This window comes from Candidatus Njordibacter sp. Uisw_002 (assembly GCF_047730155.1).
Classification (GTDB): Bacteria; Pseudomonadota; Gammaproteobacteria; order Pseudomonadales; family Balneatricaceae; genus Njordibacter.
Map to the genome: position 1 here is coordinate 2,156,447 of NZ_CP159832.1, position 57,671 is coordinate 2,214,117.

General features: G+C 44.1%; 54 protein-coding genes, 1 tRNA gene and 1 other RNA gene (2 of these 56 running past the window's edge). 13 read left to right on the forward strand and 43 right to left on the reverse strand.

Annotated features, from left to right (window positions below):
• From cysM to ABXT42_RS10420, 16 genes are all read right to left on the reverse strand, one after another.
• Positions 1-462: the 5' portion of a cysteine synthase CysM gene (cysM, locus tag ABXT42_RS10345; protein WP_443628062.1), read on the reverse strand. Its footprint begins 429 nt before the window's first position; the window shows 462 of its 891 coding nt (coding positions 1-462); it begins with the start codon at positions 460-462; its stop codon lies off the left edge, out of view.
• Between the two features lie 22 nt (positions 463-484).
• Entirely contained in the window at positions 485-859 is a 375-nt protein-coding gene (acpS, locus tag ABXT42_RS10350; RefSeq protein WP_443628063.1) for a holo-ACP synthase, read from the reverse strand.
• Between the two features lie 20 nt (positions 860-879).
• Positions 880-1,641: a pyridoxine 5'-phosphate synthase gene (pdxJ, locus tag ABXT42_RS10355; protein WP_443628064.1), complete on the reverse strand. Its 762-nt coding sequence runs from the start codon at positions 1,639-1,641 to the stop codon at positions 880-882.
• A 53-nt stretch (positions 1,642-1,694) separates the two neighbouring features.
• Positions 1,695-2,420, reverse strand: coding sequence for a DNA repair protein RecO (recO, locus tag ABXT42_RS10360; protein ID WP_443628065.1), 726 nt, complete (start codon positions 2,418-2,420; stop codon positions 1,695-1,697).
• Positions 2,421-2,426: 6 nt separating this feature from the next.
• Complete coding sequence (gene era / locus ABXT42_RS10365; protein ID WP_443628066.1) at positions 2,427-3,362, reverse strand: GTPase Era; 936 nt, start codon at positions 3,360-3,362, stop codon at positions 2,427-2,429.
• 13 nt (positions 3,363-3,375) lie between these two features.
• Positions 3,376-4,083, reverse strand: coding sequence for a ribonuclease III (gene rnc / locus ABXT42_RS10370; RefSeq protein WP_443628067.1), 708 nt, complete (start codon positions 4,081-4,083; stop codon positions 3,376-3,378).
• 1 nt (position 4,084) lies between these two features.
• Positions 4,085-4,885, reverse strand: a complete 801-nt coding sequence (gene lepB / locus ABXT42_RS10375) for a signal peptidase I (protein ID WP_443629479.1) — start codon at positions 4,883-4,885, stop codon at positions 4,085-4,087.
• 37 nt (positions 4,886-4,922) lie between these two features.
• Positions 4,923-6,722, reverse strand: coding sequence for a translation elongation factor 4 (gene lepA / locus ABXT42_RS10380; RefSeq protein WP_443628068.1), 1,800 nt, complete (start codon positions 6,720-6,722; stop codon positions 4,923-4,925).
• A 191-nt stretch (positions 6,723-6,913) separates the two neighbouring features.
• Positions 6,914-7,333 carry a Spy/CpxP family protein refolding chaperone gene (locus ABXT42_RS10385; protein WP_443628069.1) on the reverse strand — a complete coding sequence of 140 codons (420 nt, stop codon included), beginning with the start codon at positions 7,331-7,333 and terminating at the stop codon, positions 6,914-6,916.
• Between the two features lie 232 nt (positions 7,334-7,565).
• Positions 7,566-9,464: a DNA topoisomerase IV subunit B gene (gene parE, locus ABXT42_RS10390; protein WP_443628070.1), complete on the reverse strand. Its 1,899-nt coding sequence runs from the start codon at positions 9,462-9,464 to the stop codon at positions 7,566-7,568.
• A gap of 85 nt (positions 9,465-9,549) precedes the next feature.
• A complete protein-coding gene (locus tag ABXT42_RS10395; RefSeq protein ID WP_443628071.1) occupies positions 9,550-10,323 on the reverse strand; it encodes a metallophosphoesterase in 774 nt (257 codons plus the stop codon).
• Positions 10,320-10,946 carry an NUDIX domain-containing protein gene (locus ABXT42_RS10400; RefSeq protein WP_443628072.1) on the reverse strand — a complete coding sequence of 209 codons (627 nt, stop codon included), beginning with the start codon at positions 10,944-10,946 and terminating at the stop codon, positions 10,320-10,322. Before ABXT42_RS10400 ends, ABXT42_RS10395 begins: the two co-directional genes overlap by 4 nt.
• A 50-nt stretch (positions 10,947-10,996) precedes the next feature.
• A complete protein-coding gene (gene hemG / locus ABXT42_RS10405; protein ID WP_443628073.1) occupies positions 10,997-12,502 on the reverse strand; it encodes a protoporphyrinogen oxidase in 1,506 nt (501 codons plus the stop codon).
• A 30-nt stretch (positions 12,503-12,532) separates the two neighbouring features.
• Positions 12,533-13,240, reverse strand: coding sequence for a thiamine ABC transporter ATP-binding protein (gene thiQ, locus ABXT42_RS10410; protein ID WP_443628074.1), 708 nt, complete (start codon positions 13,238-13,240; stop codon positions 12,533-12,535).
• Positions 13,233-14,837 carry a thiamine/thiamine pyrophosphate ABC transporter permease gene (thiP, locus tag ABXT42_RS10415; RefSeq protein WP_443628075.1) on the reverse strand — a complete coding sequence of 535 codons (1,605 nt, stop codon included), beginning with the start codon at positions 14,835-14,837 and terminating at the stop codon, positions 13,233-13,235. The genes thiQ and thiP overlap by 8 nt, the downstream gene beginning before the upstream one ends.
• Positions 14,837-16,132 (reverse strand): 3-deoxy-D-manno-octulosonic acid transferase, encoded by a 1,296-nt coding sequence (locus tag ABXT42_RS10420; protein WP_443628076.1) that lies wholly within the window; start codon positions 16,130-16,132, stop codon positions 14,837-14,839. Before ABXT42_RS10420 ends, thiP begins: the two co-directional genes overlap by 1 nt.
• A gap of 66 nt (positions 16,133-16,198) precedes the next feature.
• Between ABXT42_RS10420 and ABXT42_RS10425 the strand changes: the two genes are divergently transcribed.
• Positions 16,199-17,239 carry a glycosyltransferase gene (locus ABXT42_RS10425; protein WP_443628077.1) on the forward strand — a complete coding sequence of 347 codons (1,041 nt, stop codon included), beginning with the start codon at positions 16,199-16,201 and terminating at the stop codon, positions 17,237-17,239.
• Between the two features lie 10 nt (positions 17,240-17,249).
• Here the strand turns inward: ABXT42_RS10425 and ABXT42_RS10430 are convergent, their stop codons facing one another.
• Positions 17,250-17,606 (reverse strand): diacylglycerol kinase, encoded by a 357-nt coding sequence (locus tag ABXT42_RS10430; protein ID WP_443628078.1) that lies wholly within the window; start codon positions 17,604-17,606, stop codon positions 17,250-17,252.
• Complete coding sequence (gene msbA / locus ABXT42_RS10435; protein WP_443628079.1) at positions 17,599-19,416, reverse strand: lipid A export permease/ATP-binding protein MsbA; 1,818 nt, start codon at positions 19,414-19,416, stop codon at positions 17,599-17,601. The genes ABXT42_RS10430 and msbA overlap by 8 nt, the downstream gene beginning before the upstream one ends.
• 157 nt (positions 19,417-19,573) lie before the next feature.
• Between msbA and lpxL the strand changes: the two genes are divergently transcribed.
• Complete coding sequence (gene lpxL, locus ABXT42_RS10440) at positions 19,574-20,491, forward strand: LpxL/LpxP family Kdo(2)-lipid IV(A) lauroyl/palmitoleoyl acyltransferase (RefSeq protein ID WP_443628080.1); 918 nt, start codon at positions 19,574-19,576, stop codon at positions 20,489-20,491.
• 32 nt (positions 20,492-20,523) lie between these two features.
• Here lpxL and glnE read toward each other — a convergent pair whose 3' ends face one another.
• Positions 20,524-23,439 carry a bifunctional [glutamate--ammonia ligase]-adenylyl-L-tyrosine phosphorylase/[glutamate--ammonia-ligase] adenylyltransferase gene (gene glnE / locus ABXT42_RS10445; protein ID WP_443628081.1) on the reverse strand — a complete coding sequence of 972 codons (2,916 nt, stop codon included), beginning with the start codon at positions 23,437-23,439 and terminating at the stop codon, positions 20,524-20,526.
• A 261-nt stretch (positions 23,440-23,700) separates the two neighbouring features.
• On the opposite strand from glnE, the gene argA reads away from it, so the two are divergent.
• Both argA and ilvD read left to right on the forward strand, forming a co-directional pair.
• Positions 23,701-25,029 (forward strand): amino-acid N-acetyltransferase, encoded by a 1,329-nt coding sequence (gene argA, locus ABXT42_RS10450; protein ID WP_443628082.1) that lies wholly within the window; start codon positions 23,701-23,703, stop codon positions 25,027-25,029.
• A gap of 36 nt (positions 25,030-25,065) precedes the next feature.
• Positions 25,066-26,910: a dihydroxy-acid dehydratase gene (gene ilvD / locus ABXT42_RS10455; protein ID WP_443628083.1), complete on the forward strand. Its 1,845-nt coding sequence runs from the start codon at positions 25,066-25,068 to the stop codon at positions 26,908-26,910.
• A gap of 78 nt (positions 26,911-26,988) precedes the next feature.
• Here ilvD and ABXT42_RS10460 read toward each other — a convergent pair whose 3' ends face one another.
• From ABXT42_RS10460 to ABXT42_RS10475, 4 genes are read right to left on the reverse strand one after another with little or no spacing between them, the layout of a single operon-like run.
• Positions 26,989-27,492 (reverse strand): dihydrofolate reductase, encoded by a 504-nt coding sequence (locus ABXT42_RS10460; RefSeq protein WP_443628084.1) that lies wholly within the window; start codon positions 27,490-27,492, stop codon positions 26,989-26,991.
• A complete protein-coding gene (locus ABXT42_RS10465) occupies positions 27,489-28,283 on the reverse strand; it encodes a thymidylate synthase (protein WP_443628085.1) in 795 nt (264 codons plus the stop codon). The genes ABXT42_RS10460 and ABXT42_RS10465 overlap by 4 nt, the downstream gene beginning before the upstream one ends.
• Positions 28,284-28,320: 37 nt before the next feature.
• Positions 28,321-29,097, reverse strand: coding sequence for a prolipoprotein diacylglyceryl transferase (gene lgt, locus ABXT42_RS10470; protein WP_443628086.1), 777 nt, complete (start codon positions 29,095-29,097; stop codon positions 28,321-28,323).
• Positions 29,098-29,105: 8 nt separating this feature from the next.
• Complete coding sequence (locus ABXT42_RS10475) at positions 29,106-29,900, reverse strand: sulfite exporter TauE/SafE family protein (RefSeq protein WP_443628087.1); 795 nt, start codon at positions 29,898-29,900, stop codon at positions 29,106-29,108.
• A gap of 79 nt (positions 29,901-29,979) precedes the next feature.
• Here ABXT42_RS10475 and ABXT42_RS10480 point away from each other — a divergent pair, with 79 nt between their 5' ends.
• Together ABXT42_RS10480 and ABXT42_RS10485 are read left to right on the forward strand one after the other, a co-directional pair.
• Positions 29,980-30,750, forward strand: a complete 771-nt coding sequence (locus ABXT42_RS10480; protein WP_443628088.1) for an NRDE family protein — start codon at positions 29,980-29,982, stop codon at positions 30,748-30,750.
• The gene (locus ABXT42_RS10485) at positions 30,747-31,370 is read left to right on the forward strand and encodes a LysE/ArgO family amino acid transporter (RefSeq protein ID WP_443628089.1); all 624 of its coding nucleotides are present in this window, start codon (positions 30,747-30,749) and stop codon (positions 31,368-31,370) included. The genes ABXT42_RS10480 and ABXT42_RS10485 overlap by 4 nt, the downstream gene beginning before the upstream one ends.
• On the opposite strand, the gene ptsP is transcribed toward ABXT42_RS10485, so the two are convergent.
• Both ptsP and ABXT42_RS10495 read right to left on the reverse strand, forming a co-directional pair.
• Complete coding sequence (gene ptsP, locus ABXT42_RS10490) at positions 31,344-33,620, reverse strand: phosphoenolpyruvate--protein phosphotransferase (RefSeq protein WP_443628090.1); 2,277 nt, start codon at positions 33,618-33,620, stop codon at positions 31,344-31,346. The genes ABXT42_RS10485 and ptsP overlap by 27 nt on opposite strands.
• A 60-nt stretch (positions 33,621-33,680) precedes the next feature.
• Positions 33,681-34,199 (reverse strand): RNA pyrophosphohydrolase, encoded by a 519-nt coding sequence (locus ABXT42_RS10495; RefSeq protein WP_443628091.1) that lies wholly within the window; start codon positions 34,197-34,199, stop codon positions 33,681-33,683.
• A 129-nt stretch (positions 34,200-34,328) separates the two neighbouring features.
• On the opposite strand from ABXT42_RS10495, the gene ABXT42_RS10500 reads away from it, so the two are divergent.
• Entirely contained in the window at positions 34,329-34,988 is a 660-nt protein-coding gene (locus ABXT42_RS10500) for an HAD family hydrolase (RefSeq protein WP_443628092.1), read from the forward strand.
• A 20-nt stretch (positions 34,989-35,008) separates the two neighbouring features.
• Here the strand turns inward: ABXT42_RS10500 and ABXT42_RS10505 are convergent, their stop codons facing one another.
• The 6 genes from ABXT42_RS10505 to ABXT42_RS10530 are packed head-to-tail and all read right to left on the reverse strand — an operon-like array spanning position 35,009 to position 41,157.
• Positions 35,009-36,199 (reverse strand): class I SAM-dependent rRNA methyltransferase, encoded by a 1,191-nt coding sequence (locus ABXT42_RS10505; RefSeq protein WP_443628093.1) that lies wholly within the window; start codon positions 36,197-36,199, stop codon positions 35,009-35,011.
• Positions 36,200-36,586 (reverse strand): glycine cleavage system protein GcvH, encoded by a 387-nt coding sequence (gene gcvH, locus ABXT42_RS10510; RefSeq protein WP_443628094.1) that lies wholly within the window; start codon positions 36,584-36,586, stop codon positions 36,200-36,202.
• A gap of 22 nt (positions 36,587-36,608) precedes the next feature.
• A complete protein-coding gene (locus ABXT42_RS10515) occupies positions 36,609-37,856 on the reverse strand; it encodes a UbiH/UbiF/VisC/COQ6 family ubiquinone biosynthesis hydroxylase (RefSeq protein ID WP_443628095.1) in 1,248 nt (415 codons plus the stop codon).
• Positions 37,853-39,217, reverse strand: a complete 1,365-nt coding sequence (locus ABXT42_RS10520) for an FAD-dependent monooxygenase (protein ID WP_443628096.1) — start codon at positions 39,215-39,217, stop codon at positions 37,853-37,855. The genes ABXT42_RS10515 and ABXT42_RS10520 overlap by 4 nt, the downstream gene beginning before the upstream one ends.
• Complete coding sequence (gene pepP, locus ABXT42_RS10525) at positions 39,217-40,530, reverse strand: Xaa-Pro aminopeptidase (protein WP_443628097.1); 1,314 nt, start codon at positions 40,528-40,530, stop codon at positions 39,217-39,219. Before pepP ends, ABXT42_RS10520 begins: the two co-directional genes overlap by 1 nt.
• 30 nt (positions 40,531-40,560) lie before the next feature.
• Positions 40,561-41,157: a UPF0149 family protein gene (locus tag ABXT42_RS10530; protein ID WP_443628098.1), complete on the reverse strand. Its 597-nt coding sequence runs from the start codon at positions 41,155-41,157 to the stop codon at positions 40,561-40,563.
• Between the two features lie 138 nt (positions 41,158-41,295).
• Here ABXT42_RS10530 and ABXT42_RS10535 point away from each other — a divergent pair, with 138 nt between their 5' ends.
• The 5 genes from ABXT42_RS10535 to ABXT42_RS10555 all read left to right on the forward strand — a co-directional run bounded on the left by ABXT42_RS10535 (position 41,296) and on the right by ABXT42_RS10555 (position 44,260).
• Complete coding sequence (locus ABXT42_RS10535; RefSeq protein ID WP_443628099.1) at positions 41,296-41,550, forward strand: hypothetical protein; 255 nt, start codon at positions 41,296-41,298, stop codon at positions 41,548-41,550.
• Positions 41,543-41,821: a cell division protein ZapA gene (locus ABXT42_RS10540; protein WP_443628100.1), complete on the forward strand. Its 279-nt coding sequence runs from the start codon at positions 41,543-41,545 to the stop codon at positions 41,819-41,821. The genes ABXT42_RS10535 and ABXT42_RS10540 overlap by 8 nt, the downstream gene beginning before the upstream one ends.
• A 55-nt stretch (positions 41,822-41,876) precedes the next feature.
• Positions 41,877-42,054: non-coding RNA, 6S RNA (gene ssrS, locus ABXT42_RS10545), on the forward strand.
• A gap of 147 nt (positions 42,055-42,201) precedes the next feature.
• The gene (locus ABXT42_RS10550) at positions 42,202-42,906 is read left to right on the forward strand and encodes a response regulator (RefSeq protein ID WP_443628101.1); all 705 of its coding nucleotides are present in this window, start codon (positions 42,202-42,204) and stop codon (positions 42,904-42,906) included.
• Complete coding sequence (locus ABXT42_RS10555; protein ID WP_443628102.1) at positions 42,890-44,260, forward strand: ATP-binding protein; 1,371 nt, start codon at positions 42,890-42,892, stop codon at positions 44,258-44,260. The genes ABXT42_RS10550 and ABXT42_RS10555 overlap by 17 nt, the downstream gene beginning before the upstream one ends.
• Before the next feature lie 77 nt (positions 44,261-44,337).
• Here the strand turns inward: ABXT42_RS10555 and ilvA are convergent, their stop codons facing one another.
• Complete coding sequence (gene ilvA, locus ABXT42_RS10560) at positions 44,338-45,861, reverse strand: threonine ammonia-lyase, biosynthetic (RefSeq protein ID WP_443628103.1); 1,524 nt, start codon at positions 45,859-45,861, stop codon at positions 44,338-44,340.
• Between the two features lie 149 nt (positions 45,862-46,010).
• Between ilvA and rpiA the strand changes: the two genes are divergently transcribed.
• Positions 46,011-46,682, forward strand: a complete 672-nt coding sequence (rpiA, locus tag ABXT42_RS10565; RefSeq protein WP_443628104.1) for a ribose-5-phosphate isomerase RpiA — start codon at positions 46,011-46,013, stop codon at positions 46,680-46,682.
• Here the strand turns inward: rpiA and serA are convergent.
• The 11 genes from serA to ABXT42_RS10620 form a co-directional block, all read right to left on the reverse strand.
• Positions 46,679-47,917: a phosphoglycerate dehydrogenase gene (gene serA, locus ABXT42_RS10570; protein ID WP_443628105.1), complete on the reverse strand. Its 1,239-nt coding sequence runs from the start codon at positions 47,915-47,917 to the stop codon at positions 46,679-46,681. The two genes, rpiA and serA, sit on opposite strands and share 4 nt — an antisense overlap.
• Positions 47,918-48,099: 182 nt before the next feature.
• Positions 48,100-50,190, reverse strand: coding sequence for a polyribonucleotide nucleotidyltransferase (gene pnp / locus ABXT42_RS10575; RefSeq protein ID WP_443628106.1), 2,091 nt, complete (start codon positions 50,188-50,190; stop codon positions 48,100-48,102).
• Between the two features lie 274 nt (positions 50,191-50,464).
• Complete coding sequence (gene rpsO / locus ABXT42_RS10580) at positions 50,465-50,734, reverse strand: 30S ribosomal protein S15 (protein WP_443628107.1); 270 nt, start codon at positions 50,732-50,734, stop codon at positions 50,465-50,467.
• A gap of 105 nt (positions 50,735-50,839) precedes the next feature.
• A complete protein-coding gene (truB, locus tag ABXT42_RS10585) occupies positions 50,840-51,817 on the reverse strand; it encodes a tRNA pseudouridine(55) synthase TruB (RefSeq protein ID WP_443628108.1) in 978 nt (325 codons plus the stop codon).
• 6 nt (positions 51,818-51,823) lie between these two features.
• Positions 51,824-52,210, reverse strand: a complete 387-nt coding sequence (gene rbfA / locus ABXT42_RS10590) for a 30S ribosome-binding factor RbfA (protein WP_443628109.1) — start codon at positions 52,208-52,210, stop codon at positions 51,824-51,826.
• A gap of 9 nt (positions 52,211-52,219) precedes the next feature.
• Positions 52,220-54,778 carry a translation initiation factor IF-2 gene (infB, locus tag ABXT42_RS10595; protein WP_443628110.1) on the reverse strand — a complete coding sequence of 853 codons (2,559 nt, stop codon included), beginning with the start codon at positions 54,776-54,778 and terminating at the stop codon, positions 52,220-52,222.
• A gap of 31 nt (positions 54,779-54,809) precedes the next feature.
• Positions 54,810-56,291 carry a transcription termination factor NusA gene (gene nusA, locus ABXT42_RS10600; protein WP_443628111.1) on the reverse strand — a complete coding sequence of 494 codons (1,482 nt, stop codon included), beginning with the start codon at positions 56,289-56,291 and terminating at the stop codon, positions 54,810-54,812.
• Between the two features lie 38 nt (positions 56,292-56,329).
• Positions 56,330-56,785 carry a ribosome maturation factor RimP gene (gene rimP / locus ABXT42_RS10605; RefSeq protein WP_443628112.1) on the reverse strand — a complete coding sequence of 152 codons (456 nt, stop codon included), beginning with the start codon at positions 56,783-56,785 and terminating at the stop codon, positions 56,330-56,332.
• Between the two features lie 155 nt (positions 56,786-56,940).
• Positions 56,941-57,017: transfer RNA gene (locus ABXT42_RS10610), tRNA-Met, on the reverse strand.
• 89 nt (positions 57,018-57,106) lie between these two features.
• Entirely contained in the window at positions 57,107-57,550 is a 444-nt protein-coding gene (locus ABXT42_RS10615) for a VOC family protein (RefSeq protein ID WP_443628113.1), read from the reverse strand.
• 65 nt (positions 57,551-57,615) lie between these two features.
• A protein-coding gene (locus tag ABXT42_RS10620; protein ID WP_443628114.1) for a DUF1330 domain-containing protein crosses the window boundary here: on the reverse strand, positions 57,616-57,671 show its 3' portion. The gene runs 244 nt beyond the window's last position; the window shows 56 of its 300 coding nt (coding positions 245-300); its start codon lies beyond the right edge, outside the window; its stop codon occupies positions 57,616-57,618.

Below are 57,671 nucleotides of genomic sequence, written 5' to 3' on the forward strand. Positions count from 1 at the left end.
GTAATGGGCTAATGGATTATCACTATTAGCAAACTGATCCAGCACCTTACCTTCGCCACGAGCCTGCATTGCCATGGCTAAATCTCTAGCACTTTCCATGCCTTGCTCAGACGTTACTGTAATCAGTTCAGCTCCATAAGCTGCCATAGAAGCCTTGCGCTCTGAACTCATATTATCAGGCATAATTAGTTTAAGCTTGTAGCCTTTAATCGCCGCAACCATCGCCAAAGCGATACCAGTGTTGCCACTGGTGGCCTCGATAAGCACGTCACCTGGGTGGATGTCACCGCGTTTTTCTGCCTCAACAATCATACTTAAAGCGGGGCGATCTTTAACAGAACCTGCAGGATTGTTACCTTCAAGTTTAGCCAGGATGATATTACTGGTTTCGCCTGGTAAACGTTGCAAGCGCACCAAGGGAGTACTGCCTACATAGTCTGCTATGGTGGGGAAGTGATGCATACTAACCTCTAGTTAACATTATCTAGCTTAGCACTACAAAAGCTAAGGCTTGATCTAATTCATCTGCAATACTTATATGTGCGATTTGGCTACCCAACTCGGCTTGCCTTTGCGCTGCTGCGCCACTTAGGATAAGTAATGGGGCGCCTAGTTCATCATGCTCAATGTGCATTTGCTGCCAAGAAATACCGCGACCAATACCTGTGCCTAGAGCTTTAGCGGCAGCCTCTTTGGCAGCAAAGCGCTTAGCCAAAAAGGCTGCAGGGGCACTTGACGCATCAAACTGAGCCATTTCAAACTCAGTAAGTATTCTTTGGGCAAACTTACGCCCAGTGCGCTCCAATGCGGCTGCTATCCGAGCTGTTGCCACTATATCTGTGCCTATTGCCTTAACCATAGGTGTTTCGCCCTACCTTATTAAACACGACTGGGACGATGAGACTCACGAGCAGCCAACATTAATGCCTTCATTTTTTTTACTGCTTCAGGTAAACCCACAAATAACGCATCTGCGATCAAAGAGTGACCAATATTAAGCTCATTAAACTCAGGAATAGCAGCGATGGCTTCTACGTTTTGAAGATTAAGCCCATGGCCACCATTAACCACAAGTCCAATACTGGCAGCATATGTGGCTGCTTTGGCTATACGAGCTAGCTCTGCATGTTGTTGGGCATGATTAGTCGCATCTGCATAAGCTCCTGTATGGAGCTCTATCAACTGAGCCCCTGTGCGTTTTGCTGCATCTATTTGCCGCTTATCAGCATCTATAAACAAAGAAATTTCCACACCCACAGCCTGCATGCGCGCACATGCTGCCTTTATCTTTGCCTCTTGAGACACCACATCTAAGCCACCTTCAGTGGTGAGTTCTTGACGTTTCTCTGGCACCAAACAAACATAAGCTGGCGCAATTTCCACAGCTAAATCAATCATTTTATCAGTGACTGCCATTTCAAAATTCATACGCGTTTGTAATACTTGAGCCATTACTCGCACGTCTCGCTCTTGAATATGGCGCGCGTCTTCGCGCAAATGCACCGTAATACCATCTGCTCCAGCTTGCTCTGCATCTAAAGCTGCTTTTACTGGATCGGGATATCGCGTGCCTCGGGCTTGACGTAATGTAGCAACATGATCAACATTTACGCCGAGTAAAATTCGATTGGGATCAACCATTTCCTGTCCTCTTTTGATTAAAACTAGCCTATAGTTTTATCCACCAAACTGAATTATTTTTTTGCAATAGTGTGAAATAAATTACGGCTTTGTAGTGGCTTACCACCTAATATTTGATTTAAATTAGCGCGCGCCATATATTTGGCTACTTTAAGGCATTGTGTCTGTGTGTATTCACCTGCAGCTAATTGCAATAGCACCTGCCCACTGATCAAGGGTGTATTAGCTTGTTCACTATCTATGCCTTGACTTAAACAAACCCCTTGCAGCGGATGCAGCACATAGCTGCCTTCAGGGACAACGTCTTTGAAGCTAATGTAGTCTTTATCTAGCACCATATGATACCCCAGTTCGTCCATTAGATGGACCTCAAAAGGCCTCAAAGATTGCTCTAATATGGGATTATCTACTAAGCCATTTAATAAGGCTTGGTAATAGGCAAATAAGTTGGGATGAGGATCATCAAAAGCCAATAACTTGAGCAAAAGCTCGTTAACATACAGCCCACTGTAAAGGTAATCACCAACGATCGTTAAAGGTGGACCTGCCGCATCGAACTGCACACTGGTACGCACTTCACCACGCCCTGTAAAACTGACCATCAGCGGTGTGAATGGCTGAACCAAAGCTCTTTTGGCAGATTTCTTACCCTGAGCTTTTCGCGCCCCATGAACAATAACCGACACTCTACCCTGATTAAGCGTAAACAAGTCTGCTATCACACTGGTTTCTCGCCATGGACGACTGTGTAATACGTAGGCCGGTTGCTGCTGTGTCATCTTATTTTAGTCAAGACCATCGTAGCCCAAACTCTGCAAGGCACGCTCATCATCAGACCAGCCACTTTTGACCTTTACCCAAAGCTTGAGCATTACCTTACATTCAAACATGCGTTCCATATCTACCCTGGCATCACGTCCAATTTGCTTAATTCGATCGCCTTTATCACCAATAAGAATACGCTTTTGCCCTTTACGCTCCACTAAAATGAGAGCGCCTATGTGCAGCACTGGGCCATCTTGGGCAAATTCTTCAATTTCCACAGTCATTTGGTACGGCAACTCATCACCAAGTTGGCGCATGATTTTTTCACGAATGAGTTCAGCCGTAATAAAGCGCGCACTGCGGTCGGTCACCTGGTCTTCTGGAAAAAAGTGACGACCATTTGGCAGCTGATCCAGCACACACTGCTCCAACTGCTCTACAGAAGCGCCTGTATGGGCAGCGATAGGCACAAGCACCGCATCTGGTAAGCGCAGCTGCACTTCTTGTAGATAGGGTAACAAAGACTGCTTATCATCCAATATATCAATTTTATTAATGGCTAAAATAACGGGACAATTAGCAGCTTTAACCTTTTCATACACATGCTCGTCTGCATCATTCCAACGCGTACGATCTACCATAAAAATGACTAAATCCACGTGCTTTAGGGCACTTGAAGCAGCTTTATTCATATAACGGTTAATCGCCTTATCTTCTTGGTCAATATGTAATCCAGGGGTATCTACATAGACCACTTGCACCTCACCTTGAGTTTTAATACCCAAAATTTGATGGCGCGTTGTTTGAGGCTTACGAGATGTAATGCTAATTTTTTGACCCAAAATGCGATTAAGCAATGTGGACTTGCCAACGTTAGGCCTTCCAACAATGGCGACATAACCACATTTTGTGCTGCTGTCATTTTGGGCTGCTAGCCAAGTATCTAAATCTGTCATGGTATATTTTCTGCTATAAAGACTCTTGACCAAGCTGCTGTAGAGCTAACGTGGCCGATTTCTGTTCTGCGATACGACGACTTGAGGCTTCTGCCTTGGTAGGTTTATCCAATAAGTCGCTGTGGCATTCTATGGTGAACATCTGTTCATGATCCTGCCCTTTAACACCAATGAGGTGGTAAACAGGTAAATCGCACTTCTTTGCTTGCAGGTATTCCTGCAAGCGTGTTTTAGGGTCTTTTTGATTATCTAACAGACTTAGATTGTCTAGACGAGAGGCAAACCAAGATAAAATACGTTCTTGGCAAACAGCCATTCCTGCATCTTTATAAATAGCGCCAATAATAGCTTCGGTGGCGTCTGCTAAAATTGATTCTCTACGCTGCCCACCGCTTTTTAATTCTCCCGCACCCAGCTTTAAACATGGGCCTACCTGCATCTCTATTGCTACTTGTGCAAGAGTCACTCCTTTCACCAGACCTGCACGCAGGCGGCTTAATTGGCCTTCACGTGCTTTTGGAAATTTGTCAAACAAAGCATTAGCAATAACAAAATTCACAATAGAATCCCCTAAGAATTCTATTCGCTCATAATTGTGGTGCCCACACGAACGATGCGTAAGCGCTAAGTCCAAAAGACTAGTGTCATTAAAAGAGTAGCCAATCGCAGCACACAAGGTGTCAATTTTTTGCTGGTAAGCAGTCTGAGCAGGCGCTTTCATATTAGTCTATGCTACCTGCAGTACTGAAGTTGGGTAAACTAAAGAAACTTTCCCAGTGCAACCATACAGCAACTGCCTTACCTGTTATATTTTCTTCAGGCACAAATCCCCAATAGCGGCTGTCGTTACTGCCGTCTCTATTATCTCCCATCACGAAGTACTGTCCAGGAGGTATAGTGACCTTGCCATTTTTTCCAGGGCTTTTATTGCGCCATATTTGGTGTTCGCTATCACCTAGCTGCTCTGTATATATTTCTGTAGTTGGCGAAGCATCAGCAACATAAGTTTGAGTCATCTGCTGACCATTAATATAAATCACTTTTTCGCGCAGCTCTAATGTATCTCCTGGCACACCAATCACCCGTTTAATAAACTTAATAGACGGATCTTGTGGGTATTTAAACACCATCACATCGCCTGCTTTTGGCTCATTAAAATCAAGCACTTTTGTACCCAATACAGGCAAACGCACACCATACTCAAACTTATTAACAACAATAAAATCCCCTACTTCAAGGGTAGGCAACATAGAACCTGAAGGGATTTGGTAAGGCTCCATAAAAAAAGACCGCAGCACTAACACAAACGTAAGCACAGGAAAAAACGAGCGACTATAATCTGCAAACATTGGCTGGTGCATGATCTTTTCTTGGGCTTCTTGAGGTAACTCTCCCGCTGCATTGGCTGTAGCTAGGGCTAAGGCCTTTGCACGAGCAGGCTTCCATAACCATACATCTAAGGCAAAGCCAGTACCGAATATGCCTACCAATACAGTAAGCAATAGCTCAAAATCAAAATCCATCATGTAAGTTCTCCTAACTGCCTGCCAATTTATCTTTTTAACTGTCGATCTTCAATACGGCTAAAAAAGCATCCTGTGGAATTTCAACACTGCCCACTTGCTTCATGCGCTTTTTACCTTCTTTTTGTTTGGACAAGAGCTTTTTCTTACGACTAATGTCACCACCATAACACTTTGCTGTCACGTTTTTACGTAAGGCTTTAACCGTAGTACGAGACACAATATTGCCACCTATGGCTGCCTGAATAGCAACGTCAAACATTTGACGAGGAATGAGCTCTTTCATTTTTTCACATAACGCTCGGCCACGAGTCTGAGCATGATCACGATGCATAATCACAGCCAAAGCATCCACTCGCTCACCGTTAATCAGAATATCTAATCGCACAAGCTTAGCTTCTTCAAAACGAACAAAGTTATACTCTAAAGATGCATAACCTCGGCTCACAGACTTAAGTCGATCGAAAAAGTCTAATACCACTTCACTCATAGGCATGTCATAAGTCAGCGCTACTTGGCTTGCAGTGAACTGCATGTTTTTTTGTACACCCCGCTTTTGTATGCACAAGGTGATCACGTTACCTAGGTGTTCTTGTGGTACCAAAATATTAGCTTCAACTATAGGTTCGCGCATTTCTGCAACACCACCCATATCTGGTAATTTTGATGGGTTATCTACGTAGACCACATTACCATTGTTAAGCTCTAATTCGTAAATTACAGTAGGTGCCGTGGTTAACAAATCAAGATTATATTCACGCTCTAAGCGCTCTTGAATAATCTCCATGTGCAACATGCCCAAGAAACCACAACGAAAACCAAAGCCCAGTGCATCTGAACTTTCAGGCTCATAAAACAAAGAGGCATCATTAAGGCTTAATTTGGCGAGAGCTTCACGGAAATCTTCGTAATCATCAGAACTGGTAGGAAATAGTCCTGCATACACTTGAGGTTGAACTTTTTTAAAGCCTGGCAAGCTTTCTACATCAGCGGTTTTAAGATGAGTTAAGGTATCGCCCACAGGAGCACCATGAATATCTTTAATACCTGCAACAACGTAACCTACTTCACCCGCTCTTAGTATTCCTGTTTGCTTGCGCTTTGGAGTAAATATACCAATGTCTTCCACACCATATTGTATGCCCGTAGATTTGACGATAATTCTGTCTTTCTTACGCAATACGCCATTTTTTATACGCACCAAGGAAACAATTCCAAGGTAGTTATCAAACCATGAATCAATAATTAACGCTTGCAGCGGCTTGTCTTCGTCACCTACTGGAGGTGGAATCAATTCTACTAATTGCTCCAACACAGCTTCCATGCCTAAGCCACTTTTAGCAGAAGCCTCTACGGCATCAGTTGCATCAATACCAATGACTTCTTCTATCTCTTGCTTCACCTTATCTGGATCAGCTTGAGGAAGATCCATTTTATTCAACACAGGCACCACTTCCAAACCTAGCTCTAAAGCTGTATAGCAGTTGGCAACAGATTGGGCTTCTACGCCTTGAGCTGCATCAACCACTAACAAAGCACCCTCGCAGGCTTCTAAAGAGCGCGAAACTTCGTAAGAAAAATCAACGTGGCCTGGCGTATCGATAAAGTTTAGCTGATAAGTTTTGCCATCTTTACTATGGAAGTCCAACGTCACACTTTGAGCTTTAATAGTTATACCGCGTTCGCGTTCAATATCCATGGAATCCAGCACTTGCTGCTCCATTTCACGATCCGACAAACCACCACACATATGGATAAAACGATCAGCTATAGTGGACTTACCATGATCGATATGAGCGATGATAGAAAAGTTACGAATCAGGGTGTTGATGGCCATGAGATGACGTCCAAGTTACCCCTGCTAAAAAACCTAGATCAGGGAATATAAAAGAGCGAAATTATATCCTAGTTGAAGCTAAAAAACCGCAGCAAGGTTAATTGCTGCGGTTTTGTTAAGGTCATTTATGTCTATTTTTATGAGTTATTAGAGCATTAACTCTTTCAACCAGACTTTTGCATCAAAGGCGCTTAATAATGTGCCATTTTATTATGCATTTGTTGGTATTTTTCTGATTGCTCCGGAGTCAGCAGCTCCATGATTCTGACTTCAGTATTACCTTGATCTATTAGGTGCTGCCCCATATATTTACCTTGCAAGATTCCAATTTCTTGAGCCTTAGCGATATAAGCCTCGCTACCAGAGTCTAACTTAGCCAATTGACCAAGCGTCAATGCCATCAGTTCATGATGCTTTGTCATATCTTCATATTGAGCTTGCATAAGCTCTTTAATAGCGCCTTCTTGAACATCAGTTAGGTTCAGAGATTTAGCCATACGGTGCATCAATTTTTTACTGTTTTTGTGTCCATGCTTACCATCCGCCTTAGCAGAGCCTTTTTGATCCCTATGCTCTGCTCCACCTGTATGACAGTCTTTTTGATCTGCCATCACAAATCCTGTTCCCGCCATACTAAGCAACGCTATAGCCGGTATGGCGATTAAGCTGCGCTTGATATAAGTTTTAATAATATTTCTCCTTGTGAGTTAGTTGATACCCGATCGGGCTAACTCTATTGTACGTACACAAATGTGAGGGTGAGTGTACGCACTGCAAAGGTATGCAAAGATAATGTTGTTATTTAATAAAGACTTAGCTTCAACTATTCTTAGTGAGTGTAATTTAGTCTACCTGCGCCAAGTTACCTTTTTCCTGCAACCAAGTTTTGCGATCGCCTGCGCGTTTTTTAGCCAACAACATGTCCATCACTTCCATAGTGCCATCACCTGGCTCTAAGCTTAACTGCACCAGTCTGCGACTGTCAGGCTTCATGGTAGTTTCACGTAATTGAGATGGGTTCATTTCGCCTAAGCCCTTAAAGCGCTGCACATTCACCTTACCGCGTTTTTTTTCTGCCGCTATATGATCCAACACACTTTGCTTCTCGCTTTCATCAAGGGCATAAAATACTTCTTTACCTATATCTATTCGGTACAAAGGCGGCATAGCCACATACACATGACCGGCTGCCACAAGTGGTTTGAAATGACGTACAAACAACGCACACAGCAATGTCGCTATGTGTAAGCCGTCTGAATCGGCATCAGCTAGGATACAAATCTTGCCGTAACGCAATCCCTCTAAATCATCAGCCCCTGGATCTACACCCATCGCAACAGCAATATGGTGCACTTCTTGGGAGGCCAAAATCTGTCCAGAATCCACCTCCCATGTGTTCAATATTTTTCCACGCAGGGGTAAAATAGCCTGAAACTCTCTTTCACGAGCCTGCTTTGCAGAACCACCGGCAGAGTCACCTTCCACCAAAAATAGCTCTCCACGACTCACGTCAGTGCCACTGCAGTCTGCTAACTTTCCAGGTAACGCTGGGCCTTGAGTGATTTTTTTACGAATGACCTTTTTACCAGCGCGCAAGCGCTTTTGAGCATGATTAATCACTAACTCTGCTAACACTTCACCTTCGTCTGTATGTTTGTTGAGCCATAAACTAAATGCATCTTTCACTTCCCCAGACACATAAGCCACTATCTGGCGAGAAGAAAGCCGCTCTTTAGTTTGACCAGAAAACTGTGGATCCTGCATCTTTACCGACAAGACAAAGCAGCACCGGTCCCAAATATCTTCTGGCCCAAGCTTCACTCCACGAGGAAGCAGTGCACGTATTTCACAAAACTCCCTTAGCGCATCCAACAACCCACTGCGCAGTCCATTCACATGGGTGCCGCCTTGAGACGTTGGAATCAAGTTTACGTAGCCTTCTTGGGTTAGTTCACCACCATCTGGAAGCCACTGCACTGCCCAATCTACACCTTCAATTTCACTTTTACGACTACCCACAAATGGCGTTTCTGGCAGACAATTGAAACTTTCATTAGCACTTTGCAGATAGTCTTCTAAGCCTTCTTGATAAAACCACTCGTGCTTTTCTTTAGTGGCACTGGTAAGGTCTAAAAAAGTGACCTTGAGGCCACTGCACAACACAGCCTTAGCTCGCAGCACATGCTTAAGGCGCGCCACAGAGAACTTAGCTGAATCAAAATATTGAGGATCTGGTAAAAAGGTGACACTAGTGCCCGTGTTACGCTGGCCTACGGTATCTACCACCTCTAGGTCACTCACCTTAAAACCATCGGCAAAAGTAATACGGTGCACTTGGCCGTTGCGCCTAATTTTTACTTCTAAACTTGAAGTTAAAGCGTTTACAACAGAAATACCTACGCCATGTAAGCCGCCAGAAAACTGATAGTTTTTATTAGAAAACTTACCACCAGCATGCAAGCGCGTAAGAATAAGCTCGACACCACTAACACCTTCCTCCGCGTGAATGTCTACTGGCATACCACGACCATTATCTACCACCGTGAGTGAGTGATCACTATGAAGAATGACGTCGATTTGATCAGCATGCCCGGCCAAAGCTTCATCTACTGAATTATCAATGACTTCTTGCGCAAGATGGTTGGGGCGACTGGTATCGGTATACATACCAGGGCGCTTTTTAACTGGGTCGAGGCCACTTAATACTTCAATAGAGTCTGCTGTGTAATTATCTTGTGCCATGGAGTTATTTCGCCAATAAAAGTCATTTTAAGGTTAGCGACAATCTAACACCTCGTCGCTAATTTGCAATAGTAGCAGTATTTAATCACAACTGAGACGTTTTATGCTTAGGTAATCTTTGTACATTAGTTGATATTTGACCATTATCTAGCAGGCTAAACAGCCTTAATCCTGGGCCTAATTCTTCTTGCACCTTATCTTCTTTTTGCTCACAGGCAAACTGTACTGCACTTGAAGGAGTAGCAAGAAATCTTGCACCGCCTATTAACTTATCAAATTCTTGATGTACATGCCCACACACCACGGCCTTAACATTCGCATGCGCTGCTATGACCGCATTAAATTGCTTTGAGTTACCCAGCATAATATTATCTTGCCATAAGGAATTAACAGGCACTGCATTGTGATGCATAAACACACATGTTGGAGTTTTTGAATCAGATTTTAACACCTGTTTCAGCTCTTCCATCTGCGCTGATGACATACTTCCCCCGCCACAACCATCTGCTAGCTCGGTGGTGTTTAACATGAGTAAGCGCCAATGCTCATAATCTAATACGCGCAGTTGGCCTACCTCCTGACCAGAAACCTGAGCCATAGTAGCTGCATTATCATGATTACCCGGCAACCAAATACACGGGTAAGGTAATTTTTTGAGCTTATTCTTTAAGCGAATATAAGCTGCTTGACTACCAAAATTACTCAAATCACCAGTTAAAATCAACACATCTACTGGCCCATAATTACGCAACCACATCAAACATTGATCGACATGGGCATCGGCATCAATCCCCTTATAGGGCGTATTAGGATTCTCTTGCAAGTGACAATCAGTAATTTGTGCAATATGTAACGTCATACCCTACTCCACTGCTTTTGCAGCCTAAGATAATGCTGTTGAAGCCACTGGGCAGCGATAATGGTAGCCGCATTGGTCAGCTTACCTTGCTCTAACATCTGCCCTAAAGCCTGGCGTTCTAAAACACACACTTGAATGTCCTCACCTTCTGTAGCCAACCCATGCACACCAATTACTTGGCTAGCATCCACAGGCGCACAGTAGATTGCTAAGGTTTCATTACTGCCTCCAGAGGAGACCAAATATTTACATACTAACTCTAAATCATTTTGATCAATAATAGCCCCAGATTCTTCTTTACACTCTCTAACGGCAACCTGTTCTGGTGTTTCTAATGTATCAATCATACCCGCCACCATTTCCAGCTGCCATGGGCCTTCTTCATGAGTCATAGCACCCACTCGAAATTGTTCGATTAATACCACTTGATCGGTGGTGGCATCGTACATGAGCACCGCCACAGCAGGCAAACGCAACACTAATTCTCGATCTAGCACTTTGCTCCAGCCACCTTGAAACAAACGATGCTGCAACTTGACCTTTTGTACTTGATAGAAACCTTGGTATACAGTTTTTCGATCGGCTATACGTACATCTGATTGGTTAAGCACGGGTTTGTACATGACTATCGGTTATCCTGTTGTTGATGTTTGGAGGGTGGCTATATTGTGGCTTACGTTATGGTCTCAGTCTTTGTCTGAGCTTTGACTAACTTCTGGCTCATCATATTGGCTAACTGGAGGGCATTTTCAACGCAATCACCCACAGCCACACCATCACGCCAGTTGCTGCGCAGATGTAATCCAGGAAACTGTGCTAGTGCCTCATCTATTAACGCAACCTTAGGTAGGTGCCCTAATTGATACTGAGGAATAGCTTTGGGCCATAAACTTTCTTCATGCCATAAAGGCTGTCCTTGAATGCCTAGGTAGGGAGATAGTTCTAGCATCACAAGATCTGTTCTTTGCTGTGGTGTTAAGGTCATTGCATGTTGCCCACGACCACCACCAATAAACACAGTGATAAGGTGTTGATCATCTGGGCACCTTTGAGAAAAAATACTCGATGGGAACAACACACCTAATGTTTGCTTACCTTCTTTAGTAGGCAATAAACAACCAAAACCATCTAAAGCATGCTCGATTTGATCTTTATTGAAGGCCATAGTGATGCTAGCGACAGCAGGGTAATCAATAGCTTGCAAGCACGCCTTGGCTTGCATTAATAACGCTTCATCTGTGGGCACTAAATCGTCTATTAGTCTAGCCACCTGAGCTGCAGGCACGGCTAAGACGACCTGCGATGCTTGCCAAATTTGATCACCCGACATAGCTTGATAACCAAACTGCGCACTATAGGTAATATTATCCACTTGAGTGTTGAGTGAGATAGCTGGGCCTAGCTTTTGTGCCAAGGTAGCAGGCAGTTGGTATAAACCACCAGCAAAGCTCATCATCGCACCATCTAGGGATGAAATACCTTGCTCTTTTTCAAGCTTTTTTTGACGCGATTTGGCTTTCATTTTCGCCACGCCACCTATAATCATAGACCCATACTCAGACTCCAAAGCATAGATCTTAGGCACTGCAGCACGCACTGAGAGCTTTTCTGGATCACCTGCAAATACACCAGAGATAAATGGGTCAATCAACCAATCAAGCATTTCATGGCCTAGCCTTCGCCTAACATGTTCGGCGATACTCTCTTCAGATGTGGCTTTGCCAACGAAGGGCTCAATCAGTAATCTTAGTTTCCCAAAAGTACTAAGCACTCCAGTGGTAAGGGCTTCTTTAATATTCGAAGGCAAGGCCAGCATAGCGCCTTTTTTTCCAATGTAACGTCTATGAGCGGCTTTGTTTGCCAGAACAATGTGGGGCTTTAAACCCACTTGTTCAATAAGCTGCGCCATAGCTGGTCGATTATTGATGAAAGAATTGGGCCCACGCTCCCATTGGCAACCATACTTTTGTACACTTTGTAAGTTGCCACCGACTTGGTTGCCTGCTTCCAACACAGTGACAACAAAGCCTTGTTGCTGCAAAAACCAAGCACTTGCTAGGCCAGAAATACCTGCACCGATAATGAGCACATGATTATCATGCTCTAAGGTCACAGGGATTTCTGGAAATGGACTTAAAATTTGCTTGTTGGCCCATGGTTTATCGTCGTTATGCATCATGTTATCTCACCTCGTAGCAATAATGTAAGGTTAGCAGCTTTGACCTAAATAGGCTTTAATATGCGTATCCTTGTGCTGCAAAAAGGCGGCACTAGGCCCAGTCCAATGGACTTTACCTGCCTCAATAAAGACCACAGTATTGGCCAGCTCTAAAGCGTCTTTAGGCTCATGGGTTACAAGCAATACCGTCAATTGATTCTGCATTGCCAAGCGCTTAACTAGAGCTGACATTTCTTGCCTTAACGCTGGATCTAATGCACTAAAGGGTTCGTCTAACAACAATACAGGTTTGCGGCGAACCAACGCACGCCCTAATGCCACTCTTTGCCTTTGACCTCCTGAAAGCTCCTTTGGCAAGCGCGACCCTAAACCTTTCAGGCCTACCTGTTCTAGCGCTTTATCGACTTGGGTTTTTTCAATCTCGCTCAACTTGAGACTTGTCCGTATCCCTAAAGCTAAGTTATTAAATGCTGACATATGGGCAAACAGATTATGCTCTTGGAACAAAGTTGTCACAGGCCTTACTGCAGGCTCAAGCAAATCTACCCGTTGATCGCCAATAATAATTCTAGCTGCGTCATCATCGGTGGTTATAAATCCGGCAAGCAAATTGAGTAAAGTTGACTTGCCAGAGCCACTAGCGCCCATGATAGCTACCACCTGACCTTGAGCGATTTGCAAATCATAAAGAAATTGCTGCTGTCCTAAACAGCAACTTACTTGCTTAAAATTAATCACCTTTGCCTCCTACTAGACGCTCTAAAACCACAAAAATAGTCAGGCATAACCCTAGCAAAACTACTGCAGTCACTCCTGCCGCATCACTTTGATAACTGCCCAAGCGCTGGTACATAAGTAATGGCAAAGTTTGTATGTCTGGGCTACCAAACAAAGCAACCACCCCTAAGTCGCCCGCTGACATAGCTGCAACTAAAGCTAATGCCAAACTGATAGGTTTGCGCAATATAGGCCACTCAACCTGTTGTAGTCGATGCCAACCTTGCACGCCTAAGCTACTGCATAGTCGTCCATAATCTTTATCAATTTTCAAATAGGCAACTGACAAAACACGCAACATATAAGGTAGCCCCATAAGAGCGTTTACTAATACAACAATATAAAGATTAATAGCGAATATGTTTACATGGCGGTTCAGACCTATAAATAGCCCTGTGGCTAATACTAATGGTGGTACAACTAAAATCACAGATCCCATCCATTCTACGGCTAAAGCTGCCGATGCGTTACGATCACGCCAATGACGCTGGGCAAGCAGCAACCCCGAGGCCATTAATAGGCTCACAGAAGCTGACCCTAGGGCTACCCACAAGGTATTATTGAACGCGTTCCACAATCGCAGGTCAAACAAAACATCAAACCAAGAAGTGTTAATACCCGCGATCACTACCGCTAACAGCGGCACCAACACCAATAAAGTCGCCAGCACCAATACCAACGTATCACTCACAATACCCCAAAATGGCTTGAGGTCTGGTCGCAGGTTTTTAGTAGATGTTTGGATGCTCACAAAAATATCAATAGGCCTTCCAAGTCTCAACCCTGCCCATAAAATAACACCACAAAAAACCATCTGTAATAGGCTTAAATACACCGCTTTGGCAATATCAAAGTCAAAGCGTATAGCCTGAAAAATAGCCACTTCAATGGTAGTGGCTTTAGGTCCGCCACCCAAGGTCATCACTATAGCAAAGCTAGTGAAGCACAAGGCAAATACTAGGGCTGCCAATTGAGGCAGCACTCCTTTAATGTGTGGCCACTCAATATGACGCCACAAATCCTTTGAGTTCATACCTAGCTGACTTGATAAACGCCAAGTTTCCCCATTAATGGCTTCTAGTCTCTGCAATAAAATTCGAGTGGCCAAGGGTAAGTTGAAAAATACATGAGCTAACAAAATGCCCGTAATACCGTAGACATAGCTTTGGGGCTGGCCACCAAACCAAGACCACAACTGATTGACGTAACCGTATTTGCCATGCAACAAGATGATACCAAACACAGCAATAATGGTAGGCACAACTAATGCCACACTAAAACACCTAAGCAACAACCACCGCCCTAGAAAAGACTGCCTGCGCGCTAATGCCCGGGCCACTAACACAGCCGCAGACAAACTAATTAAAGTTGATAAACTGGCCTGCCACCAAGAAAACCAAACCACACGCCAAGTATATGTATCAAAAATATAGCTTAACCATTGTGCCTGCCAGATATAGGAAGCAAATGAAACAATGGCCAATAATAGTGGCATCAATACTAGACTAAAACTAATACTACTAAACCATAACCAGCGTTTTGATAACCCGGAATCCATCACTCTTTTAGGGCCTGCTCAAACACAGCCTCTATAAAAAGTAGGTTTCGTGCAAGCGCGCCCTTTTGTTGATTCACAAGCTGTGCACCTGCTGCCCCCATAGACTCTCTTAGCAAAGGGTCTATTAATAGCGCAGTCATATCTTTTAATAAATGCGCACTGGTAGTCACTTTCAACGCCTGCACTTGCTCTAGTTGGTCACACACTTGGGTGAAATTAAAACAATTTGGCCCCATAAGCACAGGCTTACCTAAAGTAGCAGGCTCCAAGGGATTATGCCCCCCTTTATCGGCTAAGCTTCCACCTACAAAAACAACATCCGCACGGCGGTAAAAATCAAACAGCACGCCCATGGCATCTACCAACAATACCCTGCGAGAATGCTGTTGGGAGTCAATAAAACTTGGGATTTGAGCATTGCTTGGCTTACTTACTTGGGTGTACCTTAACCAGGGCAGGCCTGATTGTTGACATAAGTCTGCCACTTCTTCAAATCGTTGTGGATGTCTTGGCACAAGCACAAGGGTACCTTCAATACGTGCAGGCAACTGCGACCAAGCTTGTAATAGACTAGCCTCCTCGCCACTTCGGGTGCTACCACACACAAAACACAGACCTCCAGCTACCATCGTTGTCACATCAAGATAGCTGTCAGGCATGACTAAATCATATTTTAAACTACCCAGAACTGAAACTGTATTAGATGCAGCACCTAAGCTTAAAAACCGCTGCGCTGTCGCTTGATCTTGCACTAATAATGCAGTAATTTTTTGGAGCATTGGCGCCACCAGCCATGGCCAACGTGCGTAGCCTTTGGCGGATCGTTCTGATAAGCGCCCATTAACCAAAATAGTAGGGATTTTTTTCCGTGCGCAACTTGCGATTAAATTAGGCCATAGCTCTGTCTCAACTAACAAAACTGCCCGTGGCTTAACACGCCATAACATCAGTTTGTTTGCTAGCCCAAGGTCAAAGGGCAAGAAAGCCCAACTGACACGGTCATTAGCCGCAAATAACTGTTGGCATCGGGCTTGCCCAGTGACACTGGTAGTGGTCACAAGAACAGGAAGTTTTAGATGGCTAATAATAGCGTTTATTAAAGGTGCAATAGCATTAAGCTCACCCACACTTGCGGCATGAATTAACACAGGGTGATGTTGTTTTTTTGGTAGCCATCCATAACGCTGAAAAAAGCCTGCACGAAACTCAGGGCGACGCCATATGAACAGCAAGTGCAAGACCATGCCAAAAGGTAAAGCTAAATAACATAAAGAGGTGTAAACAAAGAGTGCCACGGGTACAAAATAACCTTTTGTTTGTTAAACTAATGTTAACTTTTATTATTAGTGACGCCAACAACAATGAAAATCGTCAACCTTATCTCTGGTAAAGACCTAGGCGGCCCCAAGCAGACTTTTTTGCATTACAGTGACAATTTACGCCAATTGGGCCATCAAGTCACTTGCGTCATCCGTCCAAATGCACAATTAGAGCCTTTACTAAAACAACGCAAGCACGATTATGTACTGCTGGATTATCCGCGCACACGCTTGCCACTATTAAAACACATTGCCATCAAAAAGCTTAGACTACTCTTTGCTCAACAAGATGTGGATTTGGTCATCGTTCACAAACCTATCGATGCCCAGCTTGTAAGAGCAGCTTTGCCAGCAAATTGTCAATTAGTACTAATTTTACACAGTTACAATAGCGCCGGCATAAATGCAGCAGATCTATTGGTCTGTGTTTCACCTGTAGTGGCTAAATTTGCCCGCAAAAAAGGCTACACAGGTGCAATAGAAATTATTCCTAATTTAGTTGAGCTAAACACCACTGAACCCAAATCTAGGCCGTTCCAATCTATCCCTGTGATTGCCAGCATGGGCATTATGCGCCGCACTAAAGGTCAAGACCTACTGTTACAAGCGGCTGCCATTTTACATCATCGTAATATAGAATTTAGGCTTGTCATTGCAGGAAAAGGGCGCTGGAATAACAAGATAAACACTTTGATTAAAAAATTAGGCTTAAGCGACATTACCCAGCGTTTAGACTGGATAAGCAACCAAAAGCGCGATGAATTTATTGATGGTGCAGACATTATTTGCCTGCCTTCTCGTAGTGAAACCTTTGGCATGGTAGTGATCGAAGCCATGGCACGTAAACGGCTTGTGGTTGCCACCCGATGTGGAGGCCCACAGGGCATTATTAAGCATCAAGACAATGGTTTATTGTGTGATATTAACGCTGATAGCTTAGCCAATGCCATAGCTGCGGCTATTAATTTAGATGCACAAAAACAACATGCTTTGTGTGAAGCCGCTTATCTAACTGTAATAGACCACTATAGTCCAGTAACTGTGCGCCAACAAATAGCAGCCATGCTGGAAAAGCTACCCTAATGCTGGTGTATTAGAGCAGCACTAGCGCCCACACCAAAGCACATTGCACCAAAGCTAAAAGCACTGCAGCAGAAGCTACATCTTTAGCTACCCCAGACCAGTGATGCTGCTCATCACCGTGGCGATCTATCGCTGCTTCAACTGCGGTATTAAATAGCTCTGCAATAAGCACAAAAAACAAGCTCATTATCAATATTGCACTTTCTAAATGCGTTGCCGGCAACCACAAAGCCAGTGGAAATAGCACTAAAAAAGCTAGGATCTCTTGCTGAAAAGCAGTTTCGTTACGCCATGCAAACACCAGACCACGCCAAGAATAACCGCATGCTTTTACCACGCGCTTAACGCTATATAACTTATTAGCCATCACTTAATCCTGTATCATCTTTAGCTACTTGAGCTGGTCGAGAAGACTGAAACTGCAATTGATGCAGGCGAGCATAAATACCCTCTTTATCCATTAACTCCTGATGACTTCCCTGCTCTACTAATTGACCCTTATCCATTACCAAAATTACATCAGCTTGCTCTATGGTTGAAAGGCGGTGTGCAATAACTAAAGTGGTGCGCCCTAATATCACCTCTTCAAGCGCAGCTTGTATATGCCTCTCAGATTCTGTATCCAGTGCCGAGGTGGCTTCATCAAACACCAGCAAAGGTGCATCTTTTAATAACGCTCTAGCAATAGCTATGCGCTGGCGCTGGCCGCCAGATAAAAGGACTCCAGACTCCCCTATCATGGTATCTAGCCCCAAGCTCATGCGATCTGTAAATTCTGTGATTCGCGCGGCCTTAGCGGCCGCTAATATTTGCTCTTCACTAGAATTCCTCATAGCGCCATAAGCAATGTTCTGTGCAATAGTGCCATTAAACAATACGACTTGTTGGTTAACTAGCGCCACTTGTCGACGTAAGTCGACTCGGCTAAGGTCTTGAATATCATTGTCATCTAACAAAATCTGGCCAGACTGAGGCTCATAAAAACGCAATAACAAATTCACTAAAGTGGACTTACCACTGCCTGAACGCCCTACCAATGCAACGACTTGGCCAGGCTGTATAACAATGTTGACCTTATTCAATAAGGGTTGTTTGTCATAACTAAAATCAACATTATTAAAGGTGATCAGCCCCTTAATTCGACCTATAGATTTAGTACCCTGATCTACTTCTGGAGCTTCATCCAACAAAGAAAAGATACTCTGCGAAGCCGCAATGCCTTGTTGTAAAATACTATTAATCTCAGTCATAGAGCGCAATGGCTTAGTGAGCATGCCAGAAGCGGTAATAAAGGCAATAAACTGCCCAGCGCTCATAGCGTCGATGATACTAGGGTGCAAGGCTAAATAGATTAAACCGGCCATCGCTAAGCCCACAATCATTTGCACCAATGGTGTAGAAATAGATTCTGCCAACGCTAATTTCATCGCCTGTTGACGGTTGTTATTACTTGCAGCACCAAAGGCCTTTCGCTCCTGGTCTTGCCCTCCAAACACTCTTACTACTTCGTAACCCTTAATCGCTTCACTAGCGCTGGCCGTCACTTGCCCCATACTATCTTGCAAATTGGCGCTAATATTTCTAAAGCGTTTAGATGCTTTATTTACTACCCAACCAATAAATGGCCCCACAGTCAAAAATACCAACGAGAGCTGCCAATTTAAATACACTATGTAGCTTAGCAAGCCAACGATTGTGAGCCCTTCACGAACAAATATCTTTAACGCATCCGTTGCTGCACCTGTCACCTGCTCAACGTTAAAAGTAAGCTTTGACAATAAGGTTGCAGATGAATTGGTATGATAAAACTTAGCTGGGAGAACTAACAGTCGATCAAAAATATCTAAGCGTATCTGATGAACTACACGTCTAGCCACGTAGGTGATGCCATAGTTACCCAAAAAGAAACCAATACCACGTACAAAAAATATAGCCACTACTGCTACAGGTATAATAATGCGAGCATCTGCGTCACTACTTCCTACACTGTCCACCATGTATTCCATTAAGCTGGCAAACGCAGGTTGGGTCAGTGCAAAAAGCACAAAACCAATAATGCTAACACCAAACACTAACCTGTGTTGAAATACATAGCCCAATAAACGCTTATAGGCTTTCCAAGCCGCTAAAGGAGGCCCAGCGCTAACAGTCGTATCTGGGCTTAAAGGCTTACTCATTTATTGTCCTTAAATGGATAGTAGATTAGTTTCTCTAGCTGGTATTGCTAGCTCAGTGTAAACTATCACTTTGTTGTTAATTGATTAGCATAATATCAGGCTAATTAAGTTCATAACTCATTTAGTCATTTATTTAATAACTTTGTTCGAACACTATATGCCTCTCACTAAACCCTCACTCGCCAAGTTTTACAGCCTAAAGTACTGGCCTATTTGGTTTGGATTGAGCATTCTTCGCTTAATTATCGCCTTGCCGTGGGCCTGGCGCATGGCAGCTGGTAGAGCGATTGGATGGCTATTATATCAGCTATCTAGCCGCAGAAGATCTATTACACAAACCAATATAGCCCTGTGCTTTAGTGATTTAAATACTGCACAGCAGCGCCTGATGGTGCGTCAAACGTTTGCAGACAATGGCATTGGCATTATTGAGACCGCTATGGCGTGGTGGAGTTCCCACAAAAATCTAACTCAAAGGGTTTCAATTGAAGGCGGCGCGCTAATAGAACAAGCCCAAACTCAAGGGCGTGGCGTACTTCTAGTCGGTGCTCATTATACGAGCCTAGATTTAGGTGGTATTTTACTAGCTCAACATTATCCGTATTATGCCACTTACCAGCGCCATGGCAATGCACTAATGGACTGTATAATTCGCCGAGGACGCTTAACCCATCTGCCAGGAATAGTAGAGCGAGGAGATATTCGACAAGTCATACGTTTACTCAAACAAGGCAACATAGTTTGGCTTGCTCCAGATCAAGACGTTGGGCCACAGCGCTCCGTGTTTGCACCTTTTTTTGGCATAGATACAGCGACTACCCCTATTATAAGTCGCCTGGCTTCTGCCACTGGAGCTAAGGTGCTTCAGTTTAGTCACCACCGCACTCAACTTGATCAAGCATATTTGCTTAGCATTACTGACAGTTTGGCAAGTATCCCAAGTGGGCAGTTGGAGGCAGATGCCGCGGTTTTAAATGCCGCTATTGAAGCCAAAGTTCGCCTTAAGCCCACTCAGTACTTGTGGTTACATCGACGTTTTAAAACACGCCCAAAAAACAGCCCTGATATCTATTAAAGCCTTATAGTTGAGCGTTCTGAGAAAGATATTTAAGACATCATCGTGGCAGCCCAAATATTCTTCACCTTGGACCTATGTTCTTGTAAGTCGTCAACAGACACTTCCCCTGCCTTATTCTGTAGTGTGAGTCGGTGCTCAGCAGCCCTCATCTTTTGATATGCCTCACGTAAATCATGGGCATCTGATGTACTTAGAATTAATTGTTTTTCAAAAGCGTCTAAAATACGAATATTATCGGTATAGCTAAGGAGTGCTTGGCACTGATGAGCGTATGCGAGCACACCGTACTGCACCATGAATTCAATATCAACAATGCCACCCTCATCGTGCTTTAGATGAAATTTTAGCGTCTGGCCGTCTGCATTTGGTTTACTGGCAAGCTGGTGTCGCATTTTTTCTCGCATTTTTACTACGTCCTGCTTTACAGAAGCGCTGTTTCTAACTTGAGATAATATGTGTTTACGCACAGCAATAAAGTCGTTAGACAACTGATGACTACCCGAAAGAGGCCTTGCTCTGACAAGGGCTTGATGCTCCCAGGTCCATGCCTCATGTAATTGGTATTGAGTAAACGCTGTCAAAGTAGACACTAATAAACCTTTAGCTCCATCTGGCCTTAGGCGCATATCCACTTCATATAGCTGCCCTGCTGCTGTGAGCGTATTCAAATAGTTAATCATGCGCTGACCAAGGCGCGTAAAAAACACACTATTAGATATGGGTTTAGGGCCATCAGTTTCGGCTTGAGAAGGCATGTCATAGATAAATACTAAATCTAAATCCGACCCATAGCTAAGTTCCCACCCACCTACTTTTCCATAACCCACAACGATAAAATCATCACTTGGGCCATGTTCATTTTGAGGATGCCCATGCCGCAGGCTCAGCTCACGCCATGAAAGGTGCTGGACTTGGGCCACCACCGCTTCAGCAACATAGGTCAGCTGATCACTAACTTTCATTAATGGCAAACGCCCTGTGACCTCTTGGGCTGCAATACGCAACAAATGGGCATGTTTAAAATGCCTAAGCGCTTCCATTAGCTGCTCTGTGTCGTCTTCTGGCAGGCGTAAAAGATTTTGTGCTAACTCCTGCTTTAGCTCCACAGCATCAGGTACATTAAATAAACTATTAACGTCCAATAGCTCATCAAGCAATGAAGGCTGGCGTGCTAAAAAGTCAGAAAACCATGAACTAGCGGAACAAAGTTCCACCAACAACTTTAACGCTGTTGGATTTTCTAGCAATAGCACCAAATACACAGAACGCCTTAATACAGCTTCAATGAGCACCAGTACGCGAGATAAAGTAAGGGCAGAATCATTTTGTTGAGCTGATATCTGCAAAATTTTTGGCATTAACTTAGCTAATCGCTCTTGTGCTACTGGCTGCATTGTTTGCGCAGAACGGCTTTGATGCAGCGACCATAAGTGTTGCAATATATTGTCTGCATCAGCAAAGCCTGCTTGGCTTAATATGTCTTGCCACTGCGACTGAAGTGTAAACTGCTCTTCTTGTCTGGCACTGTGAGATATTTCCTCCCACAGTTGAATTAATTGATGATCTTGGCCTTGTACTTTATCATCCTCTTTTAGTGCCACCACCAGCTCAAATTGTTGATGTATAAAATCCCTTGCAAGGTTAATCTTCGTTTGTAAGTCATTCCAGCAAAAAAAACCTAAAGCAAAAGCGAGTCGTGCTTGCTCAGACTCTTGGGCAGGTAAGTCTTGGGTTTGTTGGTCCTCAACCGCCTGAAGGGCGTGCTCAACATCACGCAAAAACCAATAATGTTGGCGTAAAGTCTCCACTTCTTCAGACGCCAAGCCAGCAGTCTCAGGCAATAAGTTTAATACCGACATTAAGCTACTGGTTTGCAGCCGAATATCTCGCCCTCCACGAATAAGTTGAAATGCTTGGGCAATAAACTCTACCTCACGAATACCACCAGCACCCAACTTCACATTTTGGTGTAAACCACGCCGGCGTACCTCACTAGCAATCATTTGTTTAAGACTACGTAAAGATTCAATAGCACTAAAATCTAAATACCTCCGATACACAAAGGGTCTCAAAAGCTCTAACAACACACGACCCTGATCTTGATTACCAGCAATCACTCGAGCTTTAATAAATGCATATCTTTCCCATTCACGCCCCTGTTGCTGATAATATATTTCCATAGCATCAAAGCTTAGAGATAATGCACCACTGGCACCATATGGCCTTAGACGCATATCTACCCGAAAGACAAAACCATCTGCTGTAACCAAATCAATAGTTTGAATTAAACGCTGTCCTAACCGAATGAAAAATTGTTGGTTATCGATACTACGCCTGCCACCTTGGGTTTGGCCTCCTGCTGGAAAACTAAAAATCAGATCTATATCAGAAGATAAATTAAGCTCTTTACCACCAAGCTTACCCATACCTAACACCACCAACTCTTGTGGCTGCCCATCAAGGCTTGTAGGTTGCCCCCATTGTTTAATACTGTCCTGGTGCAGCCAGGTCAAAGCTTCACCCACACAAATATCAGCAAGGTTAGATAACTCTTTAACTAACTCTTGGCTGGTGCCTAAACAACAACGATTACGCCATATTAAGCGGACTTGATGGGCTTTTCTAAATTGCCTTAAACACCGGTTTAGCTGAGTCTCGTTAGTGACTTTACTCATACTTTGCGCTAACAAAGCCTGCAACTGAACTTTAGAAAAAGCACTGATCACAAAGTTGTAATCCAATAGCTGAGGATTTAGTGAGAGCGTTCTTGCTACAAATGGGCTAGCAGTAATGACATTAATTAGTTGTAGCTGTGTGTCAGGATGATGCCAAGGAGAATTTATGGATGGCGTAAAGGCTTCAAACCACTGCATTAGCTCGTCTTTTAATGAGCTCTTGAGTGCGTCTATGACATGTTGATTTTCTGGCGCGACAATAATCGCCATACCCATTACTCCTAAAAATATATGCCCGCAGCGTGGCTATTGCTGATGCAAAATTATACTGATTTGCCGCTTGTTATCGCTGCATTTAGTATAGACCCTAACGGAAAAATTCCCCTACAATCAAGTAATAGATGATTCTTTGTGCCATTAAATTTTATATGACTCATTTTTTCTAAGTAAGTCGCCTTTGTGTGATTGACACAAGCGCATTAGCGCGGCTTAATAGTACCCTTCTCATACCAAAGCGACAGGTAATCTAAAGTGATCGAGACCAATCAGCAATATGTAAACTGGTTTCGCCATTCTGCGCCCTATATTAACGCTCACCGCGGACGAACTTTTGTTATTTATTTACCTGGCGAAGCCCTAGCTCACCATAATTTTTCCCATACTATCCATGATATAAACTTGCTCAACAGTTTAGGTGTTAAATTAGTATTAGTGCATGGTAGTCGACCTCAAATACAAAAAGCATGCAGCAAAGCTTTAGTGCAAGGGCAATTTCATAACGGTTTGCGCATTACAGATTTAGAGCAGCTGGCTTTAGTTCAATCTACTGTAGGCCGCCAAGCCATGCAATTAGAGGCCCGTTTTTCTATGGGCATTGCCAATTCGCCGATGCAGGGCTCTAGAATTCGTACCAGTCGTGGAAACTTTATTACAGCGCGTCCGATTGGCGTAAAAAACGGCGTCGACTTCTCTTATACCGGAGAAGTAAGGCGGGTAGATTCGCAAGCTATTGGCAAGCAACTGGATGACGGTAATCTTGTGCTTATTTCATGTTTGGGATACTCCCCCACTGGAGAAACGTTTAACCTTGCTGCAGCGCAGGTTGCAGGCCGTGTGGCCGCAAGCCTACAAGCTGACAAGTTAATAGTGTTTGGAGCTGATAAAGGCATCACCAATTCACGTGGCGAGCAAGTGGCCGAGTTACTCACCAAGGCCGGCCATCGTTTAGTACACCAGCATCAAAATAGTGGGGATAGTTGGACCGACTTATCCATGAATATTGACGTGTTATCCAAAGCTTGTGATGCTGGAGTAGACCGAGGACACTTGCTAAGCTATCAAGAAGATGGCGCTTTGTTAAGTGAGCTATTTAGTCGTGATGGCTCAGGTACTATGATAATAAAGGAAAGCTACGAGCAAGTTCGTAACGCCTGTATTGATGATGTGGGTGGAATCTTACAACTTATTCGCCCCCTAGAAGATGATGGCGTATTAGTGCGCCGCTCACGTGAATTACTTGAGTCTGAAATTCATTACTTTAGTGTGATTGAACGAGACAATGCTATTATTGGGTGTGCTGCATTATATCCATTTGATGATGCACGCCAGGGTGAGCTAGCTTGCATGGCCATCGACGCTGATTATCGTGGGGGGGATAGGGGCCAAATATTGCTGCGTCATATAGAAAAGCAATCTAGCCATATGGGTCTACAAGCACTCTTTGTACTGACTACGGCCTCCTCTCATTGGTTTATAGAAAATGGTTTTGTTGCTGCGGACTTAGAGCACTTACCTACTAGCAGGCAGTCGTTATACAATTTTCAACGTAATTCAAAAGTATTTAGTAAAGAATTACCATAACCACTTTAATAACTTTTATTATAAGGCACCTATCTCATGCCCATTTATCGTTCTAAAACCTCCACTTCTGGCCGTAATATGGCAGGCGCACGTGCTTTATGGCGTGCAACTGGCATGACTGATTCCGACTTTCAAAAGCCCATTATTGCCGTATGTAACTCGTTTACCCAATTTGTTCCAGGCCATGTTCACCTAAAAGATATGGGGCAATTGGTTGCACGAGAAATCGAGAAAGTAGGTGGTGTAGCTAAAGAATTTAATACTATTGCTGTGGACGATGGTATTGCTATGGGTCATGACGGCATGCTTTATTCTTTGCCATCACGGGACATTATTGCGGACTCTGTAGAATATATGGTCAATGCCCATTGTGCGGATGCAATGGTGTGTATTTCTAACTGCGACAAAATCACTCCAGGAATGTTTATGGCCGCCATGCGCCTAAACATTCCTTGTGTTTTTGTTTCAGGTGGCCCGATGGAAGCAGGCAAAACGAAACTAGGTGATCGTAAGTTAGATCTTGTTGATGCAATGGTCATCGCTGTTGATGATAGCGCTAGTGATGAAGAAGTTGCTGAATATGAACGTTCAGCTTGTCCTACATGTGGATCTTGCTCTGGTATGTTTACCGCCAACTCCATGAACTGCCTAACAGAGGCTTTAGGCTTATCTTTACCTGGTAATGGTAGCTTATTGGCAACACACGCAGATCGCAAAGAGTTATTTTTAGAGGCAGGTCGCACCGTAGTAGAGCTGTGTAAGCGTTATTATGAAAATGATGATGAAAGCGCTCTACCAAGAAACATTGCTAGCTTTAAGGCGTTTGAAAACGCCATGACTTTAGACATTGCAATGGGCGGCTCTACCAATACGATTTTACACTTATTGGCAGCAGCCCAAGAAGGTGAGATTGACTTTGACATGAGCAATATTGACGAGCTTTCTCGCAGAGTACCGCAATTATGTAAAGTTGCACCTAGTACACCCAAGTACCACATGGAAGACGTTCACCGTGCGGGTGGTGTGTTTGCAATTTTGGGCGAACTTAATCGCGCAGGTTTACTACACGCAGAATTACCCACAGTGCACAGCAATACCATGTCTGAAGCATTGGCCAAATGGGACATTACTGTCACTGACGATTTGGCAGTTAAAAAGTTCTACCAAGCAGGTCCTGCAGGTATTCCCACGCAAACTGCATTTAGCCAAGCGACGCGCTGGCCAAGTGTTGATGATGACCGTGTTGATGGCTGTGTACGCAACTTGGCCAACGCATACTCCACTGAAGGTGGTCTAGCTATACTTACAGGTAATTTGGCACAAGATGGCTGCGTGGTTAAGACCGCAGGTGTTGATGAAAGCATTTGGTTATTTGAAGGACCTGCTTACATTTGTGAAAGCCAAGATCAGGCAGTAGCCGATATTTTGGGTGACAAAGTCAAAGAAGGTGATGTGGTTGTCATTCGCTATGAAGGCCCCAAAGGCGGTCCAGGTATGCAGGAAATGTTATACCCTACCAGTTATCTTAAAACCAAAGGTTTAGGCAAGGCCTGCGCCTTATTGACTGATGGCCGCTTCTCTGGCGGCACCTCTGGATTGTCAATTGGTCACGTGTCGCCAGAAGCTGCTAGTGGAGGCAACATTGCCTTGGTTGAGCACGGCGACCGTATTCGTATTGATATTCCTAATCGCACCATTGACGTGTTACTTAGTGATGAGGAGCTTAGTCAACGCCGCGAAGCGATGAATGCGATGGGCAAGAAGGGCTGGAAGCCTACAGCCGAGCGCCCACGTAAGGTTAGCTCTGCACTTAGGTTCTACGCCAGCACAGTGACCAGCGCTGACAAGGGCGCTATTCGCGATATTAGCTTGCTAGATTAGGCCACCTTATAAAGGTGGTAAAAGTATAGTAAAGCCATGCCATTACCCAAGAGTAATGACATGGCTTATATAGTGTATTTACTTACGTTCCAACACTAAATAGCTAAAATCAAAGGGATTGGACTCTTTAGCTGTAATGTCTTCACGAGCAATTTCTTGCCACTCATCATCATCTAAAGCCGGAAAGTAGGCGTCACCTTCCACCTTGCACTGAACTCTTGTTAGGTATACCCGATCAGCTAAGTCTAAAGACTTTTCATATATTTGCGCACCACCAATAATCATCACTTCTTGTATGCCATTAATGAGATTAATACTCTCACCTAGAGCTATTGCCTGCTCTAGGCTTGATACTACCTCAATCCCCTTCGCAGCATAATCTGTTTGACGGCTTATGACGATATTGTCTCTTCCTGGTAAGGGTCTGCCTATAGATTCAAAGGTTTTTCTCCCCATGATGACAGGTTTACCTAGTGTCATGGTTTTAAAATACTGCAAGTCCCCGGGTAAGTGCCAAGGCAATTCATTATTGCGACCGATCACATTATTTTGCGAAGCAGCCACGATTAAAGCAATAGTCATACTGCAACAACCCCTTTAATATGTGGATGAGACTGATAATCATGCAGTTGAAAATCATCAAAAGTGAAGTCGAAAATGTTATTCACGCAAGGATTGATATGCATTTTGGGCAATGCCATGGTGTCACGAGACAATTGAAGCTCAACTTGCTCTAAATGGTTTGAATACAGGTGTGCATCACCTAGCGTATGCACAAAATCTCCAACCTCCAAGTCACAAACCTGAGCCACCATCATGGTTAACAATGCGTAACTTGCAATATTAAAAGGTACACCTAAGAAAATATCGGCACTACGCTGATAGAGCTGACAAGACAACTTGCCATTAGCTACATAAAATTGAAACATCATATGGCAAGGTGGCAACGCCATACGCTCTACATCAGCTACATTCCAAGCACTCACAATTAACCGGCGCGAGTCTGGATTGGTTTTTATTTGCTGGATAAGCTGACTAATTTGATCGATATGGCTACCATCTGGCTTGGGCCACGAACGCCATTGGGACCCATACACTGGCCCCAAGTCACCATTTTCATCTGCCCACTCATCCCAGATACGTACTCCATTGTCGGTTAAATATTGGGTGTTTGTAGAACCTTGTAAAAACCATAACAACTCATGAATAATGGACTTAAGATGTAGTTTTTTAGTAGTCAGCGCAGGAAACCCTTTGGACAAATCAAACCGCATTTGGTAGCCAAAAACACTCAAGGTGCCAGTTCCAGTGCGGTCTTCCTTCAGCGCTCCTGTACCTTGCACATGGCGCATTAAATCAAGATATTGCTGCATATAGAAAACCCACCCAGATAATAAGATACATGGTATTTTAACCTTTAATCGAAGTCTTGCGTACTAATAAATACGCCCCTATCGCAACCATTGGTAAAGATAATAACTGCCCCTGAGTCATCCAATCTAAGGCTACATAATTTAAATGGGCATCAGGTTGACGAGCAAATTCGACTAAAAATCTTTGTAACCCATACCCTAGCAAAAACAAACCTGAAACCCGCAAGGGCGCTCTAGGTTTAGCTGAGTATACCCAAAGCACTGCAAACAACAGCAAACCCTCAAGTAACAGTTGATATAGCTGAGATGGGTGTCGTGCCAAAGCATCCACATGGGGAAACACCATACCCCAGGGCATATCAGTTGGTCGCCCCCACAGCTCCCCACCAATAAAATTACCTAAGCGCCCTGCACCCAAACCTAGTGGCACAAGCGGCACCACAAAATCCATCACCTGTGGATATTTGAAGTGATGTTTACGTACAAACCAAATACCACTGATAACCACGCCAAGAAAACCGCCATGAAACGACATTCCACCTTCCCAAACACGCAACAACATGCCTGGATTTTGAATAAAAGCTTCAAACTGGTAAAAGAGCACATAACCTAAACGCCCACCTAAAACGACGCCAATAGCACCAAAAAATATCACGTCACTTAATTGTTCTTTACTAAATCCAGCAGCCTTAGCTCGTCTACTCCCAAGCCAAAAAGCAGAGCTAAAAGCCAACAAATACATCAGGCCATACCAATGTATGGCTAAGGGCCCTAATTGTATAAGAACTGGGTCGATATTAGGAAAAGTAAGCATTATTATCCTTAAAACCAAACACTAGTTAACATTCTAAACCCCATTAATAGTAGCATCCATGCAAACAGTCGTTTGAGTAATTTTGCCGACAAACGATGTGCAATCACAGAACCATAAGAAGCTGCAATAAAACTTGTAGCCACAATACCAAGCAACGCTGGCAAATAAATATAGCCTAAACTGTATGCTGGTAACATGGGGTTGCCCCACCCCAAAATCGCATTGGATACTGCGCCTGAAATTGCGATGGCAAAGCCACATGCGCTAGCTGTGGCCACTGCTTTTTGCATGACCAACTGGCGATTAGATAGCCAAGTCACCAACAAATTACCTCCACCAATACCAAAAAGCACTGACACCCAGCCTATAAATACCCCAGCAATACCTAAGCCCAAAACACCAGGCAGATTGGAGGCGCCCTCGCCTGATTGAGACAACATCATTCTCAAGCTCAAGAAGATGGCAAAGGCACCAAAACTTGCCTGCAAATAAATAGCAGGAATAGTAAGAGCGGTATTCACACCAACAAACGAGCCAATCAGCATACCCACTGCAATGGGCTTAACTAAATACCATTGAATAGACGCTTTTTTTTGGTGGATGCGAATAGCAGATAAAGACGTAAACATAATATTGGCTAAAGAAGTAGCGATCGCCATATAAAATACTATTTCAGGGTTTATGCCCTGAAGATTAAATGCCAAAACTAAAGCTGGCACGACCACAATGCCGCCGCCAATACCAAAGAGCCCAGCTAAAAGTCCGGCTAATGCGCCTAGGGCCATATAAGCAACAAAAATCATTCGTTCACATCTTACTAATAAAAAAGCTATTATCTACGCTTAGCCCCATAAGCGCAAAGTTTAGGAGACTCAATCTTTCATGTGCCTCATTGTTTTCGCCCATCAACTCAATCCAGACTGGCCTCTGATTATGGCAGCTAATCGCGATGAATTTCTTCAGCGCCCCACTAAAAACATGCACTGGTGGCCAGATCTTGAAATACTTGCAGGCAAAGACCTAGACGCAGGAGGCACATGGCTTGGAATACACAAAGATGGCCGCTGGGCTGGCGTCACAAATTTTCGCAAGGCAACTGACAAAAACACAAGTGTTGAGGCTTTTAAAACTCGAGGTCAATTAGTCATTAACTTTTTACGCCAAAATGACACAAGTCTAGCTTATGCAAACTCTCTTCAAATGGATCAGTTTGCGGGATTTAATTTACTGCTCTGGGATAACCATGAGTTGGTGTTTTGCGCTAATAATGAGCAGCAACCACCCAAAGTACTTCCTCCAGGATTATACGGCCTAAGTAATGGCGTGCTAGATTGTAACTGGCCCAAAGTAAAGCATGTTAAACACAGTTTAATGTGCGCTTTACACCAACCTCCACTGCACCAAAACCTGCAACAGATAATGCTCGATACAGCTATAGCGCAGGATAATCTACTACCTAATACAGGCATTGCCATTGACTGGGAAAGGCGATTATCTTCTTGCTTTATTGACGCACCAGACTATGATTATGGCACCCGTTCCTGCATTAGTGTATTGCGCGACCGTATGGGAAATATGGATGTTTTTGAAACTTGTTTTGACCATTTAAAACCATTAACGCAACACTTTACTTGGATGTCTGAAGAACCGTGAATACCAGCTTAATTTTCCTTAATGGCCTAGCACTTAGTGCTGGGCTTATTATTGCTATTGGCGCGCAAAATGCTTTTTTACTGAACCGAGCTTTGCGCGATCAACATCAATACGCAATAGCACTTTTTTGCAGTTTGACTGACGCTACCCTTATCTGCCTAGGCATATTTGGTATGGGAGCATTGGTACAAGCACAACCGGATTTATTATTATGGATTTCGTGTGCAGGGTCTGTGTTTTTGTTTATTTATGGGGCTTTGGCGTTTAAATCAGCAGTCAGTGGACACACTATCAATATAGAGGACAGCTCAAGTGAATACTCACTTACTAAAGCCATCACTGTGGCTGCAAGTGTAAGCTTACTCAACCCCCACTGTTATTTAGACACCATGGTTTTAGTGGGTGGTATTAGCAGCCAATATGTTGGTAGTGAAAAACTATGGTTTGGATTAGGCGCGGTGAGCGCATCTTTTATTTGGTTTTTTAGTTTGGCTTGGGGAGCCAAGTGGCTCATGCCTTTATTTAAAAACCCTTCTGCATGGCGAGTGCTAGATGGTCTTATTGGTATTATGATGTGGGGCATTGCCGCAGGTTTAATTGTCCACATATCGACTATGTAGGCGCGTTAGCCCAGCCGCTTTTAGGTTTTCTTGAATAACTTGCTGCACACCATCTGCACCAGCTTGTTCTAAGGCTTTGTGTAACATTTGTTGGGCTTGGGTTAGGCTAAATTTGCGAATCACAGACTTCACTTTTGGAAGGCTTGCAGCGTTCATAGACAAGCTATCGTAGCCCATTCCCATCAACAATAAAGCACCAGCGGGGTCACCCGCTAATTCACCACACAAACCTACGGGAATGCCTGCAAATTTAGCAGCATCTACTACATGCTGCAAAGCCATTAATACGGCAGGGTGCATAGTGTGATACAACTCCGCTACCCGAGGATTATCTCTATCAACGGCCAATATATATTGCGTTAAATCATTGCTTCCCACAGACATAAAGTCCACACGCTGGGCTATGTGCTTGGCTTGGTACACAGCAGCAGGCACCTCGATCATTACGCCTATGGGCGGCCTCACTAACTTATAACCCTCCTCACACAGTTCTAAAAAAGCTTGGTCAATCCAGCGGATTGATTCATCTATCTCGCTCACATGAGTAATCATAGGCAGCATTATACGCAGGTTATCTAAGCCTTCGCTGGCCTTAAGCATCGCTCGGATTTGCACCAAAAATATTTCTGGATGATCTAACGTGACTCGAATACCACGCCAACCTAAAAATGGATTGTCTTCTTTTATGGCAAAGTAAGGTAAGTTTTTATCTCCACCAATATCCAATGTTCGCATAGTCACAGGAAGAGGCGCAAAGCCTTGTAGCTGAGTTCGATAACATTGGGTTTGTTCATTCTCTGAAGGAAAGTGTTCCTTAATCATAAAAGGTACTTCAGTGCGATATAGACCCACTCCTTGTGCACCTTGAGCTAGTGAACGACCCACATCTAAAGGTAAGCTAGTATTAACGAGCAAGGGCACTGTGTGGCCGTCGCGGGTTTGGGCAGGCACAAGTCTGAGCACTTCTAACTCTTTAGTAAATGAGTCCTCTTCAACAATAGCTTGCTCATACTGACGCCTTAAGTCTTGGCTTGGATTAAGGAATATCCGCCCCATATAACCATCAATAACCACTTCTTGGCCTTCCATGCGACGATATGGAAAGTCTACTGCGCCCATAATGGTAGGTATTCCCATGGATCGCGCCAAAATAGCAGCATGAGAGTTATTCGAACCCAATGTAGAAATGATAGCCTTAAGCTTATCAACTGGCACTTCGGCTAGCATAGCAGCAGTTACTTCTTCAGCGACCAGCACTGTTGAATCTTCAAACCTACGCACTTCGGTATTAGTTTGTTGCAACTCAGCCAAGATACGTCGCCCAAGATCTCTTATGTCAGATGCTCTTTCTCGTAAATAAGGGTCTTCCATTGCCTCAAAGGAACGGATATGTTGTTGCACCACGCGGCGCAATGAGCCTTGGGCCCACTGACCTTGACGTATATGCTGAATCACTTCTCCTGCAAGAGCATTATCGTCTAACATACGCATATACACTTCGAACAACTCTTGTTCTTGGTTTTTTAAGTTGCGCGCTAAGGTGCGACTAATTATTTTAATCTTGCGTCTAACCGCTTCTAAAGCGGTTTGGAAGGCCTCAACCTCAGTTTCTGCATCACGACACCTACGATCTGGCACTTTATTTAGATCAGCAGGCGGGGCAATCACCGCTACATGTCCAATTGCTACGCCACCAGAGCCACTGACGCCCTCATAATGCAGGTCCAAACTTTCACCATCAGCTAAAGCATCATGGCGTAAACCACCCCCTGTAGCCTCTGCGTGCGCTATAAACCCTGCAAGCTGAGCCGACAAAGTAATAAGCACTGCTTCTTCTTCAGTATCAAACTGGCGTTCATCACGCTGCTGCACCACTAAAATACCCAACACCTTACGGTGGTGAATAATAGGCACACCTAAAAAGGAGCTAAAGGCCTCTTCACCTGTCTCTTGTACGTAATGAAAATTGGGGTGTTGCGCAGCTTGCTTAAGGTTAATCGTTTCAGCTTTAAGACCTACCAAACCAACTAAGCCTTGCCCAGAAGACAGGCAAGCTGAACCGATAGAAGCCTGATTAAGGCCCTCACTGGCCATAAGCACGTAATTATCAGTTTGTGGAAAATAAAGGTATATAGAACACACATCTGTGCGCATGGCGCGTCGAACTTGATGCACCACCAATTTCAGGGCCGATTGCAAATCTTCAGCGGCACTTACCGCTTGTATTATTTTACGCAGACTATGAAGCATTCCATTCCTACCTATAGTTTTTACTTAAAGCTTTGATTCACAGTGCTGAACAATAAGATCTTAGCCTTTGCTATGACTTGGAATAACCAAACCATGATGATAAACCAAACGTGAATGCCGTAAACACAATTCTTTCATTGCCCGACGATATACCTCGCGTTTAAACGACACCACTTGGTCCACTGGATACCAATAGCTTACCCATTCCCACGCATCAAATTCTGGGCTGTTAGTAGTGCCCATTTGAACCGCATTATCAGGTGCCAACATACGTAACAAAAACCATTTTTGTTTTTGACCAATACATAAAGGCTGTTGGCCTTGGCGAATCATTCGCTTAGGCAAACGGTATCTGAGCCAGCCACGGGTGCAAGCAAGCACCTCTACATGCTCTGGCAGCAGGCCAATTTCTTCTTTGAGCTCCCTAAATAAGGCTTGTTCTGGCGTCTCATGCGCATCAATACCACCTTGGGGGAATTGCCATGCATCCCAACCCAACCGCTTTGCCCAAAGCACTTGTCCTTGGGAGTTTGCCAGAATAATACCTACATTGGGGCGAAAACCATCTTTATCGATCACGGCTTTGCACCATACAAAATATATTTGTCCCATTGTTCCACAAAACGGCAGACAACAACAACAACAGATGAAAATGAGCTAAAATAATATACTTAACTACAATTTATAGATATTTATACAGGTATACCCATGCAAGGAAGGCTCGCTTTGTTTGATTTAGACAATACATTATTGGCTGGTGATAGCGATCATGGCTGGGGGCAGTTTATGGTGTCTGAACGACTTGTTGATGGGGATGACTACGCGGCTAAAAATGACGCGTTCTACCAAGACTACCTAGCCGGCACTCTGGATATGGTGGCTTATGCAGAGTTTGCTCTAGCCCCACTGACGCGATACAGCGCTGAACAACTGAAAGTTATCCACCAAAAGTTTATGCAAACTACAGTTATTCCAATGGTTGCTATAAAAGCTCAAGCCTTACTAAAAAAGCATCGTGAGGCAGGGGATGTGTTAGTTATCATTACCGCAACTAATGATTTTATAACTGCGCCTATAGCTCAATACTTAAATATACCGCACTTGATTGCTACACCTACACAATGCATAGACGGCCGTTATACTGGCAAACTAAGTGGTTCACCATGCTTTAAGGAAGGAAAAATTGATAAGCTGAATGCTTGGATGACGTTACACAAAAAAACGATAGAAGGCGCCTGCTTCTATAGTGACTCCCACAATGACTTGCCCCTTTTGGAACTAGTAGATGAACCCTTCGCTGTGGACCCAGATGCTACCCTTAAAGCCCATGCACTAGCAAACGGTTGGCCAGTGATGAGCTTACGGTAAAGCACTTAATCAATAAGTCACTAAACCTCATACCAAGTGCGTAAAATAACGGACTTAAGGTATTCAGTTTCTGGGATAGCAGGGTGAACAGGATGATCTCCACCTTGGCCACCTTGTTCTAAGACTTGGCCCATGCGCCCATTTTTACGGCACGCTTCCTGTAATAGCTGAGTCAGTCTTGCACGCTCTAAATGCATGGAGCATGAAGCAGACACTAAAATACCTTCTGGCTTTAAAAGCCGCATAGCTAGCTGATTAGCTCTTTGATAGGCCAATTCACCCGCTTTAATATCTTTACGACGAGCAATAAAAGCTGGAGGGTCAATAATAACAATATCAAAGCGTTCTCCATCTTCATGCAGTTGCTTCATAGCGGTAAATGCATCACCTTTGATACTATGAACTTTATCTTCCATGCCGTTTAGCTGCGCTTGCTGATGCACTAGCTCCAACGCTTGAGCAGAGGCATCCACACAAATTACTTCACTAGCACCAGCGGCGGCGGCTTGAATACCCCAGCCACCAATATAGCTGAACATGTCTAAAACACGCTTACCTTCAGATAGCTTTTGCACTCTGCGGCGGTTTAGCCTGTGATCATAAAACCATCCCGTTTTTTGACCTTCCCAAACCGGTGCTAAAAATTTTACATTATTTTCTTTGAGAGGAACCAGCATGGGCACTTCGCCTTGAGCCACACGCACGTAGTTTTCTAAGCCTTCAACAGAACGCATTTTGCCATCATTTTTAAGCAAAATATTAAGCTCTGGAACCACCTCATTAATCGCTTCAAGCAGCTGCTCAAGCAATAGCTCTATGCCTGCATTTGAAACCTGCACTACGATGACATTATCAAAGCGATCTATTACTAAACCAGGTAAACCATCACTGTCTCCATAAACCCACCGATAACAATGGTCTTCAAACAGCTGCTCCCTGCTTATTAAGGCTGACCTTAATCGACTAACTAAGCGTTCACGGTTAAGCGGCTCATCAATATTACGACTGACCAAGCGGCCACAAATAAGCTGTTTTGGGTTAATTATAGCCGTGCCTAAGCCTTTTCCTTTGGCATCCAATACATTCACTTGTTCTCCAGCAGGAAAGCTGTGTAGCGGGGATTTAACAACATCCACTTCATTACTATAAATCCACAAGTGGCCTTGACGTAAACGGCGATCAGATTTTGGCTTTAAAATTAGATCTGGCATTTATTCTTCACACAACTGACTATAAGCGTCTGCATCTAGCAGGTGCTCTAATTCTTCTGGATGGGATAAGCGTATTTGCAACAACCAAGCATCACCATAAGGGTCTGTATTCACAAGCTCTGGATCATCAGCTAACAGTTCATTAATGGCAATAACTTCACCAGAAACAGGAGCAAAGAGGTCCGATGCAGCCTTAACTGATTCGATCACACCAAATTCATCTGCAGACACAAGCTCTGCGCCTACATCTGGCAACTCCACAAAGACCACATCACCTAGCTGTTCTTGGGCAAAGTCTGTCACTCCTATAGTGACAATACCGTCACCTTCATTGCGAATCCATTCATGGCTTTCAACGTAGCTTAAGCCTTGGGGTAAGTTACTCATAATCGTGTCCTTAAGTATATTTTTACTGTTTTGGCGCTTGTGACAAGGGAGGCAGATGCGCACCCACACCCATAGCCTGTTGCGCTAAATGTTGTTTAATAGGGTTTAACTTTTGTACCCAATTCATACCTGTATTGCGTAGTAAACTTAGCATTGGATGCTGATTACCAAACAATCGTGAAAAACTTTCCATCAAGGCCATCATGCGCAAGTTATCATTACGCCTTTGGCTTTGATACTTCTCCAACACCCCAATACTGGCAATGTCATAACCTTGTTGATGTGCTTGTTGCAACGTGTCTACTAAAGCTGAAACATCAAGCAGCCCCAGATTGACCCCTTGGCCAGCTAATGGATGTATAGTGTGAGCGGCATCACCGACCAACACTAATCCATTTTGAACATAACGTTTAGCGTGGCGCTGCCTAAGAGGTATTACGTGACGCTTGTCGCTTGCGATAACATCGCCTAAGCGTCCCTCAAACGCAGCAGTTAAAGCCATGCAAAAATCACTCTCTGACAATTGTTGCATGGCTTGCGCTTGCGCCTTAGGCTGCGACCACACTATGGAACAATAATGCTGATCCAGACCTTCTTCAGCAGCGCCAAGAAGTGGCAAAAAGGCTAATATCCCGTCTTCAGTGAAGCGTTGCCATGCTGCATTTTGATGTGATTTGGTTACTTTTACTCGAGTAATCAAAGCGTGATGAGGGTAGTCCCATTCTCTGGTAGGTAATCCAGCTAACTGTCTAATTTTGGAGTTAGCTCCGTCGGCCCCCACAACGATCGTTGCAGTAATTTGCTCACCACTACCCAGTGTCAACGTGCGAGGCGCAACCTCTTCAGGTGACATATCTACCACTTGGGCTTGTTCGAATAAGTGGTATTTTTTATGTTCTAGGAGTTGGTGCAAAGCTGAAGTGATAGTGCGGTTTTCAGCAATGTGCCCTAAATAAGGCAGGTGTTGTTCGGCAGCAGTAAAGTGAAGTTTTCCAGTACCACACGCATCCCATACATGCATTGCATCATAGGCCTGTAAACGTGCCATATTTTCTATAATTGGCCAAGCCTGCAAATTTTTTAGTAAGTTTTCAGATGCTAAACTCAAGGCCGAAACACGCGCATCTACTTGCCCTAAAGGCCAATCTTGCGATGAATTCAATTCGCCAGACTCGATTAATGCCACATTAAAACCAGCATCAATAAGACCACAGGCAAGACTTGCACCCACCATGCCAGCACCTACTATAGCTACATCAAATTCACTCACAATACTTCCTCACTACCGCTTAAATACTTAGCCCTAATAGGTGGCATAGCCAGCACCTTTGCTAAAGGCACATCTAGGCCCATGGCAGCGCGCGTAAATATAGTTCTCACTAAAGGTATCTGCTGCATAGTTAATAAGCCTACTTGCCGTAGTACGCTGTAATGGATTTTTTTGTTAGAAAACAGCTTCATTACTTTATCACTAGCACTAATGACACGATCTTTATCCCAGCCACTAGCTGCAACAAACTCATTTAAATTAGCCAAGTCGCCAATAGGAACGCCTTGTTTGCATGACTTTAGTACAGATTGTGCTAATGCAAAATTACTTCGCAGCGCTAAGTTAAACCCTTGCCCTGCAATAGGATGTAAAGTGTGAGCAGCATTACCAACCACAGCCAAACCTTGCCTTGCTTGCTCTAAAGCAACGCTTAAAGCCAGCGGATAAACCTGACGATCGCCGATGGCAAGAAGCTCACCCATTGGGTATCCTACTTGGAGCTGGATTTCTTGTAGCAGCTGTTCATCGCTGAGCTGTTGTAATTCATTTTGACGCGCAATAGGCTGTGTCCATACTAAGGCTGCACGAAACTTACCTTCCATAGTGGGCAAAGGGAGTAAAGCTAGCGGGCCAGACGGAGTGAATCTCTCACAAGCCAATCCTTGGTGGTATTGATCAAGTTCCACATTAGCAACTAAAGCCACTTGATCATAATGATGCACTTGGTCAAACATACCCAGTTTTTGGCGCAAAGCTGATCGACCTCCATCTGCCATCACTATAAGCTGGGCAGTAATGGAGCTAGACTGTCCAAAGCGCTGGTAATCTAGATGGCTATCTTGACGCGCATTGCCTATAGATACCACTTGAGCTTGGTCAATAAGATCAACACAATCGCTACAACGCTTTATAATTTGCTCTAAGAAGACCTGACCCATGGTTTGGTTTTGTAACACATAACCCAAGGCGTCTCTTCGCATCTCATCAGCGAGCATTTCACTCTTATATGGCTGACCTTGGTCACTCACTTGAATTTTGCTAATCGCTTGAGCGTGAGGATCTAAATAATCCCACAAACCTATGCTATTTAATAGATTACGGCTACCAAGAGCAAGCGCGGTTGCACGTCCATCCAAAACACCCAGCGCACTAATAGTGGTTGCCTCAATAGCTGCGCTATCAAGAAATGAAGTATCAATGGGCGCAGCATCAAGTATCGCAATGGATAATCCATACGTCTTTGCTGTGCCGGCAAGCGCCAAACACAAACTCGCACCCACTAATCCACCACCCACGATCACAATGTCGTAGTGCTTCGTTGGCTGAACTCCACTTAAGCGTTGTTCTAGTTCTACACTCATCAGCTAGCCATCAACCTTTCAATGTCTACTACACTCACAGGCAAATCACCAGTGAGGTTGCGATAGCCTGTTTCTGTCACCAGTATGTTGTCTTCAATACGCACGCCAATGCCACGCCATTGAGAAGGGATTGTCATATCGTCTGGATCAATATAGATTCCTGGCTCTACTGTAGTGATCATGCCTGGCGTAAGAGGTCGAGACACTCCACCTAGCTTATACGCACCTACATCATGCACATCCATGCCAAGCCAATGCCCTATATTGTGCATGTAAAACTTACGATAGTTTTGGTTTTCAATATTAGCTTCAAGGGTTCCTGTCAACAAACCAATATTGGTTAATCCTTGGATAATGACTCTCACTGAGGCATCTTGCATGTCTGTATATACAGCGCCAGGTTTAATGCACTCTAAAGCTGCTTTGTGCGCCGCCAGCACAATTTCATAAATGATTTTCTGTGGGTCACTAAAGTGTCCATTTACTGGGAATGTGCGGGTAATATCGGAAGCATAGTGATCCAACTCACAACCAGCATCAATTAAGACTAGGTCACCATCCTGTAAAGATTGATCATTATTTGTGTAATGTAAAATACACGCATTGTCACCACCAGCAACGATAGAGCCATAAGCGACGCGTTGACTGCCTTGTATAGAAAATTGGTGATGTAGTTCTGCGGCTAATTGGTATTCGTTCATGCCTACTTTACATACACTCATTGCTCTTTTGTGAGCAGCCACACTGATATTACAGGCCTGGGTCATTTGCTCTACTTCAGCGCCTGACTTAAATAAACGCATAGTATCTATCAAGGGGTCAAGATCTACTAACGTTGTAGGGCATACTTTACCTTGACGTGACAACCTTCGAAGCTTAGCAAGGCTTTGTTGCACTAATTCAAAGGTTTCATCTTGGCTAAAGCGATAAACTACCTGACTAGCACCGTCTAACAACTCCACAAGCTTTTGTTCCAAACTTTCACTTACATGGGCTTCATCCACCAGCAAAATTTTTGGAGCAGCGTCCACACCTAGGCGACGACCATGCCAAATCTCTTGTAACTTGTCTTTGCTGCGACAAAAAAGAATGCTTCGTGGGCCATCCACACTGTTAACTAAAACTAATGTAGTATGCGACTCCACCATGCCAGATAAATAGTAAAAACTACTATTTTGTCGGTAGTCTTGCTCCACATCTCCATTACGGATTTGTACGCTCGCACAATTGATGATTACCACAGCACCTATAGGTAACTGCTGTAACAAAGCGTTACGTCTTTGGACATACTCTATGGTGGCTATCTTAGTCATGGGTATTGCCCTTAAAATAATTGCTACGCTCTAATGTAATTGCTGTGGCGATTTTTGAGGTGGCGAATCAGAGACGTTAAATTCGGCAAACACCATCATGGCAGCCAAACGAACATATTCAACAAGTTCTAAATAGCTTGTTTCTGCACTTTCACCTTCTAGGTCTTCATCATCGACGTCAAAAGAGACTTGGGCAATATTTGCCAAGTCTTCCATAGCGTCAGTAATTTCAATAGATAGGCTCTGTTTAGTGTGGTCAAAACTTAAACCAAAGCCACTTAAGAAACCACTACTCCATGCGCCTAAGGACTCTGTTCTAGAGATCAATTCAGTATCATCTTCTGGCAGTAATAGTTGAAAACCAAAATCAGCTGCGCTCAATTGTTCAAGCACTAGATCATACAATGCGACTAGCTCAGCCTTATCATCATCATCTTCTAATGTCTGCACATCCAGGTGAGACACAACCATAGCTAGCCATGCTTGGGCATCTACACGCACTCCAGCAGCTAGCTGCCCTGTCAACAAGCCATGTAGCTCTGAGGGTGTACCAAAGGCTCCCAATTCAACGAACATGTCCGCAAAGTCATCAAATATGTAGTTTAGTTTTGGGGCAGTATCTGTCATGAGTTTGGCTCTGGCTAAAATATCGTTACATTATACCTGAGCTGTAGCCATTCTCTAGAGCTTTTACAGAGTGTCACTAGACAGCGGCTCAATTTACTATAAAATCTATGACTAGATTACCTTTTAAGTGGCCCAACAATGTCGACCATTAACGCTTTAACACACCACATCGACCAGTTGTTAACTCAACACCGCACTTTGCAGCACGAACATGCTCAGCTTCAAATTAGCATGAGTGTACTTGAGCAAGAACTATTGCAACAACAAGCTGAAAATACATTGGCAAAAGAGCAATCCCGACCTACTAAGCAACTCTCAAATCAGGCCCTAGAAGACGATCTCAATCACTTGATTAGTCTATTTGACCAAGCAACGGATGCGCATCATGAGTGATTTACAAGCAGTAGAAGTGTCCATTTTATCACAAAGCTATACTCTCACTTGTCCAATTGGCAAAGAAGCCAATCTAAGGCAAGCTGCATATAACTTAGATGAAAAGCTAAAAAGTATAAAATCTAGCGGCAGAGTAATGGGGCTAGAACGGATGGCAGTCATGGCCGCTCTCAATATGAGTGCAGAATTAATAGAAACTCAAACGCAATTAGGCATCCTTGAAACAGCGCTTGAACATCTGAACAAAAAAGTCAGTGACAGCCTAAACTAGTTATTATTGGCTTTTCGGGTTCCATTCTTAAAAGCACCAGCCTATAATACTTACAGACTCCCTGTGGTGCTTGACATCTAATAACGTCCTTGAGCCGATTTATATAATCAGGGAGCTCCTCGCTTAAGCTCTGTGCATGTCCACTTGTTGGAACGCCTTCTGCCTAAACAGGGGCTCCCACCTTGAACCTTCGGGTTCAGGGCAACCATTGGAATCGCCATCCTGGGGAGTCTTTTACACGTTTTTTTTTAAAAAAACCCCCCCTCCTGTGACACGTAAAATTCTGTAAAATCCTTAGCTTATACAATACTTACCTCAAAATTGTGACACAATTGCATCTATACCCTGAGCAAGTCTGCTTATTTTTGGAGCCTTACCCCATGACCACACGCATCTTATTAATTGAAGACGACCAAGAACTGAATGAGCTGTTAAGCGAGTTTTTGTCTCTAGAAAACTTCCATGTAGATCAAGCCTTTGATGGTGAGCAAGGACTTAATATGGCTTTAAACGGCCAGTATGATGTTTTAGTCCTTGATATCATGATGCCAAAAATGAATGGCTTGGACCTTCTCAAACAGTTTCGCATTAGCCATAAAACACCTGTACTCATGCTGACTGCTCGAAGCGATGAAGTAGATCGTATAGTGGGATTTGAAATGGGGGCCGACGATTATTTACCAAAGCCTTGTAACCCACGAGAAATTTCAGCTCGTATTCGTGCCATATTAAGGCGTGTAGAGATGGACAAATCAGGCCTAGAAGCCAGCGGAAAACGTCAAATCATTATTCGCGAAGATGTAGAGCTAAACCACAATACTCGTATTGTTTCCAAACAAGGTGAGACGATAGACCTCACCAGCACAGAATTTAACTTATTAGCAAGCTTGCTAGCAAAAGCAGGCCAGGTACTAAGCAAAGAAGAACTAACAGAGAATGCTTTGGGTCGTAAGTTAGCTTTGTATGACAGAAGTGTAGACATGCATATGAGCAATCTAAGGCGGAAATTAGGGCCGTTCGTAAGCAATGAACCCCGTATTAAAACCATACGCGGTGTTGGGTATCAGTATGTCATTAACGCTTAGGTGGCTATCCATATTTCGTAGTCTATATTGGAAAATATTTTTCTTTTTTTGGTTAACCCTCATTGCAGCTATTTTTTCTGTAGCCACTCTATCGGAAATCATTGTTCAAGAACGTGATCAAGATCAATATCAAAAGGTAGTAAAGTTAGGCATTAAAGCTGCCGACATTTTTGAAACCAAAGGTTCTGCAGAGCTGACACAATGGCTTCATTACATCCGCTTAGAATTTGATGTCACAGGCTTTATGTTAGATGCAAAGCGACGGCCTATTAGCCTGGCTCATCTACCAAAAAATTGGCTTGAATTTACTTTGCCATTAACTCAAGGTAGGCTTTCCAAGCGAGATTTAAAAGGTTTTCAGCCTTACACCATTTCCAGCAGCAGTGATCGTATCTACACGTTTGTAGCCCTGCGGGACAACAGCGGGCCTTACCCTACTTGGCTCAAACATTTGCCGATTCTACAAATCGTTACAGCATTACTTATTGTCGCTTTATTAACGGCTTTTGTGACGTGGCACATCACAGACCCTTTGCGCAAACTCAAACAAGCAACTCATTCATTTGCTCGTGGCAATCTGAACACTCGTTTGAGCGATTCGTCATGCCAAAAAAATGATGAGATCGGTGAAGTAGGCCTAGCGTTTAACCACATGGCAGAGCGCATTAGTCTATTGGTAAATAACCAGCAGCGCTTATTTAGAGACATCTCACACGAGTTAAGAACCCCTTTAGCTAGGCAGCAAATAGCCTTGGAATTGCTCGCGCGCAAGATCCCCGACACAGAACATCAGTCTTTGCATCGTATTGAGCGAGAAATAGAGCGAATGAACGCGCTGATCGACCAGGTGTTAACGCTACTGCGCCTAGAACAAAGCGACCTAAGCCCTATTTCAGAAGTCTACGACTTAAGTGAGCTCTTATTCAAACTTACCCAAGATGCTGAATTTGAAACTCAGTCCAAACACCAAATACACTTAGTGCAGCCAGAAAAAAATCTCTTAACAGGCCAACAAGAATTAGTTTCACGTGCGGTAGAAAACATATTACGTAATGCTATCCGCTATACACCAGAGGAAGGGCGAGTATTTATACGAGCTGAGGTCACCCCAGAGTCTGCAGTGATTCGTATTGAAGATGAGGGGGAAGGAGTGCCAGAGGATTCTCTGAAGCGCCTATTTGAGCCTTTCTACCGCGTGGAAGCTTGCCGCAACCAGCAAAGTGGTGGTTACGGCGTTGGCATGGCCATTGCTGAACAAGCCATCAGGGCTCAATCTGGCACCATAGAAGCCAGTAATCGCCCTACAGGTGGCCTCAGAGTCGAGATCACATTGCCTAAGTTGCCCGCTCAGTAACTTAAGCTTTGGATACTTGGATACATTCCCTGGCTGGAGCAATGTTCGTAATTAATCCCGCTTATATTTATTACCAATTAATGCGTTTCAGGTGCCAAAAACAACTGATAGGCTGGGTTAGTTGTTTCTTCATTAAACGCATAACCTAGCTCATCAAGGTAGCCCTCAAACACCTCTTTGTCTGCCATAGGCACTTGCATGGCAACCAACACACGACCATAAGCAGATCCATGATTACGGTAATGGAACATTGAAATATTCCAAGGCCGGCCTAGTTTTTTCAAAAACTTAAGCAGTGCACCTGGCCGCTCTGGGAAGGTAAAACGGTAAACTACTTCGTTGTCGACATTGGCATGCCCGCCCACCATATAACGCACATGGCTTTTTGCCATCTCGTTGTTACTTAAATCTACTGCGCCAATCCCATTATCAGCTAGCTGACTCAAAAGTGGTGCAGCACTGCCTTCGCCTGCCTTTAAGGTTACACCAACAAACACTTGTGCCTGGCTATCACTAGCATAGCGATAGTTAAACTCAGTAATATTACGCTCACCTAAGGCGGTGCAAAATTGTTCAAAGCTACCAGGGTGCTCTGGTATTTGGGCTGCAATTATAGCCTCTCTACCTTCTCCGATTTCAGCACGTTCAGCAACATGCCGTAATCGATCAAAGTTAAGGTTAGCTCCTGAAGAAACCGTCACTAGTGTTTGATCTTGAGCTTTCTCACGGTCTACATATTTCTTTAATCCTGCTAACGCACAAGCACCTGAAGGCTCCACAACTGCACGTGTGTCATCATAAATATCTTTAATGGCCGCACACATTTCATCCGTTGTTACTGTAATAACTTCATCGACATACTTTTGTGCCAGCTCAAAGTTACGCTCTCCAACTTGGGCTACAGCTACACCTTCAGCAAAGTTACCCACTTCCGATAAAATGACACGCTCACCAGCATCTAAGGCAACCTTAAGGCAGCATGCATCTTCTGGCTCTACGCCTATGACTTTAATGCCTGGTCGTAAGTACTTGATATACACTGCCATGCCAGCAATTAAACCGCCACCACCCACAGGGATAAATATGGCGTCAATATCACCTTGAACCTGTCGCAGAAGCTCCATTGCCACAGTACCTTGACCTGCAATGGTATGCTCATCATCAAAAGGATGGATATACTTCATTCCTGACTCAGCAACTAAGGTCAAAGAATAGGCATAGGCTTCAGGGAATGTATCTCCATACAAAATGACTTCAGCGCCCAGTGCCCTTACCGCATTAACTTTGATGTCTGGTGCAGTTTTGGGCATCACAATGGTGGCATTGATGCCTAAATATTTAGCTGACATCGCTACACCTTGTGCATGGTTACCTGCAGACGCAGCGACCACGCCGCAATCTCTTTCAACTTGGGTGAGTTGTGAAATACAGTTATGGGCACCTCGTATCTTGAAAGAAAATATAGGCTGCAAGTCCTCTCTTTTGATCAAAATGTTATTATCCAACCGCTTGGACAAACTGCGAGCCACGTCAACAGGAGTCTCTACAGCAACGTCATAAACATTGGATGATAGGATTTTTTTGATGTAACGATCTGACATAGTATTTCTTCTAATTGGGTAATAATTTACACACGAAGTAGCGCATTTAACTTGGCCTCTCATATTAATGGCAGAAGCCACTAGCGTCTACAATGTATAGCGAAAATTCCTGTATAATCACGCTATTAGTCTCTCATAAGATCATTACCATGACTCAAGACCAGTTAAAGCAAGCTGTAGCACAATCAGCAATCGACCATATTGTTCCACACCTTAATAGCCAGTCTGTTATCGGTGTCGGCACAGGCTCTACAGCCAATTGCTTTATTGATGCTTTGGCAAACATTAAACACGATTTTGATGCCGCTGTAGCTAGCTCAGAAGCCACCGCAATGCGGCTTAAAGGCCATGGTATTGCGGTGTTGGAACTTAATGCTGTGCCCCACATGCAATTTTATATCGATGGTGCTGATGAAAGTGACTCTCACCTTAACCTTATTAAGGGTGGAGGGGGTGCATTAACGCGAGAAAAAATTGTCGCAGCTGTGGCAGAAACGTTCGTCTGCATTGCTGATGAGTCAAAACTAGTGGACGTATTAGGTGAATTTCCACTACCTGTAGAAGTCATCCCTATGGCCCGCAGTTATGTGGCCCGCAAACTTGTGGGCCTTGGTGGAGAGCCTGTTTGGCGTCAGGATTTTGTGACTGACAATGGCAACGTGATCCTAGATGTTTATGGCTTAAGTATTGTTGACCCCAAAAAGCTGGAACAACAGATCAACCAAATTACTGGAGTGGTAACAAATGGTCTTTTTGCCCAGCGCCCCGCGGACATTCTATTTTTGGGCACAGACGAAGGCGTAAAGACCCTTAAAAACTAAAACAATACACGACAGCTTATAGTGCCAGCAACTTGCTTAAGCTTCATTAAAGCCAGCTCAGAACAGCTGGCATCTACATCTATAACAACATAACCCACTTTCGAGTTAGTATTCAAATACTGCCCCGAAATGTTGATACTGTTTTCAGAAAATACGTTGTTTATTTTAGACAAGGTGCCTGGAATATTTTCGTGTATATGCAGCAAACGGTGGGCATTGTCATGGTTGGGTAACGAGACTTCTGGGAAGTTTACAGCTGACAAGCTAGCACCATTGTCACAGTAACGAATAAGCTTATCAGCCACCTCAACTCCTATATTTACCTGAGCTTCCACCGTAGAGCCACCAATATGTGGCGTCAAAATGACATTATCTAAGCCCCTTAATGGCGACACAAATTCATCATCGTTAGATCTTGGCTCAACAGGAAATACATCAATAGCAGCACCTAATAACTTGCCACTTTTTAAACAACTAGCTAGCGCATCAATATCAACTACAGTGCCACGAGAGGCATTAATAAGTATTGCACCCTCTTTCATCTGTGCTAGCTGAGTTGGCCCTATTAAACAATGTGTAGAGGGTGTTTCTGGCACGTGTAAGGTTACAATATCAGCCTGCATAAGCAATGATGCTAAATTACTACAAGGTGAAGCGTTACCCAAACTCAATTTGGTGATTTGATCATAATAGATCACTTCCATGCCCATGGATTCTGCCATAATGCCTAATTGTGAACCTATTGATCCATAACCCACAACGCCTAGCTTTTTACCCCTTATCTCAAACGATTTACTGGCTGATTTTAGCCATTTGCCTCGATGTGCCTTAGCACTCTTTTCTGGAATACCCCTCAAAAGCAAGATCGCCTCAGCAATAACCAGCTCGGCCACACTGCGTGTATTACTATAAGGTGCATTAAAGACAGGTATACCCATCTCTAGAGCTGCATCAAGATCAACTTGGTTGGTGCCGATGCAAAAACAGCCTATGGCCATGAGCTTAGGTGCATGAGTTAACACCTTTCTAGTAATTTGAGTCCGTGAGCGAAGGCCCACAAACTGAGCATCCTTTAACACTTCAATCAACTCACTTTCTGGTAAAGCCGTTGCGTAAAAATGAATATTATCAAAGCCTTCAGCCTGTAAAGCTTGAACGGCAGATTGGTGGACGCCTTCTAACAGAACGATTTTTATTTTTTGCTTAACAAGAGAAATGTGCTGTGACTGGGTCAAAAGAGTGCCTTTTTAAATACGGGTGATCAGAATTCTAAAGGCGACCATTATATTAGTAAAAGCGACACATTAGTAGTCGTCTAGACATAAAAAAGCCCCCAACCATTAATGATCAGAGGCTTTTTTTCACGATTGCCAATTTTCCTTTTAAGCTGGGCTTCTTTAGCTCAGCTCTTGGGCGATTAAGCTTCCATATCTTTCATAGACAGCTTAATGCGGCCACGTGCGTCAACATCTAGCACTTTAACCTTCACTGTTTGGCCTTCTTCTAGATAGTCAGTCACCTTCTCAACGCGCTCACTCGAGATTTGAGAAATATGTAACAAGCCATCTTTACCAGGAAGGATATTGATGAATGCACCAAAGTCTACAATGCGCTCAACCTTACCTTCGTAAATAGCGCCAACTTCAGCTTCAGCAGTGATTTCTAGAATCTTAGCTTCAGCTAATTCTGCAGCTGCTTTATCATCAGCATAAACGCGCACTGTACCATCATCTTCAATATCGATTGAGGCGCCAGTTTCTTCACACAAGCCACGGATAGTTGCTCCACCTTTACCAATGACGTCACGGATCTTATCTTGATCGATCTTGATCGTCTTCATGGTAGGTGCATTATCGTTTAGTTCAGTGCGTGGTACTGAGATCAACTTGTTCATTTCACCTAAAATATGGATACGTGCTTCGTGTGCTTGCTCAAGAGCAAGTTCCATAATTTCTTCAGTAATCCCTTGGATTTTAATGTCCATTTGCAGCGCTGTAATACCTGCAGCGGAGCCGGCTACCTTAAAGTCCATGTCACCCAAATGATCTTCATCACCTAGAATGTCAGTCAATACAGCGAAGCCTTCGTCTTCTTTAATAAGACCCATAGCAATACCGGCAACAGGTGCCTTAATTGGCACACCAGCATCCATTAGCGCTAGAGAAGCACCACACACAGAAGCCATTGAGCTTGAACCGTTAGATTCGGTAATTTCTGAAACTACACGGATGGTATATGGAAATTCTTCTTGGCTTGGCAACATCGCTTGAATGCCACGACGAGCTAAGCGACCATGTCCAATTTCACGGCGACCAGGACCCATAAAGCGTCCTGTTTCACCTACAGAATAGCTAGGGAAGTTGTAGTGAAGCATAAACGGATCTTTACGTGAACCTTCCAAGGCATCGATGATCTGTTGATCACGACTAGTGCCAAGAGTGGCTACAACAATAGATTGAGTCTCGCCACGAGTAAACAATGATGAACCGTGCGCTTTAGCCAAAGTGCCAATCTCTACATTGATACCACGAACAGTTTTATTATCACGCCCGTCGATGCGTGGCTCGCCTGCCACTACACGTGAACGTACAGTGTGCTTTTCCAGCTTACTTACCATAGCTAACACGTCAGATTTAGATGGTGCAGCTTCGTCATCACTACATAACGCAGCAACAGCTTGTGCCTTAACTTCACCTAAACGTGTGTAACGATCCATTTTATCGCTAATTTGGTAAGCTTCACCCACTGCCTCGCCAACTTCAGCTGTAACAGCAGCTTTAAGCTCAGCATTTTCTTCATCCGCAACCCAATCCCAAGTAGGTTTAGCCGCTTGTGAAGCAAATTCAGCTACGGCCTTAACCACAGCTTGCATTTCATCATGAGCAAAAAGAACAGCACCTAACATCACATCTTCACTTAGCTCTTTAGCTTCTGATTCAACCATCAATACAGCATCAGCAGTACCTGCAACAACCATGTCTAGATCAGATGTAGCTTGCGCTTCAAAGCTTGGGTTAAGCTGGTATCCAGCTTCATCAGAGTATGAAACACGTGCAGCACCAATGGGCCCAGCAAAAGGAATGCCTGAGATGGCTAACGCAGCAGAAGTACCGATCAAAGCTGCAATATCTGTATCGTTTTGCTTATCAGCAGAAACAACAGTACAGATAACCTGCACTTCGTTCATGAACCCTTTAGGGAACAATGGACGAATTGGACGGTCAATCAAACGGCTAGTGAGCGTCTCTTTTTCAGAAGGACGAGCTTCACGCTTAAAGAAACCACCAGGAATCTTACCTACAGCATAAGTTTTTTCTTGGTAATGCACAGATAAAGGAAAGAAACCTTGATCAGGCTTAGCAGTTTTAGCACCTACAACAGCAACCAATACTTGGATTGCGTCATCGATAGTAACAAGTACAGCACCAGAAGCTTGACGTGCGATACGGCCAGTTTCTAGAGTTACAGTTTGTTCACCGTATTGAAATGTTTTGGTAATGATAGACATATATATCTCCATAAAATAATGATTCTGCAATCAATTGAGCGATCTAATCCACCAGTACACTTATTAACTCGATATAGCTGAATTTCAGCCTTGATACCAAGCCAATAAGAGTACGGGCCGATCCTCTCTTTTTGTTTACAGCTAATACAATAAAGGCCAAGTAACCGATTGGTCACCTAGCCTCTATTTACCACATCTGCAAATGCAACGTGTGGCATTTGTGTCAAATTTAAAACTCACTAGATTATCTAAATCCAGTGGCCTTAAATTGACTTTAGCGGCGTAGGCCTAAACGACCAATCAACGTAGTATAACGCGAAGCGTCTTTACGATTAAGGTAGTCTAATAGCTTACGACGCTGGTTAACCATGCGGATCAAACCACGACGTGAATGGTGATCATGGTTATGTTCTTTGAAGTGACTTTGAAGCGCCAAAATGTTCGCAGTTAGCAATGCAACTTGAACTTCTGGTGAACCTGTATCGCCTTCAGCAGTTTGGTAATCAGCTACTACAGCAGCTTTTTCAACAGCAGTTAATGCCATGGTAATTCTCCAATAATTAATATGCCCTCTGGCCACTCCTTAGAATGACTAGGGGTTCGTTAGTGTTTACACCGTGCATATTTACAGCGCAACGTAAATGAAAGTCTAAGTGCTCATCAAGCGTTTAGCTTTTAAGCGACCTTCAGGTTGTACCTCAGCTAAGCCAATAAAGGCATTCACTTCAGTAGCATGCGAGCTATACACTCGCACCACATCAAATACAGCATAGTCAGTGGCATGGTCTACAACCTTACCTTGCTGCAACGCCTCTATTTCATGGGGTGCTAATTGTACAGCATTTAATGTCAAAACGGCAGTATCTGCAGGCATTAATAACTTATCTAGGGTTTCAAAGGCAGGAGTAATGTCTGGCCACTTGCCTTCTTCAACCACCTGACCCTTAGTCGCCTCATCAATAATAGCTTGCAAGTCTTCTAAGGTCACCATTTGCTCAGCGACAAAAGGCCCCGCCTGCAAGCGCCTTAGCTGTGCTACATGAGCACCACACTCTAATGCCAATCCTAGATCTTCCACAATACTGCGAATGTAAGTGCCTTTGGTGCAGGTAATATCCATTTGCACCTGACCATTAGAAAAATCCAATAGTTCCAAATTGTGAATGGTGACTTGTCTAGGCTTAACTTCCACCGTTTTTCCAGCTCGAGCCAATTTATATAAAGGTTGCCCCTTATGTTTTAACGCTGAAAACATGGAAGGCACTTGACTAATAAGGCCACGAAATTGTGGTAACTGAGCATCTACGTCAGCCAAAGTAACATGGCCACACGCTTTAGTTTCCACTACTTTACCGTCTGCATCGCTTGAGTCAGTGCGCACACCAAGCTGGCCAATAGTTTGATAACGTTTATCAGAATCAAGCAAAAACTGGCTAAACTTGGTAGCTTCGCCTAAGCAAATAGGTAACAATCCCGTCGCTAAAGGGTCCAGCGCACCCGTGTGGCCAGCCTTGCGGGCACCAAACATGCGCTTAACTCTTTGCAAGGCATGATTTGAGCTCATGCCTGTGGGTTTGTCTAAAATAAGAATGCCGCTGACTTCACGACCTTTAGGTTGGCGAGCCACTAGCGCTTATTCAGCATCAGTGGCCTGCTCAGGATCAGATGCCCTAGCTTGGTCAATCAAGTTACTCAAGTAATTACCACGTGACAAACTGTCGTCATAATGAAACCGTAGAGTGGGCACTATACGTAGCTTCATACGCTGGCCTAACTGGCTGCGTAAAAAACCAGAAGCACTGTTAAGCGCTTTTACTGACTCTATAATTTCTTGCTCGTCTTCGCTACCATTGAAAATAGTGACAAACACTTTAGCATGAGACAAATCACGGGATACTTCTACAGCACTCACTGTCGCCATACCTACGCGAGGGTCTTTCACCTCACGTTGGATTAAGGATGCTAGTTCACGCTGTATTTGGTCTGCCACACGCTGGGTGCGGCTATATTCTTGTGCCATGGTTAGCCCTTACAAACTACGCTCGACTTCGACAGTATCGAAGACTTCGATTTGGTCACCAACACGAACATCGTTGTAGCTCTTCACACCGATACCACACTCAATACCATTGCGCACATCCGCAACAGCATCTTTGTGACGACGCAAGGATTCCAACTCACCTTCGTAGATAACGACGTTATCTCTTAATACACGAATAGGCTTGCTACGATGCACAGTACCTTCAGTCACCATACAGCCTGCAATCTGGCCCAATTTAGGCGAACGGAAGACTTCACGAACCTCTGCGATACCAACAATGGTCTCGCGTAATTCTGGTGACAACATGCCAGAAAGTGCAGCCTTAACATCGTTGATGATGTCATAGATTACGCTGTAATAGCGCAGATCAATACCTTCTTTCTCGATAAGCGCCTTAGCAGGAGTATCGGCACGAACGTTAAAACCAAAGATCACAGCGTTAGACGCTACAGCTAGGTTAACATCAGACTCAGCAATACCACCGACACCACTAGACACAACCTGCACCTTAACTTCTTCTGTACCGATATCCATCAAAGAGCTGGTTAGCGCTTCTAGAGAACCACGTACGTCTGTTTTAAGTACAACGTTTAATACAGAGGCTTGGTTTTTGCCCATGTTTTCAAACATAGCATCTAGCTTAGAGGCTTGTTGACGTGCAATTTTAACATCGCGATATTTACCTTGGCGGAACAGGGCTACTTCACGGGCTTTCTTTTCATCTGCAACTACAGCAAAGTCCTCTCCTGAATCAGGAGTACCGCCTAAGCCTAAAATCTCTACTGGAATAGAAGGGCCAGCACTAGTAATAGGCTTGCCATTTTCGTCCAGCATCGCACGTACGCGCCCAAACTGTTGTCCAGCTAGTACGATATCACCTTTTTTCAAGGTGCCATTTTGAATTAATATAGTCGCTACAGAACCACGACCTTTATCAAGCCTAGCTTCAACCACAACGCCTTTAGCTGGGGCTTCTGGAACTGCCGTAAGTTCCAATACTTCAGCTTCTAGTAACACAGCGTCTAACAAAGCATCAATACCATCGCCACTTTTAGCCGATACTGGGATGAACTGAGTCACACCACCCCAATCTTCTGGCACAACGTCACGGCTAGACAATTCAGTCTTCACGCGATCTACGTCGGCGCCTTCTTTGTCCATTTTATTGATCGCTACAATTAAAGGTACGCCAGCGGCTTTAGCATGCTGTACCGCTTCTTCAGTTTGTGGCATTACACCATCGTCTGCAGCAACAACCAAGATAACAATGTCAGTGGCCTTAGCTCCACGAGCACGCATCGCTGTAAAAGCAGCATGTCCTGGTGTGTCCAAGAAAGTAACCATCCCTTTGTCTGTGTCTACATGGTAAGCACCAATGTGCTGAGTAATACCACCAGACTCACCAGATGCAACCTTAGTAGAGCGGATGCAATCCAACAAGGAGGTCTTACCATGGTCAACGTGGCCCATTACAGTCACAACTGGAGCACGAGGAACCTCTTGACCTTCGTAGTTAATGCTTTCTACTACTTCAGTTTCAATAGCATCATCCATCACCAATTTAACAGTGTGACCCATTTCTTCAACAACAATAGTCGCTGTCTCTTGGTCAATTACTTGGTTGATGGTTGCCATAGCACCCATGTTAAACATAACCTTAATCACTTCAGCGGCTTTAACTTTCATGCGCTGAGCTAAATCTGCCACAGTAATAGATTCAGGCAAATTCACTTCATAAATGACCTTTTCAGTAGGCACTTCAAATGCATGCTCGCCATTGCCAGAACGCTTAGGTGCTGCAAGCTTTCCTTTATTACGGGCACCCTTGCCACGACTACGATCATCACGGCCACCTGATGCACGCCCTTTACCTTTGCCTTTACCAGCAGGGGCTCCGCCACGAGGCTTATCAGGTGTAGTAAATGTCTTTTGATTTGCAGGCTTCTTTTTAGTATCTTCAGCCGGTTTTTGACGAGGCGCTTCTGCACTTGCAGGTGCCTTAGCTGGTGCTACTGGTGCAGCTTTTGCAACTGGCACAGCTGGTGGGGATTTTTCAGCTGCCGCAGCATCAAGCTTAATCTTATTCGCTTGATTCTCTGTTTCGCTTTTCGCTGCAGCACTTGCAAGAGCTTCTGCAGCTGATTTAGCATCTGCATCAGCTTTGATTTGAGCTTCTTCACTTGTTTTGCGAGCTAACAGTTCAGCTTTTTCAGCTTCAATAACAACCGCCTGATCATCTTCTTCAGACTTAACGTAGGTACGCTTTTTACGTACCTCAACATTAACCGTGCGCTTTCCAGCGGCGCCAGCTACTTTTAATGTACTGGTCGTCTTACGGCGCAAGGTGATTTTTTTCGGGCCATCAGAGTTATCGCCCTCTCCACCATGAGACTTTTGCAAATGCGATAAAAGCGACTTACGCTCTTCATCTGATACAGCATCTGTAGCCTTGCGGCGAGTTAGGCCTGCTTCTTCCATTTGGTTAAGCAAACGCTCAACCGGAACACCTACTTTCTCAGCTAGGGTGTTGACAGTTTGATCTGTCATAATTGTCTTCTCCTGTCGGTCGGGCTATGGTTTAAACAAACCAAGGTGCGCGAGCCGTCATAATTAATTCTGCTGCTTTTTCGTCACTCAGACCTTCAATGTCTGAAATCTCGTCAACAGCTTGCTCAGCTAAGTCTTCCATCGTAATAATGCCACGACTTGCCAATACAAATGCAAGGTGAGTGTCCATACCTTCCATGTCTAGCAAATCTTGAGCTGGCTCAGATTTGTCTAGCTGTTCTTCTGCTGCTAGGGCTTGGTTAAGTAGCTTATCTTTTGCACGAGTACGAAGCTCTTCAACGATATCTTCATCCAAACCATCTATTGCTAACATTTCATCAAGCGGCACGTAGGCGATTTCTTCAAGACTAGCAAAGCCTTCTTCTACCAACATTTGCGCAAACTCTTCATCAATATCTAAGGCATCAACAAACGTTTGTACCACACCGCCTATTTCATCTTGTTGCTTGAGCGCAGCATCTTCTTCAGACATCACGTTAATAGTCCAGCCTGTTAATTCTGACGCTAGACGGACGTTTTGACCATTTCGGCCAATAGCCATTGCCAAGTTTTCGTCGCTCACCGCAACATCCATTGCGTGGCGATCTTCATCCATAACAATCGAGCTCACTTCTGCAGGAGCCATAGCATTAATAACTAATTGTGCAGGATTATCATCCCAAAGCACAATATCAACACGTTCGTTATTTAATTCACCTGTCACTGCCTGAACTCGCGAACCTCGCATACCCACACACGCGCCAATGGGATCAATACGACCATCATTGGTTTTAACAGCGATTTTAGCACGAGAACCTGGATCACGGGCAGCAGCGCGGATTTCAATCACTTCTTCAGAAATTTCTGGCACTTCAATCTTAAACAGCTCAACCAGCATTTGCGGGTCTGTGCGGCTTAAGAACAACTGAGGACCTCGACTTTCAGTACGAACTTCGGCCAATAAGGCTCTAATGCGATCACCCATACGGAATGTTTCACGACCAATAAGCTGATCTCGAGCCATAAGTGCTTCTGCATTATTACCAAGATCTACGATTACATTGTCACGCGTCACTTTCTTAACACTGCCACTGATGATTTCACCAATACGTCCACGGTATAACTCAACCACTTTAGCACGCTCGGCTTCACGAACTTTTTGGACAATGACCTGCTTCGCCGTTTGTGCAGCTATACGGCCAAAGGCTTCAGTTGGCAACTCTTCTTCAACAACATCACCTAGCTCAAGGTCAGGACTAGTCACTTGAGCATCCTCAAGGATAACCTCAGCTTCTGGATTGGTGAACACTTCATCAGTGACCACAGTCCAACAACGCGTCGTGGTAGCTGCACCCGTTTTACGATCAATGGTGACACGAATGTCGCACTCTTCATTGATATTTTTACGTGTAGCTGTGGCTAAGGCTAGTTCGATAGCTTCAAAGATGACGTCTTTTGGCACGTCCTTTTCATTTGAAACCGCTTCTGCCACTAACAGAATTTCTTTATTCATTTCAAGCTCTCACTTAATTTGGACTTATAAAACCGAGCTTAAAAGCGCGGTACAATATTGGCTTTTTCAATGCTGTCAAAAGGCAGCAAATACTCTTCATCATCAACTTGCAATAGTACGTCATCTCCTTCGATGCCGCTGAGCAAACCAGTAAAACGGCGACGGCCATCAAAAGCCAAACGCAATTTCAACGTTAGTTTCTCACCAATGCTAGCCTGGTATTGCTCCAAGCTAAACAAAGGACGATCCAACCCGGGCGATGACACCTCAAGTGTGTACTCACCCGTTATAGGATCTTCTACATCCATTACAGCAGCCACTTGACGACTCACGTCAGCACACTGCTCCACACCGATGCCTTTGGCATGGTCTATATAAACTCGCAAAGTGGTATGACGGCCTTGTGATATATACTCAATACCCCAAAGCTCACACCCACAAGCAACCACTGCTGGCGCTACTAATGCTTCAATTTGTGCTGCTGCACCTGCCATTTTAATATCCCAAAACGCAAAAAGCCCCAAAAGAGGGGCTTTTTGTTGACTATATGTATTCAGTCTCAAGGTGACAAACGCGTCACGACATGAACCCCTGAATTACTCCTTTATGACTTCCGTCAAAGGTAAGTGTAAAAACACTTACCTAAAAATGGTAGCGGGGGCAGGATTTGAACCTACGACCTTCGGGTTATGAGCCCGACGAGCTACCAGACTGCTCCACCCCGCATCAAAGTGCGCATATAATATCCAATTATTCCTTGCACGTCAAACACTTATTGCAATTAACTAGTAAAAAGCTGCATTTATTATTCAGGCTCACCAAACGCCAGTATTAGCCATTGAGATCCATGGCTCCATAGGCTCTAAAGCATTACCAGCCTGCAATAATTCAATGGAAACACCGTCAGGTGATTTTACAAATGCCATATGGCCATCGCGAGGCGGACGATTGATCACAGTTCCTTCATCCATCAATGCTTGGCAAAGTTGGTATATATCATCCACCTCATACGCTAAGTGTCCCCAGCTTCTACCTGTACTCAAGGTTTCACTCTCGTCCCAGTTGTACGTAAGCTCTAGCAAAGGCGCCTGCGTCTCACGCGAATGAGCTTCATCAATAGCACCTGCCAAAAATACTAAAGTGAATCGTCCAGACTCATGCTCTGAACGCTTCACTTCAACCAAACCCAACTGGTTACACCAAAAATCTAACGAAGCAGTTAAATCTTTTACTCTTATCATCGTATGTAAATAACGCACACCTACCCCACTATTTTTTATGTATTAACCCAGCGCAGCATAAGCCTACTCAAAAGGCGCAATAATTAAACGCCTGACACTAGCATAAATGATCCATAGTCTATGTCACTATTACTTATTC

Coding starts and splice junctions, on each gene's coding strand:
- acpS (WP_443628063.1), bottom strand. CDS start 859: ATGGTTAAGGCAATAGGCACAGATATAGTGGCAACAGCTCGGATAGCA.
- pdxJ (WP_443628064.1), bottom strand. CDS start 1,641: ATGGTTGATCCCAATCGAATTTTACTCGGCGTAAATGTTGATCATGTT.
- recO (WP_443628065.1), bottom strand. CDS start 2,420: ATGACACAGCAGCAACCGGCCTACGTATTACACAGTCGTCCATGGCGA.
- era (WP_443628066.1), bottom strand. CDS start 3,362: ATGACAGATTTAGATACTTGGCTAGCAGCCCAAAATGACAGCAGCACA.
- rnc (WP_443628067.1), bottom strand. CDS start 4,083: ATGAAAGCGCCTGCTCAGACTGCTTACCAGCAAAAAATTGACACCTTG.
- lepB (WP_443629479.1), bottom strand. CDS start 4,885: ATGGATTTTGATTTTGAGCTATTGCTTACTGTATTGGTAGGCATATTC.
- lepA (WP_443628068.1), bottom strand. CDS start 6,722: ATGGCCATCAACACCCTGATTCGTAACTTTTCTATCATCGCTCATATC.
- ABXT42_RS10385 (WP_443628069.1), bottom strand. CDS start 7,333: ATGGCAGATCAAAAAGACTGTCATACAGGTGGAGCAGAGCATAGGGAT.
- parE (WP_443628070.1), bottom strand. CDS start 9,464: ATGGCACAAGATAATTACACAGCAGACTCTATTGAAGTATTAAGTGGC.
- ABXT42_RS10395 (WP_443628071.1), bottom strand. CDS start 10,323: ATGACGTTACATATTGCACAAATTACTGATTGTCACTTGCAAGAGAAT.
- ABXT42_RS10400 (WP_443628072.1), bottom strand. CDS start 10,946: ATGTACAAACCCGTGCTTAACCAATCAGATGTACGTATAGCCGATCGA.
- hemG (WP_443628073.1), bottom strand. CDS start 12,502: ATGATGCATAACGACGATAAACCATGGGCCAACAAGCAAATTTTAAGT.
- thiP (WP_443628075.1), bottom strand. CDS start 14,837: ATGGATTCCGGGTTATCAAAACGCTGGTTATGGTTTAGTAGTATTAGT.
- ABXT42_RS10425 (WP_443628077.1), top strand. CDS start 16,199: ATGAAAATCGTCAACCTTATCTCTGGTAAAGACCTAGGCGGCCCCAAG.
- ABXT42_RS10430 (WP_443628078.1), bottom strand. CDS start 17,606: ATGGCTAATAAGTTATATAGCGTTAAGCGCGTGGTAAAAGCATGCGGT.
- msbA (WP_443628079.1), bottom strand. CDS start 19,416: ATGAGTAAGCCTTTAAGCCCAGATACGACTGTTAGCGCTGGGCCTCCT.
- lpxL (WP_443628080.1), top strand. CDS start 19,574: ATGCCTCTCACTAAACCCTCACTCGCCAAGTTTTACAGCCTAAAGTAC.
- glnE (WP_443628081.1), bottom strand. CDS start 23,439: ATGGCGATTATTGTCGCGCCAGAAAATCAACATGTCATAGACGCACTC.
- ilvD (WP_443628083.1), top strand. CDS start 25,066: ATGCCCATTTATCGTTCTAAAACCTCCACTTCTGGCCGTAATATGGCA.
- ABXT42_RS10460 (WP_443628084.1), bottom strand. CDS start 27,492: ATGACTATTGCTTTAATCGTGGCTGCTTCGCAAAATAATGTGATCGGT.
- ABXT42_RS10465 (WP_443628085.1), bottom strand. CDS start 28,283: ATGCAGCAATATCTTGATTTAATGCGCCATGTGCAAGGTACAGGAGCG.
- lgt (WP_443628086.1), bottom strand. CDS start 29,097: ATGCTTACTTTTCCTAATATCGACCCAGTTCTTATACAATTAGGGCCC.
- ABXT42_RS10475 (WP_443628087.1), bottom strand. CDS start 29,900: ATGATTTTTGTTGCTTATATGGCCCTAGGCGCATTAGCCGGACTTTTA.
- ABXT42_RS10480 (WP_443628088.1), top strand. CDS start 29,980: ATGTGCCTCATTGTTTTCGCCCATCAACTCAATCCAGACTGGCCTCTG.
- ptsP (WP_443628090.1), bottom strand. CDS start 33,620: ATGCTTCATAGTCTGCGTAAAATAATACAAGCGGTAAGTGCCGCTGAA.
- ABXT42_RS10500 (WP_443628092.1), top strand. CDS start 34,329: ATGCAAGGAAGGCTCGCTTTGTTTGATTTAGACAATACATTATTGGCT.
- ABXT42_RS10505 (WP_443628093.1), bottom strand. CDS start 36,199: ATGCCAGATCTAATTTTAAAGCCAAAATCTGATCGCCGTTTACGTCAA.
- gcvH (WP_443628094.1), bottom strand. CDS start 36,586: ATGAGTAACTTACCCCAAGGCTTAAGCTACGTTGAAAGCCATGAATGG.
- ABXT42_RS10520 (WP_443628096.1), bottom strand. CDS start 39,217: ATGAGTGTAGAACTAGAACAACGCTTAAGTGGAGTTCAGCCAACGAAG.
- pepP (WP_443628097.1), bottom strand. CDS start 40,530: ATGACTAAGATAGCCACCATAGAGTATGTCCAAAGACGTAACGCTTTG.
- ABXT42_RS10530 (WP_443628098.1), bottom strand. CDS start 41,157: ATGACAGATACTGCCCCAAAACTAAACTACATATTTGATGACTTTGCG.
- ABXT42_RS10535 (WP_443628099.1), top strand. CDS start 41,296: ATGTCGACCATTAACGCTTTAACACACCACATCGACCAGTTGTTAACT.
- ABXT42_RS10540 (WP_443628100.1), top strand. CDS start 41,543: ATGAGTGATTTACAAGCAGTAGAAGTGTCCATTTTATCACAAAGCTAT.
- ABXT42_RS10550 (WP_443628101.1), top strand. CDS start 42,202: ATGACCACACGCATCTTATTAATTGAAGACGACCAAGAACTGAATGAG.
- ABXT42_RS10555 (WP_443628102.1), top strand. CDS start 42,890: ATGTCATTAACGCTTAGGTGGCTATCCATATTTCGTAGTCTATATTGG.
- ilvA (WP_443628103.1), bottom strand. CDS start 45,861: ATGTCAGATCGTTACATCAAAAAAATCCTATCATCCAATGTTTATGAC.
- rpiA (WP_443628104.1), top strand. CDS start 46,011: ATGACTCAAGACCAGTTAAAGCAAGCTGTAGCACAATCAGCAATCGAC.
- pnp (WP_443628106.1), bottom strand. CDS start 50,190: ATGTCTATCATTACCAAAACATTTCAATACGGTGAACAAACTGTAACT.
- rpsO (WP_443628107.1), bottom strand. CDS start 50,734: ATGGCATTAACTGCTGTTGAAAAAGCTGCTGTAGTAGCTGATTACCAA.
- rbfA (WP_443628109.1), bottom strand. CDS start 52,210: ATGGCACAAGAATATAGCCGCACCCAGCGTGTGGCAGACCAAATACAG.
- infB (WP_443628110.1), bottom strand. CDS start 54,778: ATGACAGATCAAACTGTCAACACCCTAGCTGAGAAAGTAGGTGTTCCG.
- nusA (WP_443628111.1), bottom strand. CDS start 56,291: ATGAATAAAGAAATTCTGTTAGTGGCAGAAGCGGTTTCAAATGAAAAG.
- rimP (WP_443628112.1), bottom strand. CDS start 56,785: ATGGCAGGTGCAGCAGCACAAATTGAAGCATTAGTAGCGCCAGCAGTG.